The sequence below is a fragment of the Sphingobacterium athyrii genome (genome assembly GCF_003071065.1).
Classification (GTDB): Bacteria; Bacteroidota; Bacteroidia; order Sphingobacteriales; family Sphingobacteriaceae; genus Sphingobacterium; species Sphingobacterium athyrii.
In genome coordinates, this window is the sequence record NZ_QCXX01000003.1 from 788,058 (window position 1) to 845,728 (window position 57,671).

Here is a 57,671-nt window from a genome sequence, read left to right on the forward strand (position 1 = left end):
TGTCTGTAAAAGACCAGAAACAGCAAATTGAAGTGGAACTGAACCGGGAAAAAATGGCGGTCTTGGGCCTGGATGCCTCACTGGTCGGAAATGCGCTGCAGAATGCATTTAGTGGAAATTCAAATGCAAAATATAAAGAGAATGGAAATGAGTATGATATTCTGATCAATCTGGACCAATTTGACCGCTCGGATATAAGCAATGTTAGTGAACTCTCTTTCACCAGCAATAAAGGCCAAAATTTCACACTCTCCCAATTTGCCACAGTCTCGGTCGGAATGGGAGAAACCGTCAGACAGCGCATCAACAGGTTAAACTCCATTACCGTACAGTCCCAGGTTGTAGGAAGACCAGTGGGAACGGTCGCAGATGAAGTGAAGGAAAAGCTTTCAAAAACTAAAATTCCCACTGGAATTGCCATAGAGTACGAAGGGGATATTAAAAATCAGGGTGATGCCTTTGGTAGTCTCGGTATTGCGCTGTTAACTGCCATCATTCTGGTTTACCTGATCATGGTGGCTTTATATGAGAGCCTGGTATATCCATTTGTGGTTTTATTCTCCATACCTGTAGCATTGATCGGAGCGCTGCTAGCCCTTGCCCTGACCATGGAAACACTCAATGTATTTTCTATTATCGGAATGATCATGCTGATGGGGCTTGTGGCTAAGAACGGGATTCTGATCGTGGATTTTACCAATCAGCTAAAAGGTGAAGGTCTTTCTGTTGAAAAAGCCCTGAATGAAGCAGGAAAAGAACGTCTGCGTCCTATTCTAATGACAACACTGGCGATGATTTTAGGAATGTTACCCATAGCGATGGCGTCTGGACCGGGATCCGAGGTAAAGAACGGCATGGCCTGGGTAATTATCGGGGGATTGACAAGCTCCATGATCTTAACCCTTTTTGTTGTCCCTTCCATGTACCTGATCGTTGAAAAAATTAAAATGCGCTCTTCCAAAAGAAGAAGTTAACACTGGCACATTAAAAAATAAATAATCTAAAATAACTCATTGCAATGAAATCAAGAATAAGCTTTTTTTTATCGCCCATATGTCTTATCATTAGCATCAACAGTTATGCTCAGGTAAAACAGGCCAAGCTGGAAAAAGAGAAGGCCGATTCCGTAAAGCTTTTTTATATAACCGAGGCAGCCGTTAGAAATCCAATATTACGTCAGATCGTCGTATCTACAGAGGTTACAGGAAATAGTACGATTAAAAGTGATCTTTACGGCAACAGACTTTTTGAGGGCAAAGTGGCCCAATCCAGAACAAGCGCCCTCCTTACACTTCCCCTGGTTTCCTGGGGGAAAAACTCCATAACCGGTTCATTTCTATTTGAACATTCCGAATTCAGCTTGTCGGATATCAAAACCGCCAGTCCGGAATATCAGGGTATTTTTCAGGATCCTAAACTTAGCCGTAATACGGTCGGATTTAATGCCAGCTACCAGCGGATAGATTCGCTGTTCGGCCGCAATGTCGTATATGCCGCCAATATCAATGGCGTTACCGCGAAAACAGGTAGCATTCAGCGGGTAAATTTTCTGGGAACGGTGATTATAAACCTGAAACAAACAGCAACAACAAATTTTTCTGCTGGATTGGTTCTGAATATTGATAAGTCAATTAATTTTCCAATATTTCCGGTTGTCACCTACTGGCATAAATTCCCGAACGAGATGGAACTGAATGTCAACTTACCACAACAAGCTTATCTTAGAAAAAACTTTAACAGTAAATTGTCCGCTAGCGTCGGCACGACAATCAGTATTTCTAGCGCTTTCTTTGAATATCCCGATCAAGCTTTCATTCCACAAAACTTCAATTACACAGTAATGGGCCTACAAAATGGAGTAGGTATTGAATACCGACTTGCAAAAAAAATTATGATCAGCCTGAATGGAGGTATTCAGACTCCTTTATCAGCTCGTGCATTTAAAGTTGGAGAACGCTCTGCGGATTACTTCATTAACAACAAAATCTGCCCTAGCCCTTATGTAAAATTGTCGGTATCTTTATTGCCTCTATTTAAAACAATCTTTTAGCACGTCAGTGGATTCGGTCATCTCTAATTTTTATTTTTGCTTATATGAATAGTAAACCTAATACAAAAAAAATAGCGCTGCTAAACTGCTTGGTCGCTGTAGTAGCGGGAGTTGTAGTTTTGCTTTTTCAGGTATCGGGGGATTATAGCAACTTTCGCCTGTATCTACCACTGATGGGAGTTATTATTGTATTTGCAGTAAGTATGATGGATCTTCAGATTCTAAAGAAAATACGGAGTAATCCAAATAGAAGACATGGTTGGTATCTGCTATCGTACCTTTCTAGTGCTGCCACCTATCTGATATGTTGGCCGCCCTTTAGCATAATGCTGAAAATTAAATGGAAATATGATAACTTCAATTTACTATTTACTTTAGTTCTATCAAGTATTATTTTAAATACCGCTATACTATTAATCCAGCATTTTCTGCTTCTTCAACAGGAAAAAGCCAGAGCAGAAGTTGAGGTATCATTGCTCAAAGTTGCTAATGTAGAAGCATCAAATTTATTATTAAGACAGCAGATACAACCCCATTTTTTATTTAATTCTTTAAGTAATTTAAAAGCCCTGTACAAAGAGGATCCTCAGGCCGGCGAATCTTATATAGTCCATCTTGCTAATTTTCTGAGGATCTCCGTTTCCAATCAGAACAAGAAGATAGCAATGTTGACCGAAGAAATTGATTTTTTACATGATTATCTGGAAATGCAAAAAATAAGGTTTGGACGAGCCATACTGTTCGAAATTATTGTACCGCAAAGTAGTCTGTATCAATATTATCTCCCCACGTTTTCATTACAGTTGTTGGCCGAAAATGCCATTAAACATAATGAACTAACCAATGAAAGCCCCCTGAGGATCAGGATATGCAGCGAAGGAAACAGGATTACGGTCTTAAACAGCGTAAGAAAGAAACAGCACCCCGAGGTTTCTACAGGACTGGGACTGGCTAATTTGAGCGAGCGCCATCAATTACTTTCCGGTAATACCATTGAAATAAAACAAACTGAAGATGAATTTACTGTAACCCTTACACTACTGACCAATGAAAATATTAATAATTGAAGACGAAAAAGCTGTTTCAAACGACCTACTTTTCACAATTAAAAAGATCTGGGAGAGCAGGCCACAGCTGAACATCTTTCAGGTATACACCGTTAAAGAATCAATAAATTATCTGGAAACTGAGGAAATACCGGATCTTATTTTTAGTGATATCCAACTTGGGGATGGAACTTGTTTTGAGATATTCAGGCAAATAGAAATTAAATCACCTGTAATCTTTTGCACTGCATATGACGAATTTGCTATTCAAGCATTTAAGGCTAATGGAATTGACTATATCCTAAAGCCTTTTATGACCGAAACCATCAGAAAAGCTTTAGATAAATACGACAATCTAAGAAAACTGTTTAGTAATAACACTTCTGCACCTAACTACGAAGGTATTCTGAAATTATTAAGCGAACTACGTGAAGAAAACAGGGTGGCATCTATCCTTGTGTATATTAAAGACAGAATTCTTCCGATTAAACTGGAAGATATTGCTCTTTTTTTTCTGGAAGAAAACGATATCTATTTACTGACTTTAGATGGCAAGAAGTATTCTTCTAATAAAAGCCTGGATGAGCTGGAAAAAATTACTGGGAACTATTTCTTTAGGGCTAACCGACAGTTTTTAGTTTCTAGGAGGATAATTAGTTCAGCACATAATTTCTTTTCCCGTAAACTAGCCTTGAATCTAACCATACCATTTTCACCACAGATTATCATTAGTAAGGAAAAGAAAACAACATTTCTGGACTGGCTTTCTCAGGTAACAAAGTAATAAACTTTAAACTCCTATTGTTTTAGTGCTTTTTAATTGAACTATATGTATTGTATCGATGATAAAAATGAAAAAGCCCATAATTAATGTTTACATTTAAACAACTCAACATCTTTATTTCGTAAATTGCATGATTAATATATCATTCATTATGTTGCGATCAAACAGTACGAATATGAAGAAACTTACGACTTTCACCCGCTGTCCTAAGCTCTTTTCTTCTACGCTATTAATGATTTTATTGCTCTTAATTACGGGTGTTTGCAGCGCACAAACAACTGTGCAATACCAAGATAAATTTGATAAACCCTTAGATACGCTAAACTGGAAGGTCGAAATGCTCCCCGGGAATCAGGCAAAGGTGACAACAGAAGATCAAAAGCTTGTTATCAACGCTCCGTTTGGTGTTACTGTTTGGTTTAAGCATGAGCTTACAGGTCCTATTAGGATTGAGTATGATTGGAAGGTCGTCGTTGCGGATGGCATCAATGACCGACTCTCCGATCTTAACCAGTTTTGGATGGCAACCGATCCTAAAAATAAAGATCTTTTCACCCGAACAGGCAAATTTTCGGAATACGATTCATTAAGTCTATATTATGTCGGCATGGGTGGCAATAAAAATACGACCACACGATTCCGCAAATATCAAGGAAATGGTGAAAGAAAATTATTGCAGGAATATACAGATCAATCACATCTTCTCAAGCCTAACCATAATTACCACATCACCATAGAGGTTATGAATGGGGTGACTCGCTTTTCAGTTGACGGTGTCGTCTATTTCTCGTTAACTGATCCAGAACTCTTAACAAGAGGGTTTTTCGGATTCAGATCAACGCACGCCAGGCACGAAATCAGTAATTTTCGTGTCTTAAGGCCATGATCAAAAAAATGAACTTTCCTACAATACGCATTTCCATTAACACTTATACATCTTGAAATGATAAAAACATCCATAGTGACCCAAGCTTATTTGATCATCCTATTATGCTGCCTTTCTGTATTAGCAAATGCGCAGCAACTTGCCTTCCCCGGTGCCGAAGGATATGGCAGGTTTGCCAAAGGAGGAAGAGGTGGGGATGTTTATCATGTCATTAATCTGAATGATGAGGGCGCCGGCTCTCTTCGTTATGGTTTAGAGACGGCTAATGGTCCAAGAACCATTGTCTTTAGTATTTCAGGAAATATCATGTTATCGAAAAAACTGGTGGTCAGTACGTCCAATCTTACGATCGCTGGCCAAACAGCTCCAGGTGACGGAATCACCCTTGCAGGAAATTCTTTATACATACAGGCTAATGATATCATCATTCGATATATCCGCGTCCGCTTCGGAGATACAAGCGGTCAGCAAGCGGATGCCATCAGTATCACCAAAGGAAAAAATATCATCTTGGATCATGTTTCAGCCAGTTGGTCTGTGGATGAAGCCTTATCTAGCCAAAGTGCACATGTAGATTCTTTGACGGTACAGTGGTGCATGATCTCCGAAAGTCTTCAAAACTCACTCCATGAAAAAGGTGCACATGGTTATGGTGGAATCATCGGAGCAACCCGCCAATCGTTTCACCATAATTTATATGCCCATCACAGTTCCAGAAGTCCAAAAGTAACGGGACGTAGACATTGCGAGGTTGACTTTAGAAATAATGTCATTTATAACTGGGGATTTAATAACTGCTATGATGGAACAGCATCCTATATGAATTGGGTCAACAATTATTATAAGCCTGGACCTGCAACAGAACAGAAGGTGAAACACAGGATTTTCCAATTGAGTGATGCCGAAATAGCTGATGTCAAAAATAATTCACCCGAAGATTCCCAAAAATATGAGACCTCACTCTATGCTGAAGGAAATTTTGTTGAGGGCTCACCAGAAGTGACCAACAATAATTGGTCTGGTGGTATTGATTTTATAAATGGTGCTTCAGAAGCAAAGAACAGAGCGAAGGTTCCAGCGTTCCAAGCCCCAACTACAATGCAACAAACTGCCATAGACACATATCCATTAGTCGTTGCAGGTGCAGGTGCTTCTTTAGTCAGAGATTTAATCGATCAGAGAATCTCCAGGGAGGTGCTCAACGGAACATATACTTACGGTAAAAAGGGTTTGATTGATTCTCCAAAAGATGTAAAAGGTCTTCCTGAGTTAACAACACTTCCTCCACCGCCTGATACGGATAACGATGGTATGCCTGATTCATGGGAAAAGCACTATGGTCTTGATCCAACTAAGCCTGGTGACCGCAATACCTACTCAACAACAGGCTTTACCATGCTGGAAGTATACCTTAATGAGTTACTATTGAACAAGAAGTAAAAAAAATCTCTTCGTAATACCCATTCAATAGCTACTCCTTCAACCTCAAACTTATTCCTATCGAGGCATACGGTGACGATCCAATAGTAGCACCTTGAGAATCCATGACTTTAAAACTGTTGTCCATAAAATCATATTCCCTTAAAAACTGCATGCCTACTTTTGCCTTCACCCAGAACATCCCCGATATTTTAGCTGCTGCAGTTACTCCAACAGGAACACTGATTGTTCTGGTATATCTTGCACCGAAATCATTTTTTGTCCCCATATGATAAATTCCCGTTTCAAAATTGGCATCGATTCCATATTCCCAAAACTTGCTTGGCGTCATGACAAATTGCGCCTTAATGGGCAACAGCACATCGACACGATATTTCGAAGATGTATAATTAACTGCGAAAAGAGGAGTGATTGTATTTTTTGTAAAATCCCTACTGTAGGATGCGCCATACCCCCATTGCAGGCCTTCATGTTTTCTTGACTTATTCATCGCTACCACAGCCAAAGCTGGAAAAAAATCCCGGCTCCCAAAACTATTTTTAAAATTTGAACGGACGATAAGTTGAGGAACGACCATTAGATTCCATTGATCGTTCAGATATTGCCTGATCAATAAGGAATACTGGATATCATTAAGACTCCCTGGATAATTATCACCTTTTTCAGTCATAGCCTCGGGATTATAATTTAATAATCTATAAGCAAACATGTTATTGAGCTTGGTGTTCTTACCGATATTGATCGTGGGTGTTATCAAGTTGAGATCAATCACATCAACACCTAAATGATTGCCGTTCTCAAGTTTGGAATTTGCTACACGGGAATAAAATGCAGAGAAAAATTCGGATTCTTGAGCGCGGCAATAAAGCGGAATTAAGCTTGTCAAAAGCAGTATTTTACTCCACTGCAATCGAGGAGTGTATCTTATTTTCTCATTCATAGGTTTGACTATACTTAAATCGTTTATTTTTACGTTATGAATTGCCTCTTTAATACATTTCTTCGTGTTGAACTGGCAATAATAATTCAGCCCTGCAAATTTGATGAATTCAAACTTCACCAGACGTTGATCAGAATCAATAATTAAATAAACAAGTACTATGGAACTTTTTAATGTCCTAGAAGGCATTATCTCCTTGGATAACACACACAGAGACGAAATTTCTGAACTCGTTGAAATCAAAAACTATAAAAAAAATGAAAAATTCTTGCTGAAAGGAGATCCCTGCAGTACCATCGGTTTTGTAGTTAAAGGGAGTTTTAGATACAACATGGACTTTGATGATAATGACAGGACATTTGATTTTTCGGTAGAAAATGAGTTCATATCAGATTATTATGGTATTTTAAAATCAAAACCTGCTTCCTTTGAAATTATTGCCAATCAATCTTCAACTGTCCTGTGCCTTCCTACAGATAAAATATTGAAATTGTTTGATCAGGATATGGTGTATCAGAAAATCGGAAGAACAATAGCTGAAGCTGAATTTTGTAGGCACCACGAAAGGCTCATATCCCTCATGTATCATTCTCCCCAAAAACGTTACGAGGACCTCATGAACACAATGCCTGAGAGCGTTCTGAAGTTGCCGCAACATCTTCTAGCCAACTATTTAGGGATCACCAAAGAAACATTAAGTCGTATCAGATCAAGAAAAGCAAAGTAAATGACCATTGCTATAAGGGGATCTTCAAAAAGATGAGAAATGAACAAAGCCAAAATATGTTACCAAAAATATCGGAGTGATCATTTCAATTACAGCTTGTAAGTACATCTGCGGGTCAACAGTTTTCTTTAAACACAAATGAGCAAAAAAATACTGGCTATTGCGAATACAATAGCCAGTTTAGATTGTTGCTTTAACTTCTTTGAAAATAAAATCGAAATTATAGCGATAGGTCAAATCTTAAAAAAAACCTATTCTTTGATCAGATCTTCCATTTGCTTTATAAATTTATCAGAACTATAATCTGCAAAACCTTCGTGATGGAGTCTCATGTTACCGTTCTTATCAAGTACAGCTGTTGTAGGCAACGCTCCATTGTAAATGATAGTCGGAACATCACCTGCTGCTTTGAAAAACGGTATCGAAAAGTTTTCTTTTTGTAGATAGGCATTGGCCTCTGCAACATCATTGTCTTCATTAATGGTTAAAAAGAAAACCTTTGGATTGTCTTTAAATTTTGTATAAAGTTTCTGAATAGAAGGAAACTCAGCTCGACATGGTGGACACCATGAAGCCCAGAAATTAATAAATACCACTTTACCGCGAAGTGAAGAAGTATTGTAAACAAGCCCTCCTTGATCTTTAAACTCAAAGTCTGCAGTCGATTCTGCTACCGTAGCAGCTTTTTTCTCTTCCATACTGGCATTGAAAATCCCAGTCTTCATGAATTGTTGAAGCATCCACGATTTTGCATCGGGACTCACAAATAAGATGACGATGAAAATCCCCATCAAAATATTAAAACCGAAGTTTATTTGTATGAAGCTTTCCATTTCGAAGCTCTTTATTATCTGCCATATATATAATGTTTACAATAATGCATATTTCCTAGTTACTTTCAATCAATTCATCCAAAGCCTGGGTGATTTCTGGACTGCTATAATCCCTTCCTCCTTCTAGACGAGTGATCATATCACCATTTTTGTCCAATATGACCGTTGCAGGAATCGCTCTTCCCAAAAAGTTTGTGGGAATACTACTCTTAGGGATATATACCTGTAAATCGTAATTATTCTTTTTCATAAATGCTTTTGATTTCTCCATTTTTCCGTCCACATCCACCATCAAAAATATGATATTACTATTACCCTTATAACGTTCTTTCAGTTGAGAGATAGAAGGCATTTCATGGATACAAGGCGGACACCAGGTAGCCCAAAAATTAATAAAAACAACCTTTCCTTTTAAAGACTGTAATGACACTGCATCACCATTTTCATTTGTAAAAACGACATCCGATGTACTTGTTTCAGCATTTTCCGAAACCCTTTCTTCAGCTTCGCTGGTAGATCCCGATTGGTTTTCTTTTCCTTGTTGACTGCACGCCACAAAACTAAAACATACGACCATAACGAAGGTCGATACAATTCTTGCTCTTATATTTGTTTGTATTTTCATATCTATCAATTATTTAGTTAATTTTCCATCTTCAATTTCCTCAGATGGTTTCGTAATAATGTGATCATCTACGGAAAGGTTACCAAAAACTTCTACCAGACCGTCCAGCTGAATACCTTCTTTTATGCTGATTCTTTTGACGGCCTGATCGTTTAAGGTCATCACATAGGTACCGGACTGGGTATTTAAAATACTTGAAGCTGGTACCCAGTATGAAGGATTTTTTCGCTGTAGCTTGAGTTTTACCTGCGCATAATCACCACCCTGAAGCTCGCCTGAGGAATTATTGACATCAAACTCCAACTTTAACGAACGATCCTGCTGATCCAGCAATCCTGATGTGCGGGAAAGATGTGCCGTGAAAGTTTTCCCTGGTTGTGAACTAACCGTAAATGTCGCCTGTGCCTCCCTATTTACCGATGCCGCATGCTTTTCAGGTAAGGATAAGGACAAACGGAGCTTATTGCCCTGGGCCATCATAAATAAAGGTTTATCAGCCCCTGAGCCCACCAATGCACCGACAGAAATATTACGCGCTGTAATCACTCCGTCAAAAGGTGCTGTAATCCGCAGATATTGTTGCAATTGCGAAGACTGGGCTGTACCGGCCTTCGAAGCTTGATAAGCTGATTTTGCACTTTCCATCACGCTTTTTGCCCTGTCTATTTCGATTGCCGCCACGGCGCCAGTTGTTTTAGCGGCATCTGCCAAGCGGTCATAAGCCTGTTTTGCATACTGATAGTCACTAAAAATCTTTTGCTCCGTGGATTTGTCAGATAAATACTTTTGATTCATTTCTGGAGCTTCCAATACGGCTAATAGCTGGCCTTTACGTACATGATCGCCAAGGTCTACATATAACTGCTTAACAAAACCTTCAACCCGTGCATAAACAACAACCTGTTCATAGGGTTTTAGTTCAGCTGGTACGGATAGCTCATACTCGGGATTCATCATTTTGATAGCAACCGAGGGGTATGAAGTAGCTTTTGCTTCTTTATTCGTACTTTGTTTTTTTTGATTTCCTTTCTCTGAGCAGGAAACCAGCAGTAAGATCAGCAAGCACCCGATTAAGGTGGTCACTTGTGATTTTTTATTTCTTAAAATTCTATGATACATCTGATTCTATTTTTTATGTTTAAGATTGGGTCTGCTCTAAATAATACCTGCTTTCCTTGTCATCAGGATCTAGCGAAGGGCTAACAATAGCTGTTCTGGACATCAACGACGAAAAGAAATGTGGGAGCAGTAGTAAAATAGTTGCTGTAGAGGCGATAAGTCCGCCAATAACAGCTCTTCCCAATGGAGCAACTTGTTCTGCCCCATCACCTATACCGATTGCCATAGGCAACATACCGGCAAGCATGGCAACAGCGGTCATCAATACTGGTCGCAATCGAGACGAAGCCGCAAGCCGTGCTGCATTCGAAGGTTTTAGCCCCAGTTGTTTTCGGTAATATTCGGCTTGGTTCACCAGCAGGACTGCATTCGATACGGACACACCTATTGACATGATCATCCCCATATAAGACTGAAGATTTAAGGTACTTCCCGTCAGAAATAAAATAATCAGACTTCCGGCAATAACTGCGGGCAACACAGCAAGGATAATCAATGGTACCTTAAACGATTGATAGAATGCAGCAAGCATCAGGAAGATAGCGATAACAGCAACACCTAAACCGGCTAATAAACTTCCTAGCGTATCGTCTAACAGCTGCAACGTTCCTTCTGTCCAAACTGTAGTCCCACGTGGGGGTTCCCCGGCATCTTGAATGGCTTTTTTAACTGCAGCTGAGGCTGTACCCAAATCTTTACCATAAATATTAGCGACAACCGTAACATATCGATTGGGCCCCTTTCGGTTTACCTGTGCTGGTGATGTTACCCTACGGATGGTAGCAACATCTTCCAGTAATGGACGCATACTTCCTTTTTTCAGTGGCAATGATTTCAATTTTTCCTCCGAGGACATAATTCCTTCGGGAATCTGTACCTGAACCTGAAATACTAATCCTGACTTGGGATCAACCCAAAGGTTTTTATCCGTAAAACGTGTGGAAGAGGTCGCTGTAACCAAACTCCGCGTAATATCCTGCATGGTTAGACCAAACTGACCAGCAAGATCACGATTGACTTCAATCTCTAATGTTGGATAAAAAACGGGTTCAAGAATACGCACATCTCGCAAATAAGGTACTTTCTGCAGATTGCTTTCAATCTTCGAGGCATGGGCAAATGCGCCCTTTACCTGACCGGCACCTACTTTTATTTCGATCGGTGTCATCGCTCCCTGACCCATAATTTTTTCGGTCAGTTCTGTCGGCTCAAAATTAAATTTGGAATCAGGGTGTTTTTGGATAATTACTTTTCTAATTTTCTCCTTCAGTTCTTCCATCGATCCACTATAAATAGATTGATTGACCGATACTTGAAGTACGGCTTCATGCGAGGCATTTGTAAAAAGAAAAATGGGATTAATTGGAGAACCTGCAGGATGCATTCCGACAAAGGCGGATGTAATATTGATGCCATTTTCCGGAATTTGAGCTTTTATTTCGTCCGTAATATCGCGCACAAGACGTTCTGTCTTTTCCAATCGACTTCCCTGCGGAGCCTGTATTCGGAACTGAAAATCGCCACTGTTGGACACGGGCATCACATCAGTTCCGACAGTCGTTACTAGCACAGCTGAGATTCCACCTGCCACAACCACATAGCCGACAAATAACAGCAATGATCTGGTAGACCATTTACGCATCCGATACGAATAATTTACCCTAAATTTTTCAAAGAACGCACGTTTTCGCGGCGTGTTAGCCACTACATTATGCTTGTTCTTCATCATCCAATTGGCCAAGATAGGAACGAAAGTTTGCGAAGCTATAAAAGAAGCGATCATCGCAAAGGCAACAGCCATGGATAGTGGCATGAACATATCTTTTGGAATCCCTGTCATAATAAATGCTGGTGTCAGAACCGCAAGGATACAGAGCAAAATCAATAACTTGGGCGTAGAGATTTCCAACAGCGCATCAACGATAGCCCGCTGCTTGGTTTTTCGCATTTCCATATGCTGATGAATGTTCTCAATGGTCACGGTAGCTTCGTCAACAAGGATTCCAATGGACAGCGCTAAACCACTCAACGTCATAATGTTAATCGTTTGCCCCATCAGATAGAGCACCAAAACCGCCGAAAGAACGGCAATCGGGATCGTCATCACAACGATAAGTGCTCCCCGGGTATCACCCAGAAAAAGCAGGATAATAAGTCCTGTAAAAACGGCGCCCAAAATCCCTTCGTGGATCAAATTGGATAGTGATCGTTCAATGTAAGTGGATTGGTCAAACTCGTAACGGATATTTACATCCTCAGGCAATTGATTTTTCAACACCGGAAGCGAGTTTTTCAGATTCTGAACGGCATATAGCGTCGAAGCATCTGCTTTTTTGATAATGGGTAGATAAACGGAACGCTTCCCGTTGATCAGGGCATATCCAACGGTCTGATCCGCACCATCAGTGACATGGGCAACATCCCGTACATACACCGTTCGACCCTCATTTGTTTTCACCGGTGTATTCAGGAACTCCTCCGGATTCTTGGCGATCGAATTAATGGGAGCCATCAGGTTTTGTTCTCCAATACGGATATTTCCGGCTGCAGAGGGCAGACTGTTCTTGGTAATCGCCATGGTGATATCTTCTGCACTTAGACCATTGGACTGCATCGCCTCTGGGTCCACATTGACAACAATGGATCTGACATTTCCACCGAAAGGAGCTGGAGCAGTGATGCCCGCTATCTCGACAAACATAGGTCTGATTTTCGTCAGCACCAGCGTCTGTATTTCGTTGACCGATCTTTTGTCACTTTCAAATACCAGCTGTCCAACGGGTAACGAACTACCATCGAAACGAACAACTATGGGTGGAACTGCTCCTGGCGGTAAGAACCCCATAGCTCTTGAAACGGATGTGGAGACCTCTCCTGCTGCCTGCGACATATTCGTTCCCGGATAAAAGGTCAGCTTCATCAGCGTCAGTCCCTGAACACTTTTAAAATCAATATTTTTGACCCCACCGACAAAAAGTAGTACTTTTTGAAACTCATTGGCCATAAAACCATCCATATAGGAAGGAGAAAGCCCACCATAAGGCATGGCGATATACATTGCCGGTAATTCAACCTCCGGAAAGATATCGACATTTATTTTTTTTATTGCGCTATAAGAAAAGATCGTAATTGCTAAGACCATAACCATGATGGCTATCGGTTTCCTTAAAGCAAATCTAATTAAATTCATACGTAAGAATTAAAGGTTGTTAAAGAGAAATTCGAAATCAGCAGTTAACGCTGCTTCTGAAGCTAGAAGTAGCCAATAATCGCGTGAAGCCTGTACATGGATATTCTCGGACTGCTCTAATAAAGTCCTGACCTGCAGCAATTCGCTGAGTGTGATCAGACCGCTCTTGTATCTTGCCAGGTACATGCAATAGGCATCCTGCGACTGCCTTACGGCCAATTTCGTCTTTTGAAGCTGCTCAAACTGATGCAAAATTTCGGTCTGCGCTGCGGAAAGATTGGCCTGCATCGCCTTTTCATATTGCGAATGAAGCAGTTTGGCTCCTTCGGCTTCCTTAAAAAACTGTTCTCCTTTATAATGGTTGGTGCGGATACTGGTCAAATTCCAGGTTATACCAATGCCTACAAGGAAATTATTGGTGGTATTGCTAAATCCATCTTTCCAGTTCCCGGAAACTGTACCATTGGGCTGAATTCCTGTACCTCTGTAGGCATATCCTCCCAGAATGTTTAAAGAAGGTAGTGATGCTCTTTTTTGTGCTTCACCGCTAAGGGTATAATATTCCGATTCTCGATCTAAGGCTTCCAGTATGGGATGCGATGCTTGAATGATGCTACCATTATTTTGTTGATTTCCTAAGGGATCAATAAAACGAATGGCTGAAGCCGAAAAATCCACCGAATCAGCACCATACAATTCCAATAATTTGATAAAGGAAGCACTTTTAACACCGTTCCATTTATCATACTCTCCCATGGCTTGCACATAAGATGATGAGGCAAGGAGACTATCCGCAGCAGGCCGGAGGCCGGCAACAGAAAGACCAGTGGTGATCCCGCGGATGCTGTCGAGACGCTCTGTATTTCGTTGCGAGAGATTTAATTTAGCATCATTATAAAGCAAATTGATGTATCGTTCAGATAATATTTTTTTGAGTTGAAGCAGATAGGCCTCTTTTTCACTCAATGTTTTATGGGTTAAGCTTTTGGCCGCTTCATTATCTTTTTGTCGCTTTCCGAACGAAAAGATTTCCCACTCCATAGTGGTGGAAGCAAAACTATTGGCAGAAGTGCTACTTCCTGCTATGGGACTCCCCGAACCACTGACGTTAAAAAAGCCTGGTTGCGGAAAAAAGGCTCCAGAACTGCCTTCATAAGTGCCATAAGAATTTTGCATCTGCGCCTTCAATTGCGGAAGCATTTCGCTTTTAACAGCTCGCTCATGAAGTTTTGACGCGTCTACAGCAGATTGTTTAGCGCCGATACCAGGATAATACCCTGCTACCTTGGACCATAGAATACCTAAGGAATTTTCTTTTTGCTGCTGCCCGTATACGGGTAACACAGCAGCAATAGTAAAGCACATGCATGTGATTACTATACGATATTTTATCATACTATTTATAAGTTTACGATAAGTCGCCGAACGACCGATTACTATAAAAAAAACAATAGAAGTTTCCCCATTGAAACCAGTGGTTCAATAGGTATAAAAGAAAATAAGTAAGGTATTATAGGATAAGTTTACGGTATTGCAGAAAGATAGGTAGACTTCCTGAAATTTTTAAATTGCCGTAGCGGGGATGTGATTTTCCTCTGCCTAATAAATAAGCAAGAAGAAAAAGAAAAGTAACGGTAAATAAAATTACCGGCGATAAATGGTTAATATCTTGCGAGATATCGTTTGAGATTCGTATCTCTGCCGTTTCATTAGTAAGACATTTCTCAGAACTGTTTCCGGAATAACCAACAGTTCCTTTAGGTAAGCCTTGTTCCGTATTAACGGGCAGACCAACTAATGTTTTAATACTGCTTTTGACAGGACACGAAGTAAGCAGGACCAAGATGATCGCAGCAAATACAAGTAAGTACCGTTGATAATATTTTGGAATATGTGACAAAGTCCTTTTCATTGATCTGCTAATTTACTGCTATTTATTGAAGTAAACAAAAAAATTGTCTGATTTACTAGATTAAAAAGGCAGTTGTACATTCTTGTACAACCGCCTTTTATATGGTCCAGATGAAATGTTCTGAAATTTAGTTTTGTCCTGCTAGTAATCCACCGTCAACAGTCCAAGTTGCTCCTGTTACCCAACTTGTTTGGTCTGAAAGTAAAAAGTCAATTGTCTTAGCAACATCTTCCGGTTGACCAACACCTCCCAGTGGATGATATGCATCAAATGCAGCAAGATTCTCCGCAATTTTGTCTTCTGGCATAAAGGTCTTGAAGATCGGTGTAACCACAAATCCTGGATTGACAGAATTTACTCTGATGTTATATTCAGCTAATTCTATAGCCAGTTGTTTCGTAAGCGCTACCAATCCAGCTTTTCCAACCATATAGGCTGATGCCGGTCCCGCTTTAAGTGCATGATGCATCAATGCTGCTCCTATATTAACGATAGATCCGCCTTTATTTTCTTTCATAATTAAGGCTGCTGCCTGTGTAATAAAAAAGAAAGCTTTGGTATATGTTTGGTAACTGTCGTAATCTTTCTCATTATGATCTAAAAATGCAATTGGCGTAAAATGTCCTGCGCTATTGACTAAATATTTTAGATTAGGCAGTTCTTGTTTAAGGTTATTATTGAAATCAGCGACAGCCTTCATATCAGATAAATCTACGGAGTAAACCTTAATATGACCACCCTTTGCTTCCAGCTCTGCTTTAGCTTTATTTAAACTATCAACACTTCTTCCTACCAGTGCCACTTCAACACCTCTTCCAATTAGTAATTCTGCTGTTGCTTTACCTATTCCGGTTGAACCACCGACGATTAATGCTTGTTCCATTTTTATATTTTTTATTTATTTCCAGTATGGAAATAGTTTAAATTTATTTTGAGCGGTTTTACCTTCGGATTAAGCTCCGTAAGTAAATTCATAATTTTTTATAATTGCAGGATTTAGACTGTTCCCCACATGACATAAATTCTTTGCTGAATTTTCCATCCACTCCTTTTGTTCTGCTGTATAGTCGTCTTTATCAAAGAACAACTTAACATTGATCGTTCCTACTTGTCCTCCTTCTGCTGACATTTCATAAGATAACTCGCTTCTTGATCCATTGACCTCAAAATCTTTTTTTCTGGCATAAAAATCAACGGTGGCTAGCATACAGCTTGCATACGAACTCATGAGTAAGTCAACGGGACTAAATTTCATATTAGCTTTTACGGCTTCACTGTTTAATGGTGATTTTGTACTTGAATTATATCCACCTTCATAGGTAGTTTCTATTATTTTTGACATTTTTTGTATACTATTTATTTTGTTATTAATACTACTTTGATGTTGAAATTAGATGCTACATCCATCAATTCCGCACATATTATCCCCGGATTCCTTTGACAGATCGACAACGCTTTCCTGGTAGGTCTGAGCAAGGGCTTTTGCAAAAAGTTCAACAGGCTGCGCTCCCGAAACGGCGTATTTGCCATCAAGAACGTAATAGGGCACACCTGTGATTCCCATATTTTGTGCCTCCATGATGTCCTGTTTTACTTCATAATCATACGCATCATCAGCCAATACTTTTCTGGCCTCTGCCGGATCTAAGCCTAAACCTTCAGCAAGGGAAACCAAAAAATCTACGTCTGCAATGTTCTTTCCGTTCACAAAATGAGCTTCAAACAAGGCTTCTTCCATCGCATCTGCTTTACCATTTTCTTTTGCCAGATGCAATAACTTATGCGCAGGGAAAGTATCCGCAGCAATCACCTGATCGTAATTAAAAGTTACGCCGGCGTTTTTTCCCATTTCTTTTAATTGGCTCAGAAACTGATCAAGTTGCATTTTCGAAAAGCCTTTACGGTTCATCATATACTCGCTGATTTTCATATTACCAGAGTTTTCCTTTAATGAAGGATCCAGCTGGAAACTTTTCCATTCCACTTCCACTTGGTCTTTGAAGGAAGAATCTATTAACGCTTGCTCAAAATTTTTCTTAGCGATGTAGCAAAATGGACACATGATGTCCGACCATACCTGTATTTTCATTGTCTTGTTATTTTTAAAGTTATTTAGAGATTCTCATTGACGATTTCTGTAAGCTGCTGAGATGACAGTACACCGGAATGTCTCCATTTCAGTTGACCTTTTTTAAAGAGCATCGTTGTAGGTACACCTCTAATCTCGAATATTTCTGCTAAACCCGGGTTCTGATCGATATCGACCCGTTCGTAGTGAATCGCCTCGCCATAATTTGCAATGGTCTGATCCAGATGTGGTTTCATAGCGATACATGGACCACAGCAGGAGGCGTGGAAATTGATCATTGTCAGTTGATCAGATTCTATTTTGTTAGCTAAATTCATTTTTTGATAATTTAAAGTTGAGAACAACAGCAACATTCCCAGTAAAGAGTGTTGCTGTTGTTTTGCAGTAAATTAGATCACAGCATTTAAGCTCTTATTGATACTAATTTTTACGGGTTCTGCAATTGTTCTGTATCCCGGTGATACTTTACGTACATGTTCTGCAATCGCTGCATACTCTTCCTCAGTTCCGCTACCGGTAACTTCAAAATTGAACTGAAGCTCTTCAAAACCAACCGAAACATTCGGGTCAACTTCTAAAAATCCTCTTAGATCAAGATTTCCTACTATGGTAAGATTCACACTGTCAAGCTTGATTCCTTTACTGGTTGCCCCTACCACAAAACCGACCATCATACATCCGGCTAAACCGCCTAAAATGTAATCCTGAGGATTAGGATTTAGATTATCTCCCAACAATTCTGCGGGCTCTCCGATCTGATATTTGAATTGTTTTTCAACAAAAGCGCTTCCTATCTTTTTACTGTGGGTAGTAATTTCAGTATTCACACCACCTTTCCAGGTTGCTGTTATACCTAATGCTGCAATTGCTTCTGCAGGTTTGTTAGTAATTACCTCTACATAATTTCCTAATGCTTCTAAATTTACATTGTTTAACATAACCAATTGTTTTAAATTTTGTACTACAAAGTTACCCAGTAGAAAGCTTCAAGAAAATGGACAAAACTGAAAACAAATAGCACTATTTGATCCGATTTCAACCTTTTTTAGATAATTAAATTTCCTCGTCAAATTTCTTGGTGAAAGTTGAGTGCATATCGAATGAAACCAGTCGAATAAAAAATAAGTCATTGGTTGGCTATGACTTATAAAGAAAAGAAGTTTCCCAATTATGGAAAACTTCTCCCTCTTTCATGAGGTCTTTTGCTATTTTAAAATGACATGATTTTACTCCTGATGAGAACAGGATAAATACCGCACTTGACACCTTCGAAAAATCTTATGTAATAACTGAAATTCCTCGAAATAGCATAATACCCCCCGTAAATTATCTACTTTGCAAAAAAATCTTTTGCAATACGACTAGCCGATTCAAGCGCATTTGAAAACTCTTTTTCCGCCCCCGGATTCACTAGATTTCCTAAAAATTTAATCGAATGAATGTCAGTAATGCCAACAAGTCCAAGCCACCAATTGAAATAGGTGGACTGGAAATCAAGACCAAGTTCGATCGGTACTCCAGCACCATACACGCCAGAAGTATAAACAACGCAAGCCTTCTTATCTTTCAATAATGGAAAGTATCCTTCTGCTCCAAAGCCAAAGGTCAGGCCAGGTTGTGAAATGGTATCAATATAGTGTTTCAATACCCAAGGAATGCCACCATTCCACATCGGAACAGTGATCAGGTATTCATCTGCCGAGGAAAACCGCTCCGTGACCTCCACGACTTTATCCCATGAACTCTTTAATGTCTCATTTAAAGTTCCGTCTCCAAAAAATGTCATCTTAGCGGCAGCTTTGTCTCCATCAAATGTAGGTATATCAAGATCCCAAAGATTCAGTTCATCAATGATAGCATCCGGATTCAACAGTTTATACTGTTCCAAAAATTCATGCGCTATTGCTCCTGATTTTGATTTCTCCTTTCTAGGGGAGCTGATAATGTGCAGTAGTCTTTTCATCTCTGTTCTTTCTATTTAATATTAAAGATTCTCTTTTACTAACTTACCAAGTTCATGAGATGGTACGATACCCGAATGCCTCCATTTCATTTCTCCTTTTTTGAAAAGCATAGTCGTAGGTACGCTTCTGATCTCGAATAGTGTTGCCAAATCCGGATATTTATCAATATCCACACGTTCATAATGAATAACGTCATCAAATTCCGCAACTACTTCATCTAAGTTCGGCTTCATGGCCACACATGGAGGACACCAGGTCGCATGAAAATTAACCATTGTCAATTGCTCCGACTCTATTTTGTTTGCTAAATCCATATTTTATAATTTATAGTACAAAGATATTGCCTGAGGAGCTCCAAGAAAATGGACAAAACTGAAAACAAGTGGTACTTATTGTTATGCTGATGCCATTTCATTTATTTTGGATAGCATTAACACCTAACAAAAGAGTGATAAAGTATCAAAAGAATGAACTGATAATTCATTCAACGGGCTAAACTAATGAACATAATTAATAGTATCTTAATAGGATGCAATATCTCTACCAACACAAACTCAGGGCTTTCATATGGATCATTAAACGTGCTTTATTAGAAAAAAGAGTCATCGTATTTATCCTCTAAAAATTGCATTTTTGATAAGGAATATGGTACATTTTTGAACCAACACAAAACAATGCCGTTAGAAATTATTAACTTTATCAAAACGTTCCTTATTAGTATATAGAAAAAACAATAAAATGATGAGTTCGGGGGAACACAGATATTCGGAGCTTTCTGATACAGAACTAGTAAAATTGATTCGTTATGGAGATCATGGTGCCTTTACGCAGATCTTTGCTCGCTACTGGGCAGTATTGTTACAACATGCCGTCAACTTATTGAAGGACGAAGATGAGGCTGTCGATGTGGTTCAAGACATTTTTATTACGCTCTGGATCAAACATGACCAGTTGGAAATCAATGCTTCGATAAAATCTTATTTATACACAGCGGTACGTAACCGGATCATCAGCAGGATCAGACATACGAAAATTCATGAGAGTTACCTAGATTCGCTTGTAAATCTGGCTGAACATGGGGACTTTGTAACCGATAATCAGGTTAGATTCAATGAACTGAGCGCTCAGCTGGAAAAAGAAGTGTCGAAACTGCCACCGAGACAACGCGAGGTGTTTGAATTGAGCCGTAACCATGGCCTGTCACATAAACAGGTTGCCGAAGCTTTAAATATCTCTGAAGAAACAGTTAAAAAACAAATAAACAAAGTACTAAGGATGCTTAAAGTTAAGCTAAATGTTTTGCTGCTAACTTTATTTTAAAGGAATATTAAATCTCTGTAAATTTTTTTTTAAATCCGTATACCACCAAAGCCTTACCTATGCGTCATAGCTTTAAAGAGGGATTAAAAAGCTCCCTTCCCGCTATGAAAAATCAAATTGCAAAAGAAATACTGGACAGATATTTAAATGGTGAAACTACAGCCGAAGAACAGGCACTTGTGGAAACCTGGTATAATAGTCTATCAGAACAACAACAGACTGACATACCTATCGACTTTGACCGACGTTATAAGCAACTGCTTTTAACACTTCCATCACCTGAAGTGAAGAAGGCTGTCAGACTTTGGCCACGCGTGGCAATTGCTGCGGCAGTTACTGCCATCTTTTTGGGAACAGGTTTATTTTATGTGACCAATCAAATCAATACAAATGGAGCAGGGCGCGTAACGGCTGGTGACGTCGACCCCGGTGGCGAGGGCGCCACCTTGCAGCTGGCAAATGGACAGAAAATACGAATAAACAATGTCTCAGCTGGAAATCTAACTGAACAGTCTGGTGTTAAGATTTCAAAAACTGCAGATGGGGAAATCATCTATGAAATATCAGATAACCAAACAGGAAAATTAGAATATAATACCTTATCAACAACACGTGGAGAACATACGCGATTACGTTTGCCGGATGGTTCCCTCGTATTTTTAAATGCGGCATCCTCATTAACTTATCCAACCAGTTTCGCAAACTCGGAAAACAGGCGGGTCTCTTTGACCGGTGAGGGGTATTTTGAAATTTCCAAAGATAAAGCTCATCCATTCCTAGTGGAGAGCAAAGGACAGACCATCGAAGTTTTAGGAACCCATTTTAACGTCAATAGTTACCCCGAGGAGGCAGGTGTTGCGACAACTTTACTTGAGGGCTCTGTAAAAATAAATGCTAACGGACGTGAACAAATTATCAGGCCCAATGAACAGGCGCTTGCCTCAGCCAGCAAAATTTCTGTAAAAACAGTGGATGTGGAGGAAATTATTGACTGGAAGCAAGGTGACTTCTACCTTAATAATGTAAGCTTACAAAACGCAATGCGCAAGATAGCAAGATGGTATAATGTGGATGTCGTTTATGACTCTTCGGTTCCAATGAATCTGAAATCTACAGGCTACATCTCCAGAAAAAATAAGCTTTCGGCAGTTTTGAGACTGATTGAGAAATCAGGAGACGTCCATTTTAAAATTGAAGGAAAAACCGTGTATGTCAGCAAGTAAATGACCTACTACCTAACAATCAATGCAATTATCGCGACCACATAATAAATAGGCAATTCAAAACAAAAGCTGACTGATATAAATCAGTTCCCCTAACTAACATTAAATAACTAACCACTAAAGAAAAGAAAAATGAAAAGACATCTACGACAGGAGAGTTGATTTTATAATCAAACCAGAAGTGTTGAACACCTCTGGTTGAACTTCGGACCAATTAAAATTAACTGAAATCGCAGTAAGCCTATAGTTTTCGACGACCGGGGCAAACTGCTTACCGAATTAAACAAATGTACAAAAATTATACAAGGAAACTTGGTATGGCTAAAACGCTGTATCATAAAACATTTCTAATTATGCGATTAATTACCGTTATATTAATAGCATCCCTATTTCAGGTCAGTGCCGCGACTTTTGCCCAAAAAATTACGATTAATAAAAATAACGTTTCTCTTGAATCCGTTCTGAAAGAAATCCGAAAGCAAAGCGGTTATGATTATTATTATGGTACAAAAGTTATCACTATGGATCAAAAAATCCATATCAAAGTAACGAATGCTAACATCAAACAAGCTATTGAAGCTGCTCTAACCGGTTTACAACTGACTTACGAAATTGAGGGGAAAATGATTTCCATTAGAAAGAAAGAACCTAAAATTTTGGTAAGGGCTAAAGAGCAATCGCTCGAGATTGATGTTAGCGGAGTGGTCACTGATGATAAGGGGACGCCCTTAGCTGGTGCATCTATCAAAGTAAAAGGTTCTCATAAAGCCACGATCACTAATAGTAAAGGTGAGTTCTTACTTTCCGACATTGATGAAAACACGCTTTTGGAAATTAGTTTTATGGGGTTTAAGACTAAAGTGATTGAAGCTAAAAAAGAGATAAGGCAAATCAAACTTGAACCCTCCTCTGCTGATCTGCAGGAAGTAGTGGTAGTGAGTACCGGTTATCAAAACATTTCCAAAGAACGTGCTACTGGGGCGTTTAGTCAGGTTAATCGGGCAACGTTAGATAATCGTCCCGTTTCCAATTTATCTTCTGCACTACAGGGACTGGTAGCAGGAATGCAAGGCAAGGAGAATGAGGATGGGAGTGTAGATTTTCAGATCAGGGGCAGTACATCGTTATATGCAGATTCAAAACCCTTAATTGTGGTAGATGGATTCCCGATTTCAAGCAATAATTTTTCGGATATCAACCCGAACGACGTGGAATCAGTAACTGTACTGAAAGATGCTGCTGCTGCATCTATCTGGGGAGCCCGCTCTGCAAATGGGGTAATTGTAATTACGACTAAAAGGTTAAAAGCAAATTCCAACTTAAAAGTAGATGCAAGCGCATTTACAAGAATATCGAACAAGGTAGATCTCAACCAAGTCCTTACCCAGGCAAATTCAGCAGATCATGTTGCCTATGAGCGTAAAGCTTTTGACAATAACTGGACATTATACCCTTATACTGGATCATTTTATTATGATGTGGTAAATTCATTGACATTAGCTCAAGAACTGCTGTATGCAAATAAACTTGGCCAGATAGACGAGAAAATGATGAATGCGGGGTTAGACAGATTGAGTAAGGTAAATAATAGATCTCAAATTCAAGATCTGCTTATGCAAAGGGCAATTTTGAGCCAATATAATGTAAACATCCAAACCGGTACCGATCGCTCAAAAACTTATGCCTCTTTAATGTATGAAAGAGACAAGGCCGCCTTTAAAGGAAATGACTACAATAAGTTCAATATGAATTTCAACAATGATTTTAAATTAACCAACTTCCTCAGTTTTAATGTAGCGCTCAATCTTCAGTATAAAAAGCAACAAACAAGTGGAGCAACACTGCAGGAGATGCAAGGCTTGTCACCTTATGAAGTTTTATTAAACCCCGATGGCAGCTATGGTGTCAATTTAAACGACTATAATAGACAATTATTAGGTACCATTCCTGCTGGTATTTTCCCTTATTCTGATTGGTCTTATAATCTTCTGCAGGAAGTAAGAGGCAGAAACCTAAACAATGAAAATCTGGCGGCCAGGTTTCAGACCGGTTTTAATCTCAAAATCTCTAAAAACCTGACTTTTGATTCGAAATTCCAGTACGAAAGATCGAAAATTGATTATAAAGATTACTATGATGAGAGTACCTTTTACGTCAGAGACCTGGTCAATAAAATGACCGAATACGATAATGGGACCAAGCAAACTGGAATTTCCTATGTTCCCAAAGGTGGGATTTTAAAACCAAGGACTTTTACCATCGATGGCCGGCCCAGTGACGTTAGTAATTCGGATCTTGAAAGCTTCCTGATCAGGAACCAATTAAATTTTGACAAAAGTTTTGGGGAAAAGCACAGCATTTCATTGATTGCCGGTATGGAGTTATCTAAATATACGACAACTACCAGAGCGAATCCTCATGTATACGGTTATTTCCCTGATAAGCTTCAATCTACCGTGCCTCCGTATGGTTATGGTAGTTCGGCTAATCCGCTTTCAGATTTCCTTGGAGGCACCTTTTGGACTACTATCCCAGGTGGAAACACAACATTTGGATGGGGAAGTGACAAGTACGTTTCATTTTATGGAAATGCTTCTTATACCTATGATAACAAATACACTGTAAGCGGAAGTGTTAGAAGTGATGCATCAAATTTCATCACCGATGATCCTAAATTACGCTGGTCGCCGTTATGGTCTGTCGGCGCGAAATGGAATGTGAAAAAAGAGAAATTTCTGGAGAACGCCGATCCCATCGATCGCCTGGAGTTAAGATTAACTTACGGAAAAAATGGGAACGTAGAAAAATCGACCTCTACTAAAGCTCTATTGAATGTTGGTACAAGTCCCAATATAAACACAGGAACCATAACAGCAACCATTTCCAGCTATGGCAATCCTAATTTACGATGGGAAAAAACAGCTACTACAAACCTGGGCATTGATTTTAATTTGTTAAAAAATAAAATTTTTGGTTCGCTAGACCTATATAACAAGGTGGGTGAAGGCATTATTGGGGATGTTGCTCTACCATCCTACACCGGAACCACAGCCCAAAAATTTAATAATGCCGGAATTACCAACAGAGGTATTGAATTGACATTAGGGGCAAACTTTGTGATTCCACATACACCGGTTAGATATTCTACTTCACTGACCTATGCTTATAACCATAACAGGATTACCAGTTTATACAATCCTGGGCTTTACACTGTAGATTACCTGGATGGGATCTTTGTGGAAGGCAAACCGGTAAATTCAATTTATTCACTTACCTACAAGGGAATGGAGAATGGGATGCCACAGTTGGTTGGACCAAATGGAGATGCTTATTCCTTTAACGATCCGCAGCTGATATATTATACACTGGGCGCCTATCTTAATGAAAATAACTATGAGGGAACTGCTATACCGCCGCATACGTTAGGTTGGATGAATAATATTCAAGTAGGCGATTTTTCACTTGCAGTTATATTTAACGGGAAATTTGGAGGCGTTTACCGTAATCCTACTTTTGCTTATTCAAACGGATTAGTGGGTAATGGTAAAACTTCTGTAAACAGGTTTGTCAGTGATGTATTTGCAGGCAGTAGTATTATTCCTGGCTTTGCAAAGCCAAATGAAACCCGGCTATATTTTTGGGACCGTTATACCCCATTTTTAAGTGGGCTGGTAGAAAGCTCCTCTTATATTGAATGTAAGGAAATTACCTTGGGTTATACGTTGGCAAGGTTGGCCAAAGCAATACAGGTAAGTAATATTAAGGTTTTTGCACAGACCCGAAATCCTGGCTTAATCTGGAAAGCCAACAGTAAAGGATACAATCCGGAATGGCTCCCTGGCACTAACCGCCCACTACAAACTTATACGCTTGGTTTAAACCTTCAATTTTAATAGCTAACATTATGAAATTACTACAATACTCATTTTTAATTGTCGGGTTGATCGCAATGATAGGATGTAAAAAATACCTGTCTGAAGAACCTTCAAAACAAAGCAGTCTACAAACTGTAGATCAGATGGAGGCTTTAATCAATAATGCAGGAACATTTGCTGCTGAACCTAACTGTACAGCCGCATACTCTACTGATGATTGTGAAATTACCAAAGAACTATATTCAAAAAATCCCAGCGTATTTGGTGCCGATCAGCTTCAATACTATGTTTTTGGTATTGAAGGAGTCGCAAATCAGAACCCGGACCAGCTCTGGTCTGGAGAGTATGAAAAGATATTTACAGCAAACCTAATTTTGGAGAACATTGACAAGGTGAAGGGCGATGACGCCATACGCCGCCGGGTTAAGGCAGATGCCCATTTTATCAGGGCATATTCAAATTGGGTGCTTGTTAATTATTATTGCGCTCCTTATAGTCCGGAAAACCTAGGTAGTTTAGGGTTACCTTTAAAAAAGACTGTAGACTTCCTGGAGTCCGGAAAACGTGCTACATTAAAGGAAACTTATGATTTTATTTTATCGGATGTTGCTGAAGCGCAAAAGACAGCGCCAGACGATGTAGACCCTCTCCTACCTTGGCGTAGCAGTCAGAAAACCATTTCCGCCTTTTTGAGCCGTTTCTATCTGTTTACGGGTGACTATGATAAGAGCCTTGCTGAGGCCAACAAGGCATTGACTACATCAAGCCGTTCATTAGTGGATTACAATTCATTGGCGCAAGGTAACTCTGCCACTTATTCCGTTAATAATTCAACCATCACCTTAAATTACACAGTCCTTAACGATTGGAAATCTTATAATGGTTCAAAATACTTGTATTGGCAAGAATCGTATTACACCAGATATGTTACCAATCCATACCAATGGTTTATCCCCAGCGCAAAGCTGCTTGCACTATATGACACGCAAAATGATTTGCGGTATAAAAAATTCATGATTAAGAATGGTGGGTTAAGAATGTCTGTAAGTGATCCTGCTGCTTTTCGATATACTATGTTTTATGACGGGCAATACCTCCCTGAGGGGCTTACTGTTGCGGAGGTGTTATTGAACAAGGCAGAGGCATTGGCCCGCAAAGGAGACCTTACTGCGATGGATCCGTTAAATCAGTTGCGGAAGAAACGTATGACTACGGGGCATTATGTTCCGTTAACCGCTACCGCTAAAGAAGATGCCATAACAAAAGTACTGGAAGAAAGAAGAAGGGAGATGCCCTTTTCAATGCGATGGTATGATATACGCCGGTTCAGTGTTAATGATTATGCGCCGGATAACATTAATGTTACGCGTAATTTCTTCAAAGCAAGTCTAACTGGTGTCGATGTGAATTCGCCAAAAACCTATACGCTGGATGCCAAACGATACCTCGTACCGATTAACAATCTAGATATCAACACCAGCAAAGGGCAGCTTGAACAAAACGCCTATTAGATACAAATAAATTAAGTAAGATCTTCAAATAAACCCTTAATATCTGCACGATGAATTTGAAAAAAATAAACCTAACGGCCATACTAATGTTATTGGTACTGTTCTTCACCACCTTCAATAGTCAGGCACAGCGCAGAAGTGAACTGATTACCGATAAAAACCAGCTGGCCAAACTTAAAGCTGCTGTAGAAGCAAGGATCGACAGCCCAAAAGTACATGAGGCCTACATCAAGGCAATGGGGACAGAAAATCCGGAACTGGAAAAGCAATACGCCAACTGGATAAAGAAATATCCAAAATCCGTGGTGGTTCCTTATTCAATTGCGGAGGCTTATCTCAATGAAGAGAGCCCTAAGGCCAAACCTTACCTGTTGAAGGCGATAGCAATTGATCCTAAGTTTGCAGATGCCTGGAATGGCTTATCGGAGGACGCAGATCGCTCGGGTGAATTCACATTAGCTCAGGAATACCTGGCCAAAGCGACGGCTGCAGATCCTTCCGACCCGAAATATGCCTTTTATTACGCCAATACCTTTAAGGGTGTTGATGAAGAAAAATGGAAACAGTTGAGCCTGGATGTAGCTAAACGTTTTCCTGATCATGAGCGTGGCGCGCAAGCACTATTCTGGCTCGCCGAACGGTCCAAAAAGGTGGCTGACAAGCTGAAATATTTTGAACTCCTGCATGACAGCTATGCACCTGAAAAATTTAACTGGTCAGCTAGTGGGATGTCATCCTACTACGATATTCTACTTTCCAAGGATCCACAAAAAGCGGTGGAACTAGCACAGAAAATGGAAAAAAAGGAAAAACAGGAACGAAAGGAATGGTCCGGCCTGCTATTACAGGCACAAATAGTGGTTAAAGCAAAAACTCTGATGGATCAAAAAAAGGGTGCTGAAGCTTTGGCCCTTCTAAATCAGCTAAAATTATCAAAACACTCATCGTTCAAAACTGATTTCGTATTGCTAAAAGCGCAGGCAAATGACATAGCTGGCAACACCATTGCGGCATACGATAGTTTGATCGTGACTTTTACAAAAGCGCCGTCTGTTGCATTGAAAACCGCGATAGCTGGTTATGCCAGCAAACTTGGAAAAAATGACAGTCAGGTCGATGCCGAAATTTGGGCAAAACTGGATTCCAGAGCGCAAATAGCCACTCCATTTACTAATTTAAAACGCTACACGAGCCCAGGTACAGCTTCCCTGGCTGATTATAAGGGTAAGGTGGTATTGTTGACTTACTGGTTCCCGGGCTGCGGTCCTTGTCGTGGTGAGTTCCCGCATTTCGAAAGTGTGGTCAAAAGGTTTAAAGGCCAGGACCTGGAATACCTGGGAATCAATATTGTTTCCAGTCAGAATGAGTATGTCCTTCCGTTTTTAAAAGGCAGCGGATACAGTTTTACTCCCCTGGAAGACGTAGAAGGCAGGGTAAAAGGAAACCTGAATAACGGTGGTGCAGCCCCTGTGAATTTCCTTATTGATAAAGAAGGCCGATTGATTTTCTCCCACTTCAGAACAGACGGGAACAACGAGGATGACCTGGAATTAATGATCAGTTTATTGCTCAACCGTAAATAGGTATTGTTACACCTAAAATTTATCAGTAAATGACAAATAACATTTTTCTGTGCCTGCTGTTTGTTTTAACAGTAGGCCTCATAGCACCTTTAAAGGCACAACAGCCTGGTACTTTAAAAAATAACCTCCGCGTGTTGTATGTTGGTGGCTCTGCCAATTGGGAGAATGACACATTTAAAAATCCGGAAGATAAAGAAAAAGACATCCAAAGGCGTTCCGCTTCATTTGAAAGCATGTTGAAGCATTACTTTACAGATGTGAAGATAATTGACGCCAAAGAATATAATCAAGAGATGTCCAGCCAGTTCGATGTTACCGTTATTGACGGCACGCCGAAGGCAATTGCAGAAAAGCAACTCATTAAAGACACAAACGGCAAGATAACCAAATATGTCCCACCAGCCTATCTGACAGAAAACTTTAACAGACCGGTTGTGTTTATTGGTGAAACAGGGGAAAAACTTGGCCGTAGCATTGGTCTAAAACTGGACTGGTATTGCCTATGCCTGGATGCTTATGCACATAGCTTCCGCAAAGACCATGAAATATTCAAAGGGCCTTTCCCTGTTAAAATGACCATTGAGACAAAGCCAACTCCCGAAGATGCATTTCACTACGAATATTATTTAGGTAAAACTACACCCAAAACTTTGCCGATGTGGCGGGTACAAACAAAGGGCTATATTTCTGATAAAGGGTTTAGAATTGGGATGGTTTCAAGGCCCTGGGGTTTTGAAGATTCTCCCGATGCCGAAGCTATTTCCAGTGGGGTCTGTGCCAAAACATTAGATGCCGTGGCCCTAGGTCGGCATGGCAATTTTTTCCACTGGGGCTTTGCCGCTTCACCAGAATATATGACCCCTGAGGCTCAGAGCGTGCTCGCAAATGCAATTGTTTATATCTCAAAGTTTAAAGACAAAGGTGTAATTGCAAGAAAATACCTCGACAGACGTGCCACTAAGGAATATCTGAAAGAACTAAAATATCTCGCAACTAGGGAAGCCTATGAGAGTAACAAGGAAATGAACCTGAAGTTTGACCAGCAAATGCTTGATGATAAAAAGAAAGCAGAAGAAAAGAAAGCTAAAAATGAAAAGCTGACCACATGGGAAGAACAAACTCTTAGTTACCAACCACAACCTAAGCAGTCTTTTGAAGATTTTCTGAAAGAAAGCCAGAAAGACCTATTCAGTAAATTTGGCACCAATACAACGGCCTACCTGGAATATTACGACCAGAACAAGGACTACTTTTACGCAGAAGATGCTAGCTATGTGATTACTGTAGACCAGGATGCCAAAAGTCTGGGTATCCCAAATACGGATAAACGTTTATTAGAGAAATGCATTTCTTTGCTAGAAAAGGGAGAAGATGTTGATAAAGCAAAACGTATCCTTGATCGTTACACTTTATTGGACTTTAAAACAGTTCAAGAATGGAGAAGCTGGTTTGAAAAAAATAAAAGCAGGATCTTCTTTACGCAAAGCGGCGGCTTTTATTTTATGGTGAACACGTATGATGAAAGTGCTGAAGGCAACAATTATAAAAAAAAGCAACCTGATGTATCCTATAACAACATCAAAACAGCAGAAACGGATGACAATAACGCAGTAAGTGTAGCCGCCGGTATTGTGAATAGAGGGCAAAGCAAAGAGATTGCGGTTAAGGTGAAAATTCATCCTGGTTACCACATTTACGCGTTTGTAGCGGACGTTGATCCGTATATTAAAACAGAGCTAAAGATCAATCTTCCTGCTGGCTATACCAAGGTTGGTGACTTAAAAAAACCGTCTTTCAAATACTTCAGTGATAGTGGTACCACCATATATGACGGCGAGATCCTGTTTACTCAGGAAATCAGTGGTACGGGTAATGGCGAAGCGACCTGTGTAATCGGTTATCAGTGCTGTGATACACACATCTGCTTTCCGCCCGCGGAAAAAGAGATAAAGGTCGATTTATAAGCGAACTTTTGTCGACAACCAGCATTATTAACGGTCACAAACTGAATAAAATAACGCCATTTATAATGGCCTTAATTTCCCTATTTAATATTTGGGATATTAATACGGAAATTAAACACAAAACGCATTCATTAAATAATAGTAAAAAATAAACAACTAATCTTATTTAAATGAAAACATATCTTTTTCTACTGTTTGCATTTTTTTCTGGTGCTGTAAAAGCCCAAAAAAACTTTCCATATGAAATAAGCGGAACTATCGATGGCTTAAAAAATGACACATTATATGTCTTTATTCATTCGGATTCACCGGAAGTGGAGAACCCAAAGACAGACACAATCATCTTACCAGCAAAGAATGACAAAGTATTTACAAAAGGCAGCTATCCTAAGACCGCATTCGCATATGCACAAATAGGAAGCAAACAAAGTGGCCGTAATTTCTTTACTTTTATCATAGAAGAAGGGAAAATTCAACTTAGGGGAAATGTTTCCTCACCAGAGAATATTAGAGCGACCGGTGCGCCTCAGAACGATGCTTATACCGCAGCAATGAGCGCGGATAATGCATATTACCGACAAAGAGACGTATATTGGACAAAGTTACAAAGTGGCGATGAGTCGAAACCGGAATATAAAAAGGCTGAGGCTGCAGCAAAAAGTGTAGAACAGGCACAGCTAAAGTTCAGGCAACAGTACGTAAAAGAGCACCCAACATTACTGGCCAGCGGAATGTTCGTCTATTTGTTACCGGATCAACTTCCAGTGGCAGAGTTTGAAAAACTCTACTTGGCATTACATGATGATGTAAAGAGTCTAAGTATGCTAGCCAACCTACCCGAGAGAATCGCAGCGAAAAAAAATGTAGCTGTTGGTAAAACAGCCCCTTTGTTTACAATGAATGATACCGAAGGCAAACCCGTCTCTCTTTCTTCTTTTAAAGGTAAATATGTGCTCCTTGATTTTTGGGCAAGCTGGTGTGCCCCCTGCCGTGCTGAAAATCCTTACTTAGTTAAAGCATACCAGAAATATAAGGACAAAAATTTTACGATTGTGAGCATTTCATCTGATGATAAAGGTGACTGGTGGAGAAAGGCCATTGAAAAGGATGGACTGAACTGGGTACATCTGTCTGATTTATCAGGAGCAAAAAATCCGGTGGCCAAACTTTATGGCGTTCAGCCAATTCCAGACAATTTTTTGATTGACCCCGCAGGCACCATTATAGCGCGTGGATTGCATGGGGAGGAAGTTGAAAAAAAATTAAATGAGATTATAAAATAAACCCCTAATACCAGTTCTATGAATTCGAAAAAAATAAATGCAACAGCAACGCCAATGAGGTATGTATCGTTTTTCACCTCTTCCGATGAATCAGGCACATAGCGAAAGCGAAGTGATAAACGATAAAACTAAGTTAGCCCAACTAAAAACAGCTCTAGCCTAATTGATCAGAGCGACGTATTATTTTCTTCAGAATTTAGAACAGAAGTAGGTAAAGCAGAAAATACTGAACTAAAAGACTCAGAATTTATTGAATATAAAAAGATATAAATAATTATGAAATGTATAACCTTAGCCATTCTCGCAATATTTTGTTGCTTTAATGTGCATGCGCAGATTCTTAAACCAGTGAAATGGACCTATGCAGCTAAAAGAACTTCAAATTCCGAAGCGATTATTTACTTGAAAGCTACCATTGAGGATGGATGGCATATCTATTCACAATTTGTCGATAAAGGCGGGCCCACTAGAACAAGCTTTAATTTTGTACCTTCTAAAAACTACAAACTCATTGGAACTACACTAGAACCTAAACCCATCATTACATTTGAGCCCAATTTTAATATGAACGTAGGCTATTTTGAAAAATCGGTAATTTTTCAACAGAACATTAAATTAAAAACTAAAACTACACAGGTTAAAGGATCTGTAGAATTTATGGTTTGCGATGATGTTCAGTGTCTGGTTGCCGAAACTGTAAATTTTCTGATAAACGTCAAATAACCATACCACAAAAAAAGCAAATGAAGAATCTAAAAAAAATGATGCTGCTGAGCGCCTTATTCTTTGTGTTGCATTCAGCAATTGGACAAAACAGGAATTCGCTATCAATTGGCGATGACGCTCCGGAAATAAAATATTCCAAATGGATCAAGGGTATTCCTATTTCCACTTATGAAAAAGATAGGTTTTATGTAGTGGAATTCTGGGCAACATGGTGTGGCCCCTGCAAAGCAGCAATGCCACATCTTTCCACATTGGCCAAAAAGTATAAAGACAATGCTACTTTCATTGGCGTAAATATATGGGAAAAAACCGGCGATAAGCCCTACGAGTCTTCTCTACCGGCGGTGACTCAGTTTGTTAAAAGTATGGGAAGTGACATGGACTACAATGTTGTAGTTGACAATAATGATCATTTTATGGTCAATAATTGGATGGTACCCGCATCGCAAATGGGAATTCCATCGACCTTCTTAATAAAGGATAGAAAAATTATTTGGATAGGTCATCCAATGAAAGTTGATTCAATCATAATGGCAGAAATGAATGGGAAGTATGATATTCAGATAGCTATGCAACAATTTGAACTGGCAAAAGCAAAAAATGAAGCTCTAAAAGCTAAGTTTGCAATATTGACACCCATCGAAAAAGCTATCTCCAGTAAAGATTATCAAAAAGCAACAACATTACTAAGTTCTTTGGATCAATACGATCCAGATATAAAATTACAGAAGAACTATTTCACCCTCATAATTCTATTGGCTCAGAAAAAGGAAGATGAGGCTATTGCTTTCGGTAATGAATGGTTAAAGGACAACTCGACTTATGGGTCAATCGTTGCCACTGAGCTATTAAAAACTGATGGACTTTCTAAAAAAGCATATCTATATTCTGCTGAATTAAATAAAAAGAGATTAAATCTTTCAGGAACAATTACTCCATTAGTATATAGCGAAATAGCTGCAGCATACCAAAAAGCTGGCGAAAATCAAATTGCCATTGATATGCAAGAATTAGCAGTTAAGGAGGCTGAAAATGCTTTCAAAGCTAAAAAGTACATTGGCAGCATTACCAATGAAACAATACTAAATTTTAAGGATACTTTATTAAGATATAACGGTAAACTTCAGTAAAACGATCTGAATTAAACCGACAAGCATATAAACGAAGCTGAATTCTATGCTAGAACCGATTTCGTTTATATGCTTAATTTTATATTTTTCTATAGAAAAAATAGTTAGCGCGGAGGGTATACTTATTGAAAAGATTTTCGGAAGGATGTAGGCGACTGACTGGTGTACTTTTTAAAATATCTTATGAAGTAAGATGAGTCTTCAAAACCCAGTTTATCCGCTATCTGATTCACATTTAGTTCAGAATGGAGCAATAACCTTTTTGCTTCCAATACAATCCGCTCATGGATCATCTCTGATGGTTTCTTATTGAGCAGTTGCAAAGTAAGATTAGACAAAGTTCTTAAGGAAACAAAAAGCATTTCCGCATATTTTGATGCAGGAAGTCCCTTCGTATAATTCTCTTCGATCAGATTGACAAAGTGGATTAACTGGGTCCGTTTCTCATCAACAATAAAAGGAGCAAGTCCCTTATTAAGTTCTTCAAGTTCATATTTACGGCGCTGAACCTGAATTAAAAACGCTTTAAGATAAAGTCTGAGTAATTCTTCCTGTCCATATTTATCATGTTCGTTCAGTTCGGTCTGCATCTGGACAATATATTCATCCAGTTTATATTCATTCCCAGTACCTACACAACACGAGGGAATCTGATAGGGATTATTGAACATACTGCACTTGAGAAAAAAATCAACATCATTTTCCTTTTGAACTAAAAAATCTTCCGAAAAATGAATAGCAAATCCTTCATAGTCTCTATTACTATCAAAGGCATGAACTTGGTTTTTAGCAATAAAGAAGATCGTATTTTCTGAAACGTCGTATTCATTGAAATCAACAAAATGTTTCCCATTCCCTTTCTTGAACCATATAATCTGATAAAAACTATGGATATGCGGTTTAGCAATATCATCCTGATGATCCTGGATCAGATCTTGTAAAGGCTGAACCTCAAACTGCATTTTACCTGGAAAATCTGCATGTAAATGATATTCGTAGATAGCCTCCTGTTCTTGCTTTTTCATATATTAACGTCAGTTTATTCTTGATGTAATAATTTTACAAATATAGGAGTATTTCCAGTTTCACTAATTGTAGTTATATTCAAAAAGTACTTTGGAAACGAAATGACAATCTTGAAATTACAAATAGCAGTACTGATTTACCGGCTTAAATGCGATAATCTTGACAAGCCTGCTGAAATCGCCGCTCCCTGCAGTTTTAATTTTAAATGTTCGGGTGCAAATTTTCAGGCAATAAAGATTGGATTGAGAAACGAATGTACTGCACATCGCTCGTGACCAGAGGTGTTTGGTCAATTTCGATTATTAATTTGGTTCCATTTCTTAGGTCTAATGCCCAAAGATTTTTCAAATAATCAACCTAAAAACTTAAATTACTAAAATATGACTTTATGAATTCGCTATGGCTTAATCTTTTAAAATCAACTATGTTTGAAAAATATTATATTTACAAGCTGATAAAACCCATCTTTTCAGTACCCTTTGTTGGGCTTGTCCGCACGATTACTTTACACTGAAATCTTACGTAATATTCTAATTTCAGATCAGATAATTAAAAGAAATTTAAAGTGATAAGAAGGAATGATGTTTGTAAAATTGGTAAAGACAAAATTTTAATAAGATAGGGATACACTTAACTGTTAAACCGTTCACGAAGTAAAATAATGAAGACAACCCTTAGAGAGCACATAGCAGAAATCGTAAGCTTTTCAGATGAAGAATTTGTATACATCAGCTCGCATTTTCATTATAAAAAAATGAAGAAAAATCAGTTTATTATACAAGCTGGTCAACAGAAAGTCAATAAATACTTTGTCATCAAAGGCATTCTGAAATCATATTACATCGATAAAGATGACAGAGAACACATTATACAGTTTGCGCAGCCCGACTGGTGGATCACAGACTATAATGCGTTCTTTAATAATAAAGTTGCGACTATAAATGTACAATGTATTACTGATTGTGAACTGTTGTACATCAGTCATGACGACCTGGAGAAGCTCAGTGGTGAATTTCACAAAATGGAACATTTTTTCCGGGTCAAATCAAACGCAGGCTATGTGGCATCCCAGGAAAGAATATTAACCATGCTGAACCTAACTGCTATTGAAAGATTTAATAATTTTATCAGTTTATATCCAAATCTTATTCAATCTATTCCTAAATATTTAATCGCATCATATATCGGTGTGTCAAGAGAAATGCTAAGCCGCCTGAGTAAAAATGTGACAAATCACACAAAATAAAAGTGTGAAAGTTCATTTTTTATCCGTTTAAATTCCGCCAATTTTGTACTGTAATAAAACATTATTAGTTATGAAATACGGACAAATTTTCACGTACACACTCGAATTGGATTCTAAAGAAGAATATATCAAACAATTCGTAGACCCATTTGCAGAAACTATTTCTAAAGCCAAAGGGTTAATCTCAAAAGTATGGATGGCAGATTTTGACACGCAATTTTCTAGTTTCTATTTATGGGAAACGAAAGAAGACATGGATGCATTTATGGCTACACCGGAAATCGAGGTGGTCGCTAATTTACCATTTTTAAAAAACCTAAAAATAGTTGGCATTCCCGTTGTAGAGGAAGCATCCAAAATTACCCGTGGGATTTAAACATCGATTGTAAATTGAAAAACCATTTCAGGAAATTTTTCTGAAATGGTTTTTAGTGTAAAGGGCATATCTCAAATATATCCTACAATAGGCTTTAAAATGTGATTCACTCTTTTTCCTAAATTCCTTTTCAAAATACTCCTTGAAAACTTCTAAATAACTACTTCAAAGTTGATCATAACTAAATACGGCCAAAAGCAATAAGTACCATTTTTTTTCAGTTTTGTCCATGTTTTTGAAGTTAGCCGCGGCTTAACTTTGGAATATTTAATTTAAGCTAATAATAATTAATGTCAGAATTATCCTATATATCTTTAAGGGGCAATCGTGCTTACAATACTGTTGTTAGACCCGATTTTGAACTTTACTTTGAAGCATCAAAAAACATTTACAGCGCTGAAGAAAATCCACACGGTACTTTTCCTTTAAATGTAGCGGACAACAATCTCAATTGGCCCATTTTAAGGGAGCGAATGCAATATATTGCTGCTACACTGGAAATTCCAGACTGGGTTTCAGGCTATACTTCGGGACTGGGTCACGAAACGTTCCGGGTAGCATTAGCAGACTTCTTGGGGAATTTTTTAGCAGATCGCCCCATAGCTCCCGAAAACATTGGAGTTGCAGCCGGCGCTACTGCCGTTATCGAACTTTCGGCTATTATTCTTGCGGATAAAGGTGATGTTGCCGTATTTCCAGCTCCTGCATACCCGGTGTACAGCCGCGACATCATGAACAAGGCTGGCGTACAACGATATGATTTAATTACACATCACGATAGTGATGCTATCCATCATGGACCTATTCTGTCGATTGAACATCTGGAAAAAGCCAAACAAGATATCGAACGCCAAGGTTCAAATTTCAGACTGCTGGTAGTTACTAATCCTGATAATCCTACCGGAGGATTATATACCGCATTGCAGCTGGAATCTATTGCCGAATGGTGTATGGAAAGAAAAATTCATTTTATAGTCAACGAGATCTATGGCTTTGTAACAGTGAATACAAAAGATCCCGCTATAGCTGATGATTACTCCGACCATCGAACGTTTACTTCATTCCTCTCAATCATTCATAAGAAAAACAGTCCATATTTACATCAGTGGTACGCACTTTCTAAAGACCTTGGTATTTCAGGAATGAGAGTCGGTATGGTGTACTCCCTTAATCAAGCCTTCTTAACGGCTTTTAATAATTTAAATCTCCCCCACATGGTATCAAATCATACACAATGGTTATTACAAAATATTCTGGGAGATCATGAGTTTATACAGGATTTTTTGAATGCTCAACGACACGCCTTAACCAAGGGGTACATTGTAGTGGTAGATATGTTAAAAAAATTAAATATCCCTTTTGTTCCTTCCTACGGAAGCTTATTTGTATGGGCAGATTTTTCTCGATTTTTAGAAACTGAAACATTGGCAGCAGAGATGGCTTTCTGGCAGGAACTATATAAAAATACGGGGGTCTTATTAACTCCAGGAATCGGTTTCGGTCACACAAAAAAAGGCATGTTTAGAATAGTATACACTTGTTTTGATGATGAAGAACTACAGGTAGCAATGAAAAGAATCCAGTACTACTTAACAGGCTTACCGAAACACAAAAAAATAGCAACACAATAGTTTTGCCAGATTACAAGTTTCGGCAATAATATCATTTTAAATACGGATCATGATGACCAAAAATCTGTTATCAGCGATCCAATAAAAGACGAAATTATGATAGATTATTTTAGAAATTTCCCCATTAATGGACTAATAAAATTAGCGTTCGGTCTGCTTTTCATTGTAATTGGTAGTATGGACAGAGAAATTTATATTTCAGTTCTTGGGGCGATCTTAATACTGGTAACAGTCGCCATTAAAGGAGTATGCCCTGGAAACAGCTGTTCACCAAATCTCTACAAACGAGAAAAAGAATTATAATACAATGATTTTAATTGAGAGTGTTTATGTAGTGGCAAATTAAGTGTTTAGAACCAATTCAATGAGGCCGTACCAGTCTCCATTTCTAACACTTCAATTTACAAAAAGAGATTAAATATATTATATTTGTAAATCAGTTTAATAAATATGAATAGAAAGAGTTCCCTTCCTCCCCCTAGTACTTAATATTCCTTTCGAGTTTCAAAGAAGTGTAGCCATCTGTGTATTACGTCGGATGTTTATGTTATGCTTCGTAACTTCCATTAATTATTTTATTACAAGAATCTAACTCTTTATGAAAAAATCATATTTGTTATTACATTTTGCCATCATTCTGGCAGGCTTTACGGGTATTTTTGGAAAACTTATATCTCTTAGCGAGGTTTTACTTACATGGTACCGTATATTCTTTTCTGCAATTATCCTGTCGCTTATTTTACGTATACTTCGAATAAGTACTAAAATTAGTACTAATGAAAAAATCAATATCGGTAAGATCGGAGTACTTATTACAATACATTGGGTGTTCTTCTACGCAAGTATCAAATATGCAAATATCTCTATTGGTGTAGTTTGCTATTGTCTAACCAGTTTCTTCACGGCGATATTCAAACCTTTGATTGATAAAACCAGATTCAACTATTCTGAATTGCTATTAAGCGCATTAACCTTAGTGGGTATTAGTTGTATTTTTCATTTTGACAATTCATATCAATTAGGGATCATATTAGGTGTAATATCATCTTCTTTTGCCGCGCTATACACAATTTATAATGAGAAATTAGTTAAAGTTTATGATAGTAAACTCCTTAATTATTATCAAATGATTGGTGGAACTGTCGGTTTGGGGTTGCTGCTGCCTGTGTATTTGTATTTTTTTCCAACTGTAAATCTCCTACCTAGTTACAAAGACACTGTTTATCTATTTCTCCTGTCACTTTTTTGTACTGTAGGGTTATATGTTTTGTTTGCTGAAGTATTAAAAAAGATATCCGCATTTACAGTAAATTTGAGTTTCAACCTTGAACCCGTATATGCTATTGCAATAGCATTTCTATTCTTTAACGAGGGCAAGGAACTGAATTTTTCTTTTTATCTGGGGTTGCTTTTTGTAATTCTTTCCGTTGTATTACAGACTGCTATTTCAGTTAAAAAACAGCAAAACAAAGGATTTTAGTTTTCACTACTAAAATATTTGATATCCCGCCGGAAAGTGGCGGGATACTTTATACGTAATCATCACTAAAGGTATCAGACGTAACATTCAACGAATAATTCGTTCCAGCATTAGTCAAAAATGGAAGGCAGTTCTTTACTATTTAATTCCCTCATGACAGTATTAAAATCTAATTCCGAAGGAATAGCGTATTTTTTACGAATTCGATGTTTCCGTAAGTGGACAGCAGATAGGGAAACAAAGGAATATTGAGCAATTTCTTTCGAAGAAAAATTCATAAACGCAAGTGCACAGAAATAAATTTCTGAATTTTTAATTTTAGGATTTACTATTTTTAAGTTCTTGATAAAGTCTGGATACAATTCTTCAAAGAGAATCAAAAATTCAGGATTGTTATTTTTAGCCAGTAAAATCAATTCAGCTAACTGCTTTTCTTCTGCCTTTTTTCTAAGTCTTGATTTTTCTGCTTCCAAATCTTCTTTTTCTATAAGTAAAGAACTATTCTGATGTAGGATCTGCAACTTCTTTTTCTTTAACCGGATAGATCGTACAGAAAAATAAGTAATAATGATAAGCGTAATAATCGCAGAGAAGATGATTATCCTCCGCTTTTCAGTTCGGCTTTCTGTTTCTTTATCATTTAGGATTAAATTAACTGTTTCCGTAAGCCCTTTATTATTATTTTCATTGTATAATTTATAATTTCGCTCATATTCTTGCGCATATTTTTGAGCATTTTGTTGATCTCCTAAGCGTTCATAAATTTCTTTTATACTTTTTGTGATGGACATTTCAGATTCATAATCAACAATATTAAATATATGCATGTCCTCCAATGCAGCTATATAGCTCTCTAATGCTTTTCTATCATTCTTCAATAGGATATAATAATCCCCAAAGGACCACCATGTATTGTATTTAGTTAATTTTTTAATCTTATTTTCATTCAATGCTTTTTCTAAATATATAAATGCAGAATCCATTTGCTGTAAATTCATCAATATATCGGCCTTCTGTACATAGGTGTCAATCGTCTTAGGATTGATAATTATTTTGTTGAGCGCAATAGTTTTATCAATAAGCACATTAGCTTCCTCATAATTTTCTTTATAAAGATAATAATCACTTAAATATGCAAAGGTTCTAGCTTTTATTTCCTTTGATTCATTAGAATTTTCGGTCTTAAGAATAGCCAATAGATCATTTTCAGTTTGGAGTTCCAGTTTATCCATCTTTATCGCAGCAAAGTTCTTAATCTTAATTTCATACATATTAGCCTGTTGAATATTGGTTTTCGAAGGCAAAATTTTGTCTGCTCGCAAAATATACTGCAAGCTTTTATCATAAAGATTTAAATTATACAGACAAGAAGCAATCTGCAGATTGGTTTTAAACGTAAAATTACGATCACTTACCTGCCCTGCAATCACTGATGCTTGTTTTGCATATGAAAGTGATTTTATTGTATTTGACATAAGATAGTGCTTAGATAGTTCAAGTAAAGAATCTACTTTCTTTTCTTCTCGTCTCTGAGAATAGCTCATCAGTGATACGAGAGTAAAAATAATAATCAGCTGTTTCATAAACTGGAAAATCAATTGGTTCTAAGCTCAAATTAGTATATCAAAGATAATTTTTTTTTAATTAACATAATGTAATACCCCGTATTACATAAATGATTTAATTTATTGGAAATTAATGTAATAAAAAAAGTAATAGTAATGTAATACCTATATTTTATCGACTTAACGAGCTTAAAATAGAAATTTGCCTAAAGGTTCTAAAAACCAAAACAGATGAAAAGTAAAGACATACAGACCGGGAATTTTATTCCTAGTTCGAATAGTAAGAAATTACCATTCGGACTTTTGTGTCTTTTCCTTTACCTCTGTACATCCACCCAAATCTTTATCGAAAAGAACATACAATTTTATTTATTGGCTAATGCTAGACTCATAAAAACAAAATATTTTAGGGTTTATAAAACTGACCGTAAAAATAAAACAGTACTGATCGCATCCCGAAACTCCGCTCTTGCTATGGTTATCATATCTCCCGAGTGGAATAACATAGTGGAATTTGAACGACTTTATGTGACATCTGAAAAAGAATGTACCTGCGGAGATAATCGCAACAGCATGCATCATGAGTCACTAGTTCTTTTTAATACGTATTCGTTAATTATTACAATTCGCCCGCCCCCGTATCATCAATACAGCATCATGCTCACAAAACACATATAGAACTTACAATAAAAAAATGATGAAAATATATTATACAACACTCACTTTAACTTTTGGTTCCCTTGCTTTTGGGCAAGTAGGCATAAATACACCGAACCCACAAGCAACTCTTCATATCGATGGTAAAAAAGACAATTCTGTTACAGGCACTCCAAATACGATGCAACAAAGCAATGATTTTGTTGTAACCGAAGATGGAAAGGTTGGAACTGGTACAGCATTTCCTGACACCAGGCTTGACATCAACAATGGAACCATTGCAGGAGCTATAAAAATCGTCGATGGTACCCAAGGAGCAAATAAGGTCCTGATGAGTGATGCCAATGGCATTGGCACATGGCAATCACCTGCTTCAATTAGACCTACGGTAGTAGGAAGCATAAATACAGCAACTAAAAACGTTGCATCAGAAACATCAATAGGTTCTTCAATTACACTACCAAAAGGAAAGTGGTTAGTAAACATCGGACAATTAATAACATCAATGAATCCTACAACAGCTTCCAATAATCTCTGGATGAGAATAGAACTGAGCAGCAGTAATGTTTCTCGAACTACAACAGGTTTTACATTTGTATCTTCCAGTAGAAGAGCCTCTGCATGGCTCTCCCCAGCAAGGGAAAATACATACCAATATGGTTATTCTTTTTTAAGCGGTGTAATCCCGATTGAAGTTACCGCAGATAATGTAACGATCTATACCTGGTTTGCAGAATGTAATCCTACTGCTGGTTATGATGCGGCAATTTTATCGCCAAAAATAGGGGATCATGGAGAAAACTATTTGTTTGCTATACCCATAAATTAAAGCGCTAATCCGCAATCCTATAAAACGCTAACATATAACCTTAAAAATTTACACAAAATGGCACAAAAATACTTGACATTAATTACGTTCACTTTTGCTTCTCTTGTCTTTGGACAAGTAGGTATAAATACAGCTACACCAAATTCCACCTTATCCATTGAGGGCTCTCTGGAGGCTGGGTATAAAGAAGTGAGCGCCTCCTACAGCTTGGTCGCAACTGACCACTATGTGTCTTACGTCGGAGGTTCGACGGCAACCATTACACTTCCTCCTGTTAGTAGCGGAACAACAGCATTTACAGGCAGAATGTATAAAATTAAAAATATTTCCGCATTTGATCTCACATTAAAACCAACTGGATCAGACAAGATTAGAAATGACAATACTGTCGGTATCCCTACATTCACTCTTCCTTCCGGTTATTATGCGGAACTCGTAAACAACACCAATACTGTAGGTACGGGTACCTGGGATTTATCCTATGTTGGATATCCTAAAGTAGCATCTATCAATTATATGATGGATAATATTTATGATTATACCGCTACTGCACCCCAAGACGTTACAGTCAACGGAACAGATTTAACCGGGTTTACAAAAACCATTAATATTCCAGCGAATACAGCTGCAAAAATTGTGCTTTCATATAGTATACCAGTTGGAACATATCAAACTCCGAGCGGCTATTTCGGGGTAACACTAATGAAAAACAGTGTTGAACTTCCTTCGGGATCTAGAAAAGTTACAGTTCAACCATTTGCAACTGCTGCTGCGGCAGTAGTTACTTCAATTAATGCCTTGATTGCTGATGATATAGTGGCCAGTCCTTCCGCGCAGAATATTACATATTCGCTTAAAGCCTATCTAGAAGGTACGAATACACCTGTCAGGTATGGTATGGAAAATAGTACACCAGCTAATTTTAATTGGGGAAGAGGATATTGGTCAATGACAGTGTATTATAAATAACGGTTACCAAGACTTTCGAATCTATTCAAAACACAATTTAAAATTACAACTAAAAAGCAAAAGATGATAAAAAAGCTTATGCGCCTATGCTATCTTACTGATGTTAGCAGAAACTTTTTCTCAAGTGGGTATAAAATATTGATTTGCCTAAAAAAGATGGATGCGATGGGCTCAGCTTCTGACCGATCAAAAACGGATGGTTTGCCAGTACTACGTTTAACTGGTGATAAAGATAACCTGTAGTTGAGGCTCCGAAAGGAACAATAGTTTATGCAACCTCAGCAGCTAGTCCCAAAACAGCATTAATGAAAATCGATAAGATTTTTTAAAATAGAAACAAGGTTATCTGAAACAAAATTACAGCATATTATGCCTGCTTTTAAAAATATTCATATTGGCAATTTAATTAATAAAGCAGTTATAGAAAGGGGGATATCATCATCCCGCATTTGTAACTTTTTGAAATGTTCTGAAGAAGAATTCCAAAAAATGCTTCAGTGCAAAAGTCTCGATAGTGAAACTCTTCTTCGATGGAGCAAGCTCCTAGAATATGATTTTTTTCGTATTTATTCCCAACACCTTATTTTATATGCTCCACCGGCAGCAAATAAGGACCAAAAAATAAATAAGGATAACTATTCACTCCCTTCATTCCGTAAAAACATATATACTAAAGAAGTGATCAATTTTATTCTTGAACTCATTCAGTCTGATGAAAAAACAAAACTGGAGGTTATGGATGAATACAAAATTCCAAAAACAACGTTGTACAAGTGGTTAAGCAAACACACTGACGCTAATTCTATCTAAAACTCCAATTATTTAAAGATCATACAATTTCTATTCGTGGCTTAAAAATGTTGAACGATAAAAAAAAGTCTGTTATGTCAAATACATCAAATAATAAATCTAGAGAAAATCACAATCCAGTCAATTATAAAAAAATCTATCATGATATTATTGTAAGAAAATATCCGGAACATCTAGCGAAATTCCAAAATATACTCAGCAAAGAAGTTTTATCAGAACTTGATGTATTAATGCTTAATAGAAAAATCTTTGGGGCAAGTGACGGCAGTACAGAACAGTTTAACCAAATGCGACGGTCGTACAGCGAAATTGCTATTGTGAAAATCCTTAATTACCAAAAGAAAAACAATTTAAACAATAGTCAACTGGCAATACATTTCCAACTAAGCAGAAACACTGTAGCAAAGTGGAAGAAAATATTTTCAAGTTAGTCCAGAATGAACATGGCTATCACTTTAAAATCAAAATTCATTTGTAGTAGCCGCTACTTCCTCTGACAGTTGGGTATTTTTAAAAATTGTCAGATCAAGTAGCGGCTATTACATATTAACGCTTTCTATTAAAGTTCTTTATAATAAGATTTATGATTTTTCAATTTATAAAACCTCTTTTGCTCCAGCTTCGGCCATGTGAGAGATACTTTGACGACCACAATGCTTGACGTACCAGTTTAATCCTCTGGAAGCCGCACTTTCGGAGAAGGCTTCAATGATCAGTTTGTTAGTGAACATACTTAAACAGAAAACATCTTTTCAATTTTCCGGCTAAATTTCCTTCAGTTGAAGATGATCGGCTAACCATGGAACCGTCCTTTAGCAACAGCCTTTGTACCGTCATACACCTGCGCGAAGGACCATGTAGAGATCAGTAGCACCACCATCAACATACAATAATTCAATTTATTCATACGTACATTCACTTTTAAAGATTCCTTAATAATTTATTGTAAATATTTAAATAACAGTCATTTATCAATCGCTTAAGAGATTCTAGTTCTGGTTTATTAGCGTTAATGGCAAACCAATCGTATTTTGGAAGATAATTGTGACGACATATTTGATCTTGTAAACCTGCTAGGTTAAAATCGGGTTCACGACCAAAAAAACAGATTTTCCTTTGGGAGTAGTCCAACATAATAAATGGTATATTTTTAAAATAGTATATTTTAGTATTTAAATCTTCAATATAATTTACCTTTATAAACTGCCTATCCAATACATAGCGATTCAACGCATTCAGAGTTTCCATATCTATATAAAATGCCGAAATTTTACCATAGCTCCGTTAATACAAATTCAGTTCGGCCAAGGTGGCAAAAGTTTTACCTTCATGATCATTCAAAGAAATCAGCTTCACATATTGAAACGTCTGTGGCGTGTCAAATGTAAAATACTGTATTCCATTCAGGGCCATTTTCCCATGATACACTTCTGTCCATGTGCTTCCATTAGAACTGACCTCAACTTTGAAATCTTTTATTTTACCAGCACTACCTGAGTTGTCATGACGTGTGGCAATGGAAAGTCCTGAAGCTGTAACGCTATTTGCACCTGTCTTTACCGTAATAAAGTGAGGATGTGGCAATGGATTTGACCACGAGGTATGCCAATACGTATTGTAATTATTATCCAATACATGTACAGCTGGATATCCACCTTGTTCCGATGAAACTCCTGCAACAGCCCAATCTGCTCTAATTAAAAAGTTACGGTCACTAAAGTCTACAGCTGGTTGCCCATTGACAAATTGATACGCATAATTAACAGTTGTACTAGTTCCATTTTGGTGATGAAAGAAAAGCTGCAGTGTATAAGCCATATTAGCTTTCACGTTGAAATCAGAAATGGGCATGCGAACATTAAAACTATTATTCGGGCCAGTTACAGTCGTAAAAGTGATAGATTGGTATCCATCAGGATCTGATTCTAGAATATTCCTAAATGTAATATGATCCGCCGCAACTGTAGAGGCATATGTGCCCGATACCACAATTTCGCCATTTTCGACTTTTGCCTGAATCGTTTTAATGGTATTCGTCACTGGACCATAAAAACTTTTTACAGCTGTACTAAACACCTGACAGTTATTCAGTGTCGCGGCATCATAAAAACTTAAAAAAGTCGGTGACTTACCATATGTATAATTCCCACTTCCCATTAAGGTCATACCAAATTGTGGGTTGTTGATCTGTGAGGCAGAAGGACCATTGTGAGGTAAGTTAATCCCGTGTCCCAGCTCGTGATAAAGTCCACCGATATAGATGGTAGCCTTGTCTCCCACAGGACCGGGCGTTCCTAAATTTTCATATTTTAAACCAGGATAATCTACCGCGTAGCACCAGCGCCCTATACCATAATATGGAATCGGATGATCCTCTTTTTCTCCCTGATCATACTTTTTATTCGAAGCGGTAATAACCAGATAATGATCACTGGTTTTCTCTTGCGGATTCTGCTGAAAATAGGCATCTACCAATGTTTTAATAGGACCATCAGTCGAATAGGCTGATGAATTCTCTGGGCCATGGATGGTATGTATTTTAACCCGAGTATTTCCACTGTTTTTAAATAATCCGAATGTTTTATTACCAAATCCCCAAAAGTTCATCCATTGCTTATAAAAATTTTGACCCTCAATCATAATTTTACTTAACCGCTGTTCATAATCGGCGTTTGGAGTGATGTTGGCTGGAACAAAATAAATTATATTCAAATTATATGGTTGACTCGAAGAAAAGGTTGTGCTAACAGCGCTTGAATCAACGCCTGGTAGTGGTGTGGTTATAACGACAGATTTCTTACAAGAACATAAAAATAGGACAAGGCAAAGCCAGGACATCTTAAGAATGTCAAAAAATACACTTTTCATAATAAGTAGTTTGATGTTCAATGCGGATAGCTTTGATAGCTATCCGCATCTTAAAATTGAATGATTACCATCCTGGATTCTGAACCAGATTAGGGTTGATTTTGATAAAGTTTACGTTAATAGGAACAAGATATTGCTTTGCTTCAAAAATTAAAGGTCTCCCGCTAAGAGTGATCGGTTTATAAAAATCTGCTGCAGTCTTGCCAACCGAAGTTAATCCCTTCATACCTTGACGATCAGCAGCATAATCTTCAACAGCTGTTTTCCAACGCTTTCTATCATAAAGGGAATGTCCTTCAAACATAAATTCGATCAGCCTTTCTCTGTGAATGGCGTCGATAAGATTCTTTCCAGAAGGAAGGCCGCCATATGATATTTCCAAAGCAGGGATACCTGCCCTGGATCTGATTTTATTTAAATAGCCCAATGCAGTTGCATCCAAAGTTCCATAGTAATTCGCATAAGCTTCAGCAAAGTTCAAATACAACTCACCCAGACGAGAAATCGGAAATGGGTATGCCGTAACCGAAAATGCATTTGTAGCGACATTGGTGCTCGGGTTAATACCCTTTTTAATGGCATATCCCGTATACAAATGATCGATATTTAAATTTGGTACGCCATTGGTTAAAGTCGTACCATTTAATTCTCCTGCTCTCAATTTAAGAATCCGGGTCTGATCATTGATTTCATATTCTCCACGATCAAAGCCAATGTAAGCATAGAATCTGGGTTCCCGATTACGGTGAAATTTTATAGTCGAATCTCCTGGTGCGATTGCAAAACGATTGCTATAATCATAAGTCGCATCCTGATCAGTAGGAAGACCATTTTTAGAGTAGAACAATTCAACGGCATCTAAAGTAGCACCTACCCCACCGACTGGGTTACCCGAACGCCAGCCTCTAGGAACGGCTAAAGCCTGGAAAGAAAATTGAGCATTATTATCTTCCCTGTATCCTGCATATCCCCAAATCAATTCAGAATTCCAAGGGTCAACCATCTGCCAACGCGTATTGAGAATGGCTTTTTTAAACGGATCGGTAACCGTTGATTTGGTATACTCATACAGTCTATAGCCTGCAGCTTCTGCTTGATCGATTGCTTTCTTACTTTCATCCAATGCTCTTTTCCATTTTTCTTTATCATAAGCCTGAGCGATGAGCGGAGTGCCATCAACATTTTTAAAGTTAGCATAATCTGCATTTCCGTTAAACAGTGGACTCGCAGCATATAAAAACATTCTTGACTTTAACGATAGAGCGGCAATTTTCGTAACCCTGCCCAAATCACCATTATTAACGATCGTATTCGGGAGGTCGATCGAAGCTTCATCAAATTTTTGAGCAATAAAGGTCACACATTCATCGTAAGGTCTTCTTGATTTGAAAAAGTCTTCTCCTGTTCCATCTGTTGGTATCAGTTTATCGACCACAACAACAGGTCCATAATTCTGGAGCAGAACATAATGATAATAGGCAATTAAAAATTTGGCCTCAGCTCGCCATATTTTCTTTTTTGCTTCCAATTCCTCTGTCGAAATCGTAACTGCTTTTGTTTTATCCACATTTTCCAAAAAAAGATAGCATTGTCTAATCCCACTGTAACAGTTCTGCCAAATATCCAGCACTGGGTTATCAGCATTGTACTGTGATTGTTGTATCTGCAAAAATGTAAAATATTGTGATCCCCAGTGATATGAAGCCGCAGTCTCATTGGACATAATCCATGAAAAATTGCTCCGGGCATCATTGTATCTGGGGATATAGGAATAACAAGTGTATAAAAACCCTTCTGCTGTCGATTCATTTTTAAATGCATCCCTCATGCTTGGTGTATCATCTGGAACAATATCCATATACTTACAACCTGTTAATGACAACGACAGTACTGCTATGTATATTAAAAATTTCTTTTTCATAAATCCTTTAAAAATTAAATTGACCTCCTACTGAAACAATACGATTATTGGGATATTTCAATCCATTCCCACCTCCTAATTCAACATCCCAATACTTAAATTTAGAAAATGTGACCAAATTCTGTCCCGCAACAAATACACGAGCAAACTTATGCGTAAAGCCTACCTCTGCATTCTTTAACCGGATAAAACTGGCATCACGCATCCAATGGGTTGAGGTCTCAAAATTACTGTGATAAGCAAGATTCGAAATCGTGCGCGGATACATCGCATCCGTATTGTTCTCGGTCCAATAATCATCTGCTATATATTGTAATAATGCCGAACTTTCGGGATTAAAAGGATGGATACCAGACATAAAGAGGCTTACTTTGGCTGTCCCTTGGAAAAAGACGGAAAAATCGACTTTTTTATACCGTGCCGAACCACCTATTCCATAAACTATTTGCGGTACCGTGGGATTACCGATATAGGATTTATCGAAAGCGTCAATTTTTCCATCAGCATTGAGATCTTTATACTTGATATCTCCAGGTTTGAGATCTTTGCTTAAGGTATTTACTGGACTAGTTGCGATATCAGTAGCATCCTGGTAATAACCCTCTGCAGTATAACCATAACCTACATTTAATGGTCTTCCTATAGCCGACTGATAAGCAAATAATTGTGTGGGTTCATCTCGATCCAATAAGGTGTTCTTCGAATAAGTAAATGTTCCTCTTACATTCAGATATAGATCAGGTGTTAGCTGTTGCTGATAGCTCAAGTTACCGTCCACGCCACTGCTACTTACCTGACCAATATTCGCATAAGGAGTCAATCCAACAACCCCAACCTCTGCCGGTACAACTTGCCTTTGCATAAAAATATCGCTCCGTGTTTCGGTAAACCAATCCGCTGTTAAGGTGAATTTATCTTTAAACATGCCTAGATCCATACCAACATTAATCTTCTTACCGCGCTCCCAAGTTGCTCCAGGATATCCTAATTTGGATATAGCAGCACCTGTTTGTGTGGTCTGCCAGTTATTGCCAAAAGTATACCCTCTTCCATTGAGATTCACCTCTTCTAAATATGGAAAACGCACCACACTCCCAGCGCTACTATACACATTGGCATTTCCTACAATACCCCATGATCCCCGAAATTTCAAACTGCTAATGACCGGTTTTAGGGGTTGCCAAAAACTTTCGTTTGAAATCATATATCCGGCTGCCAGGGAAGGGAAAAAACCAAATCGTTTTCCTTTAGCAAAAGCTTCTGAACCATTATAGCCAAAATTCCCTTCAAAGAAATATGTGTCGTTATAGCCATATGTTAAACGTCCGGCAATACCTTGGTTACGCGTTGGCAATGAAGCCACAAAACTACTCGGATTATTAGGATTATAGTCACGACTGAGATAAGCCAACATTCCACCTACCTTATGGGATTTAATCTGTTTAGTGTAATCCACCACAAAATTAACATTCATCAACCTGCTCCCCTCAGAAGTCAGGTTTGAGCTTAAGGCCGTAGTTCCTCGGGTTACATTTCTGTAGGTATAATCATATTTGCCATCAACTTCTTTAAAATCGCTGACTTCATAATAAAATGGTGAACTCGATCGCACATTACTAGAGGTTGATACATTTGTAAAGGATAATAATCCTTTAACATGTAATCCATCAAGTAAGAATTTCAGATCCTGATTTACTTCAATGGCTCCCATATTAGTTGCCGTAAAAGAAGACCGATATCCACTGACCATATTGGCATAGGGATTATAGTAAATATTATTACCCGTGCCCGAAGGAATTGGCCCGCCATTTAAATTTCCAAACATAATGTGATCCGTATTTTCGGCATTTGCGGGTAGCACAGCTGGAAATAATGCGGGCGGAGCTAAAAATAATCTGCCATAAAGTTCCGAGGAAGTAACTCCGGAACCATTATAATCGTCCAGTCTTGAATTGACACGGATAATAGCCTTGGTCGTATTGGACAAACTAACGCCCACATTTGCCAACACATTGTATTTCCGAATTTTGATGTTATTATCAAATTTATTGAATGGATCTTTTCTCAAAAAACCATTATCATTGTTAAAATTTGCACTGACAAAATAATCTGCACGGTTGCCACCCCCAGCAACATTAAAATTAGCATATTGATTCAAAGACATATCCTTGAATAAGGTTTTGTACCAATCTACATCTGGATACGCTACCGGATCAAGATGATTTTGAGTATTGGTTATTTTCTCATCTGAAAAACGAGGTGCTAATCCTCTATTGGTCAGAGCATAGTTAAAGGTCTCCATGTAATCGACGGCATTGGAGAACTTAACCGGTTTTGTGGGAGCAGCAAAGGTATTTTCTATTCTAAAATTAATTCTCGCCTTCTCAAAATTTCCACCACGTTTTGTTGTAATCATCAAAACACCATTGGCACCACGTGCACCATATAAAGCAGTGGCAGAAGCATCTTTCAATAAGGAGAAATTATCAATTACCTCTGGAGGTAGATTGTTCATGTCGGTAATTGAAGATTCAATACCATCGATAAAGATCAAGGGATTACTTGGACCTGCAAACGTGGAAATTCCCCGTACCCAAAAGTTTGACCCATCAGCCCCGGGTTCTCCACCACGTTGGACCGCAATAATACCAGCCACACGTCCTGCAAAAGCGTTACTGAGCGTAGAAGTGGGAACTTTAAGATCTTTTGAAGAAACTGAAGAAATGGCACCAACCACAGATTCTTTCTTTTGTTTTCCAAATCCAACCACAACAACTTCATCCATCTGGTTGGAACTAGAAACCATTTTCACCGAGACAACAGCGTTGGAATAAGTAATGGTTTGGGGATCAAAACCCACAATGTTTAGTCTTATTTTAGCAGAGGTATGGGAAACTTTTAAAGTAAAATTACCATTAACATCTGTTTGTACGCTAGTAGAAGTTCCTACTTCAGTCACCGTCACATTGGCTAATGGTAGAGAATTTTCATCAATCACTCTCCCTTTCATAATTAAATCTTGCGTAGCTTCTTTAAGGCTAGCCTCAGTTTTACTTTTTATAACTACCGTATTCCCATGTAGTCTATAAGAATAATTACTTTTCGAAAATATTATATTTAACGAAGCATTTAGAGTAACGTTTTTAAGGTCTAAACTTGTTTTTCGGTCTTTTAAAAGCCCTTCTTCGTAAATAAATCGCACCCCGGTTTGTTTGGAAATGTTCTTTAAAACATTTTCAATCTTCCCATTACGTACATTTACAGTTACCTGGGCTGAGGTAGAAGCATAGACTCCTATCGATGAAGCGGCAAGCACAAATCCAATTAATTTCATCTTAATAAGATTGCTCAAAAACCTTTTCTTATTTTTTTTACATAAGAAGGCTTTAGAATAAAAAATTTTATTCATAAATTGGTAAAGAATTGAGTTTACAATAATTTTTAATTCACTAATCATGTAAGGGTATTGGTAGTACCCTTACATTTCTCTTGTCGTTATTTTGTAGACCTACCTCATAAAAAACCTCCTATATGTTATAAAAATTTTACAACGATTTTATTTTTTATCAATGATTAACTTATCTTGCTCAATTTTGTAGCTATAATCCGTCAAATCATACAATACACTGCAGACTTGCGCTAGAGTAGCATTTTTATCAATACTACCTAAATATCTTTTCTTTTTTAATTCACATCGATAAATTGCTTCAATGCCATACCATCGGCTGAGTTCTTCTATAATCTCTACAATCTCCTTATTATTAAAATAGAAAAATCCATCTTTCCAAGAGGTAGCTTCTTCATTATTTGCCAAGCTTGCTGTTTGAAGGCTAAGATCACCAAGCAATACTTGATTGCCGGCATTAATTTCTACTTGCTGGCCCTTACCTCGCACTTTGATCTTCCCTTCAGTGAGTTGAACAACTGGTTTATTATGATACGATTTAACATTAAATTCTGTCCCTACAGCCTGAATTGCCATTCCACCTGTTTCTACGATAAAGGGTCTTGAAGCATCTTTTGCAACATTAAAATAAGCCTCACCGTGAAGTTTCACCCTTCTTTCATTTTTCGAAAAATATTCCAAATATTCTAATTTAGAATCTGGATTTACCCACACTTTAGTTCCGTCACTTAACACAACCTGGTAGGTAGATCTTTTTGGAACTGCCAATAAATGCTTTCTATTAGCTGATCTATCCGTTTTGGCTTTATAGATTAATAAATCATGCAGCACTGCAAATCCACTTTCTTTTTCTGTGTTTTCATAGGAGGCATTTAGTTGAATTGTATTTTGGTTGTCAATAGACAATTCTGCATATTGTATTCCAGGAAGAACATCATTCTTTTGTCCGTAAACAGCATCCTCGATAATATAATCGGGCTTATTGTTAGCTTGATACCAAATCCATATAAAACTAAGTAATAAAAATGCTGCAATAGTAGCTGCGATTGATCGCCATGTTGACACCCTTTTGACTTCGGATGCTTTAACCTTATAATTTCCAATATTTGTCTTAAAAACTTCCAGTTCTTCATCGATCGAGATAGTTCTAATATCAAATGGCGTGACCACTTCCCTTTCGTCAAAAAGGGTCCTAATGATCGTCTTTGATTCGGGATATTGCTGCAACAGACGCTCCCAGTCTTGCTCTTGCGAATAAGTTAGGGATGTGCCTTTTGCTTTTAATGCCACTAATTCGGCCAATAATATTTGATCGCTTTCTACCATAATTTAGAAGTAAGTAACTTGAAACAGGAAAATGGGTGGTTGAGAAATTGTTTTTTTTAAAAAAAAATCATAAAAGCTTAATATACAATAGAATACTAATTAAAATAAAAATAGAGCTAAATTTCTCACGAAGTAAGCGGATAGCTAACGATCTTTGTGATTTGACAGTATTAACGGAAATTTTCAGCTCCGAAGCGACTTCTTCATATTTTTTGCCTTCCATGTAAATCAAACGACACACATGCCGACATCCCGTTGGCAATGCATTTAATTCTTTATGTAACGCACTAATAACTTCTGCTCGAATCAAATTATCCATTAAATCAGTATCATCAATTGGTTCGATATTTAGGGAGCTTGAGTACTTACTACTCAAACGCACCTTTCTTTGATAATTCATGGCCAAATTTTTTACTGTACTATATAAAAAACTTTTTTGAATCAATGATTCTTTCTCCAATAATTCGGGATTGTTTATCAGAACTAAATAGGCATCATGAACAATATCCTTCGCAATATCTTGCGATCTAACAAACGGATAGGCAAATGTGCAGAGCTGGACAAAATAGGTTTTAAAGGTATGATCAAATCTAGTCATTCAAGTTAGAGATATAATAACAGTACACTAAATGTAAAAAAGAATTCAGTATGAAAAGAATTATCATAAAAAAAAATAGTACAAATATTTCACAAGCTTAAACATATTCATAAGATTTCGGCTGTTTAAACGCTATAAAGTATACCACAAAATACTACAAGCCATTCGATTGATAGCTGAATGATAAAAATAATGATATATTTCAAGTAAAATCACATAATTATGATAAAGTTCCAAAATTTAACAGTTAATCCATAATTGTATTGTAGAAAAACAATGAATAATATCTTAAAAACACCAATGAAGATGCCCATTTGGAGCAAAAACGGTCCAAATAACCTTTTTTTCCTCCAATTGGCATCCAGATTATATTTATAAGTGCCTCAGGGTGTTTTTCCCTTAGTATTTTTCAGGATAATAAATGGGTTCATCACTAAGGTCAAAACTTCCATAATGCATAGGCATCCAATACTTCGCTTTTAAGTCTTTGAATCCTTTAAATCTTATGGACCTGCCTGTGCGGAACGCATAAACCATTGAGGCTCATAAGCTCCAAATCCTATCAATGCCAAGTCTATATGGTAGTCATTCCCAATATCTTTGAAATGATCACCATAGCCGCTGTCACCTGCAAAATAGATATTCTTTTGGGCTACCTTATCCTCTATCAATGAACCTCACAGGTTTAGGTTTGTGTCGGTAATCCATCGTCTTGACCAATGCTGGCTTGGTAAGTAGTCTATAGCTGGAATCATAGCAATTTTGTGCTATTCTTATTTGCTATACTACAAAATAATTTATAATACTTTATGGAATTATTCAATGGCAAATTTATTTTGAAATAATCGTTTTTTGTTTACATAAAAATATTATAGTATTTTTTTATCCATTACAGCATTTTTACTGGATAACCACTAACAATTGAAAAACAAACGCATAGTAGTTAGTACAATGTCTTTCTGACTGTTATAAAAGAGATAATTTAAGTCTCACAATCTATTGTCCGGTTTTATATTCACCTTTTACATAGTTACCGTTAAGATAACGGATAGTGTTTGTATGCCATGCGTAAACTCCAGTTACCATAACTCCGAGATCCTGAATGTATTCAAGTACCAAATCTTGCCATTTGTCGAATTGAGGGAGATGATCCTGCAATATGAAAAATTCTTTCAAATAATTATCATGAATCTCAAGAGCTTTCATATAAGCTTCCTGGATGGGTAGCTTATATTCCTGCTGTAACACTTTTATAAGATTTACAGTGTCTCCTTCCCTATGAATTTCTTTGGGTAAAGAAATAATATCATTGTGGATGCTGATCATTAAGCAGCAAATGGTCTGAAGACGTTTAATATGAGGATCATCAAAAATTTCGTCTGGAATCTGACGGTATTCCTTTTGCATGGCAACATCATCACAGTACAGAGGTACACCACTGCTATTTTCCCTAATAAGCAGATAAACAGACTATGGAGGAATTGTATTAGTTCTATAATATACTTTCTCTTTTGCATAAGCTCTAAATACCTTGTTGATTGATTTTACAAATCTTTTATACATTAAAGCACAAAATTAGATAGTTCTTACGAATGCTACCCATAAACTAGTTTAATAAGTTTTGTGCAATATTCGTATAATTACAGGAGCAACAAGCGTAAATAATTGCTCCTGTAATTATCACTTTTTTCTCATTCTTCCCAAGAGCCGGCTGGTCACATAACTCACAAAGGTCCCAACAACAGCCATGAGAGCTGTTTGCATAACGTCACCAAGAGAAAAGCTTACCCATATCGAACAAAGTGTACCACCTAAAGTACCTATGCGGATATCATTGAGTTTCATCCCGTACCTACTTTTCTTTATTTGTTAGCATCTGATCTGGCGGTGACTCCTCCACTCCTTTTTTATCTTTATCCTCCAGCACAGTTTCCACCACGCTAAGATCCAAAGCAATGTATTTTTTAATATTTAATGCTAAATTGCATCCTAAGTATCAATAAACACTATAGAAATGAGAACAATATTATATTTAACAGATCTTTATTACGAAGCGAAAGGTAGAAAATACTATGAAGAAGACCTTTACATCACTTCAAAACTAAAATCTCATTTTAATTTACTCATTGGACATCCGCACCAAGCAATTTCAAATCTTGATAAAGCTGACCTCATTGTGTTTAGAAATACAGGTTCAGTACTTGGTTATCAAAAATATTTTCAAAATTTTGTAAGAGAAATTGGATTAAAAAACATTTTAACGTTCAATTCTTTTGATGGTAAAGCCGATATCTTAGGAAAACAGTATTTAATTGATCTAACAAATCAAGGTTATCCTGTTATACCAACTGTCGCAAATCTCAATGAGATTGCACTTTTTGGCGACAAGTATAATCATTATATCGTCAAGTTGAAAAATGGTGCAGATTCTATTGGAATGGAAGTTTTAACCCATCAAGAATTGATTGTCTCAAACCCACAAGGTAAACTCATACAACCGCTCATCGACTTCGAGTATGAAGTTTCATTTTATTATTTAAATAGAGAATTCCAGTATGCGCTGTATGCTCCAGATAAGAGTAAACGATGGGAATTGGTGGAATACACGCCAACTACAAATGATTTAATCTTTGCAAAAAAATTTGTAGAATGGAATAATATCAAACATGGAATTACAAGAGTTGATGCCTGTCGTCTAGCTGATCATTCACTTCTATTAGTCGAACTAGAAGATTTAAACCCT

49 protein-coding genes (2 of these 49 cut by a window edge) are annotated in these 57,671 nt (G+C 37.8%); 25 read left to right on the plus strand and 24 right to left on the minus strand.

The features are described 5' to 3' along the window. The 6 genes from DCO56_RS14155 to DCO56_RS14180 form a co-directional block, all read left to right on the plus strand. Positions 1-974 carry the end of an efflux RND transporter permease subunit gene (locus DCO56_RS14155; RefSeq protein ID WP_108634408.1) on the plus strand. The gene continues 2,122 nt to the left of window position 1, outside the view, so the window shows 974 of its 3,096 coding nt (coding positions 2,123-3,096); the start codon falls outside the window, past its left edge; it ends in the stop codon at positions 972-974. Between the two features lie 44 nt (positions 975-1,018). Next, positions 1,019-2,050 (plus strand): hypothetical protein, encoded by a 1,032-nt coding sequence (locus DCO56_RS14160; RefSeq protein ID WP_108634409.1) that lies wholly within the window; start codon positions 1,019-1,021, stop codon positions 2,048-2,050. A 44-nt stretch (positions 2,051-2,094) separates the two neighbouring features. After that, positions 2,095-3,117, plus strand: a complete 1,023-nt coding sequence (locus tag DCO56_RS14165) for a sensor histidine kinase (protein WP_108634410.1) — start codon at positions 2,095-2,097, stop codon at positions 3,115-3,117. Then, positions 3,098-3,880 (plus strand): LytR/AlgR family response regulator transcription factor, encoded by a 783-nt coding sequence (locus DCO56_RS14170; RefSeq protein WP_108634411.1) that lies wholly within the window; start codon positions 3,098-3,100, stop codon positions 3,878-3,880. The genes DCO56_RS14165 and DCO56_RS14170 overlap by 20 nt, the downstream gene beginning before the upstream one ends. 175 nt (positions 3,881-4,055) lie before the next feature. Continuing rightward, entirely contained in the window at positions 4,056-4,766 is a 711-nt protein-coding gene (locus DCO56_RS14175) for a DUF6250 domain-containing protein (RefSeq protein ID WP_146191065.1), read from the plus strand. A 57-nt stretch (positions 4,767-4,823) separates the two neighbouring features. After that, the gene (locus DCO56_RS14180; RefSeq protein WP_219929393.1) at positions 4,824-6,206 is read left to right on the plus strand and encodes a pectate lyase; all 1,383 of its coding nucleotides are present in this window, start codon (positions 4,824-4,826) and stop codon (positions 6,204-6,206) included. Positions 6,207-6,237: 31 nt separating this feature from the next. On the opposite strand, the gene DCO56_RS14185 is transcribed toward DCO56_RS14180, so the two are convergent. Next, entirely contained in the window at positions 6,238-7,146 is a 909-nt protein-coding gene (locus DCO56_RS14185) for a DUF6268 family outer membrane beta-barrel protein (protein WP_146191066.1), read from the minus strand. Positions 7,147-7,306: 160 nt separating this feature from the next. Here DCO56_RS14185 and DCO56_RS14190 point away from each other — a divergent pair, with 160 nt between their 5' ends. Further along, positions 7,307-7,873 (plus strand): Crp/Fnr family transcriptional regulator, encoded by a 567-nt coding sequence (locus DCO56_RS14190; RefSeq protein ID WP_108634414.1) that lies wholly within the window; start codon positions 7,307-7,309, stop codon positions 7,871-7,873. Positions 7,874-8,124: 251 nt separating this feature from the next. On the opposite strand, the gene DCO56_RS14195 is transcribed toward DCO56_RS14190, so the two are convergent. From DCO56_RS14195 to DCO56_RS14255, 13 genes are all read right to left on the minus strand, one after another. Then, positions 8,125-8,706: a TlpA family protein disulfide reductase gene (locus tag DCO56_RS14195; RefSeq protein WP_108634415.1), complete on the minus strand. Its 582-nt coding sequence runs from the start codon at positions 8,704-8,706 to the stop codon at positions 8,125-8,127. Between the two features lie 55 nt (positions 8,707-8,761). Next, positions 8,762-9,331, minus strand: coding sequence for a TlpA family protein disulfide reductase (locus DCO56_RS14200; protein WP_108634416.1), 570 nt, complete (start codon positions 9,329-9,331; stop codon positions 8,762-8,764). A 9-nt stretch (positions 9,332-9,340) separates the two neighbouring features. After that, complete coding sequence (locus DCO56_RS14205; RefSeq protein ID WP_108634417.1) at positions 9,341-10,450, minus strand: efflux RND transporter periplasmic adaptor subunit; 1,110 nt, start codon at positions 10,448-10,450, stop codon at positions 9,341-9,343. A 19-nt stretch (positions 10,451-10,469) separates the two neighbouring features. Then, positions 10,470-13,640: an efflux RND transporter permease subunit gene (locus DCO56_RS14210; RefSeq protein WP_108634418.1), complete on the minus strand. Its 3,171-nt coding sequence runs from the start codon at positions 13,638-13,640 to the stop codon at positions 10,470-10,472. Positions 13,641-13,649: 9 nt separating this feature from the next. Continuing rightward, positions 13,650-15,035 carry a TolC family protein gene (locus DCO56_RS14215; RefSeq protein ID WP_108634419.1) on the minus strand — a complete coding sequence of 462 codons (1,386 nt, stop codon included), beginning with the start codon at positions 15,033-15,035 and terminating at the stop codon, positions 13,650-13,652. Positions 15,036-15,150: 115 nt separating this feature from the next. Further along, positions 15,151-15,552 carry a hypothetical protein gene (locus DCO56_RS14220; protein WP_108634420.1) on the minus strand — a complete coding sequence of 134 codons (402 nt, stop codon included), beginning with the start codon at positions 15,550-15,552 and terminating at the stop codon, positions 15,151-15,153. A gap of 127 nt (positions 15,553-15,679) precedes the next feature. Beyond that, entirely contained in the window at positions 15,680-16,435 is a 756-nt protein-coding gene (locus tag DCO56_RS14225; protein ID WP_108634421.1) for an SDR family NAD(P)-dependent oxidoreductase, read from the minus strand. 69 nt (positions 16,436-16,504) lie between these two features. Then, positions 16,505-16,894, minus strand: a complete 390-nt coding sequence (locus DCO56_RS14230) for an OsmC family protein (RefSeq protein WP_108634422.1) — start codon at positions 16,892-16,894, stop codon at positions 16,505-16,507. A 48-nt stretch (positions 16,895-16,942) separates the two neighbouring features. Next, positions 16,943-17,641 (minus strand): DsbA family oxidoreductase, encoded by a 699-nt coding sequence (locus DCO56_RS14235; protein WP_108634423.1) that lies wholly within the window; start codon positions 17,639-17,641, stop codon positions 16,943-16,945. A 23-nt stretch (positions 17,642-17,664) separates the two neighbouring features. After that, positions 17,665-17,958: a thioredoxin family protein gene (locus tag DCO56_RS14240; RefSeq protein WP_181390551.1), complete on the minus strand. Its 294-nt coding sequence runs from the start codon at positions 17,956-17,958 to the stop codon at positions 17,665-17,667. A gap of 72 nt (positions 17,959-18,030) precedes the next feature. Next, on the minus strand, positions 18,031-18,579 hold the full coding sequence (locus tag DCO56_RS14245; protein WP_108634425.1) for an OsmC family protein: 549 nt from the start codon (positions 18,577-18,579) through the stop codon (positions 18,031-18,033). Positions 18,580-18,971: 392 nt separating this feature from the next. After that, positions 18,972-19,604 (minus strand): FMN-dependent NADH-azoreductase, encoded by a 633-nt coding sequence (locus DCO56_RS14250; RefSeq protein ID WP_108634426.1) that lies wholly within the window; start codon positions 19,602-19,604, stop codon positions 18,972-18,974. A gap of 21 nt (positions 19,605-19,625) precedes the next feature. Beyond that, positions 19,626-19,919: a thioredoxin family protein gene (locus DCO56_RS14255; RefSeq protein WP_108634427.1), complete on the minus strand. Its 294-nt coding sequence runs from the start codon at positions 19,917-19,919 to the stop codon at positions 19,626-19,628. A 424-nt stretch (positions 19,920-20,343) separates the two neighbouring features. Between DCO56_RS14255 and DCO56_RS14260 the strand changes: the two genes are divergently transcribed. From DCO56_RS14260 to DCO56_RS14300, 9 genes are all read left to right on the plus strand, one after another. After that, positions 20,344-20,925, plus strand: a complete 582-nt coding sequence (locus tag DCO56_RS14260; RefSeq protein WP_108634428.1) for an RNA polymerase sigma-70 factor — start codon at positions 20,344-20,346, stop codon at positions 20,923-20,925. Positions 20,926-21,029: 104 nt separating this feature from the next. Further along, positions 21,030-22,148: a FecR family protein gene (locus DCO56_RS14265; RefSeq protein ID WP_181390552.1), complete on the plus strand. Its 1,119-nt coding sequence runs from the start codon at positions 21,030-21,032 to the stop codon at positions 22,146-22,148. 353 nt (positions 22,149-22,501) lie between these two features. Next, on the plus strand, positions 22,502-26,041 hold the full coding sequence (locus DCO56_RS14270; RefSeq protein WP_181390553.1) for a SusC/RagA family TonB-linked outer membrane protein: 3,540 nt from the start codon (positions 22,502-22,504) through the stop codon (positions 26,039-26,041). Positions 26,042-26,052: 11 nt separating this feature from the next. Next, on the plus strand, positions 26,053-27,534 hold the full coding sequence (locus DCO56_RS14275) for a RagB/SusD family nutrient uptake outer membrane protein (RefSeq protein WP_108634431.1): 1,482 nt from the start codon (positions 26,053-26,055) through the stop codon (positions 27,532-27,534). Positions 27,535-27,584: 50 nt separating this feature from the next. Beyond that, positions 27,585-29,117: a TlpA disulfide reductase family protein gene (locus tag DCO56_RS14280; RefSeq protein ID WP_108634432.1), complete on the plus strand. Its 1,533-nt coding sequence runs from the start codon at positions 27,585-27,587 to the stop codon at positions 29,115-29,117. A 29-nt stretch (positions 29,118-29,146) separates the two neighbouring features. Continuing rightward, positions 29,147-31,081: a protein-disulfide reductase DsbD domain-containing protein gene (locus DCO56_RS14285; RefSeq protein ID WP_219929394.1), complete on the plus strand. Its 1,935-nt coding sequence runs from the start codon at positions 29,147-29,149 to the stop codon at positions 31,079-31,081. A 170-nt stretch (positions 31,082-31,251) separates the two neighbouring features. Continuing rightward, complete coding sequence (locus DCO56_RS14290; protein ID WP_108634433.1) at positions 31,252-32,364, plus strand: TlpA disulfide reductase family protein; 1,113 nt, start codon at positions 31,252-31,254, stop codon at positions 32,362-32,364. Between the two features lie 276 nt (positions 32,365-32,640). Then, positions 32,641-33,087 (plus strand): protein-disulfide reductase DsbD domain-containing protein, encoded by a 447-nt coding sequence (locus DCO56_RS14295; protein ID WP_108634434.1) that lies wholly within the window; start codon positions 32,641-32,643, stop codon positions 33,085-33,087. Between the two features lie 20 nt (positions 33,088-33,107). Then, positions 33,108-34,220: a TlpA family protein disulfide reductase gene (locus DCO56_RS14300; RefSeq protein ID WP_108634435.1), complete on the plus strand. Its 1,113-nt coding sequence runs from the start codon at positions 33,108-33,110 to the stop codon at positions 34,218-34,220. Positions 34,221-34,342: 122 nt separating this feature from the next. Here the strand turns inward: DCO56_RS14300 and DCO56_RS14305 are convergent, their stop codons facing one another. Next, positions 34,343-35,245, minus strand: a complete 903-nt coding sequence (locus DCO56_RS14305) for a helix-turn-helix domain-containing protein (RefSeq protein WP_108634436.1) — start codon at positions 35,243-35,245, stop codon at positions 34,343-34,345. Between the two features lie 662 nt (positions 35,246-35,907). Between DCO56_RS14305 and DCO56_RS14310 the strand changes: the two genes are divergently transcribed. From DCO56_RS14310 to DCO56_RS14325, 4 genes are all read left to right on the plus strand, one after another. Continuing rightward, complete coding sequence (locus DCO56_RS14310) at positions 35,908-36,492, plus strand: Crp/Fnr family transcriptional regulator (protein WP_108634437.1); 585 nt, start codon at positions 35,908-35,910, stop codon at positions 36,490-36,492. A 70-nt stretch (positions 36,493-36,562) separates the two neighbouring features. Beyond that, the gene (locus DCO56_RS14315) at positions 36,563-36,868 is read left to right on the plus strand and encodes a YdhR family protein (RefSeq protein ID WP_108634438.1); all 306 of its coding nucleotides are present in this window, start codon (positions 36,563-36,565) and stop codon (positions 36,866-36,868) included. A 290-nt stretch (positions 36,869-37,158) separates the two neighbouring features. Then, positions 37,159-38,499 carry an aminotransferase class I/II-fold pyridoxal phosphate-dependent enzyme gene (locus DCO56_RS14320; protein WP_108634439.1) on the plus strand — a complete coding sequence of 447 codons (1,341 nt, stop codon included), beginning with the start codon at positions 37,159-37,161 and terminating at the stop codon, positions 38,497-38,499. A gap of 598 nt (positions 38,500-39,097) precedes the next feature. Further along, positions 39,098-39,979, plus strand: coding sequence for a DMT family transporter (locus tag DCO56_RS14325; RefSeq protein ID WP_108634440.1), 882 nt, complete (start codon positions 39,098-39,100; stop codon positions 39,977-39,979). A 110-nt stretch (positions 39,980-40,089) separates the two neighbouring features. Here DCO56_RS14325 and DCO56_RS14330 read toward each other — a convergent pair whose 3' ends face one another. Then, positions 40,090-41,562 (minus strand): hypothetical protein, encoded by a 1,473-nt coding sequence (locus tag DCO56_RS14330; protein ID WP_108634441.1) that lies wholly within the window; start codon positions 41,560-41,562, stop codon positions 40,090-40,092. A gap of 676 nt (positions 41,563-42,238) precedes the next feature. Here DCO56_RS14330 and DCO56_RS14340 point away from each other — a divergent pair. From DCO56_RS14340 to DCO56_RS14360, 4 genes are all read left to right on the plus strand, one after another. Continuing rightward, on the plus strand, positions 42,239-43,030 hold the full coding sequence (locus tag DCO56_RS14340) for a hypothetical protein (RefSeq protein ID WP_219929395.1): 792 nt from the start codon (positions 42,239-42,241) through the stop codon (positions 43,028-43,030). A gap of 57 nt (positions 43,031-43,087) precedes the next feature. Further along, positions 43,088-43,999, plus strand: coding sequence for a hypothetical protein (locus DCO56_RS14345; RefSeq protein ID WP_108634444.1), 912 nt, complete (start codon positions 43,088-43,090; stop codon positions 43,997-43,999). 369 nt (positions 44,000-44,368) lie between these two features. Beyond that, entirely contained in the window at positions 44,369-44,809 is a 441-nt protein-coding gene (locus DCO56_RS14355) for a transposase (protein WP_108634446.1), read from the plus strand. A 74-nt stretch (positions 44,810-44,883) separates the two neighbouring features. Then, positions 44,884-45,240: a transposase gene (locus DCO56_RS14360; protein WP_108634556.1), complete on the plus strand. Its 357-nt coding sequence runs from the start codon at positions 44,884-44,886 to the stop codon at positions 45,238-45,240. A 165-nt stretch (positions 45,241-45,405) separates the two neighbouring features. On the opposite strand, the gene DCO56_RS29875 is transcribed toward DCO56_RS14360, so the two are convergent. The 8 genes from DCO56_RS29875 to DCO56_RS14395 form a co-directional block, all read right to left on the minus strand. Then, positions 45,406-45,540 carry a hypothetical protein gene (locus tag DCO56_RS29875; protein WP_281259381.1) on the minus strand — a complete coding sequence of 45 codons (135 nt, stop codon included), beginning with the start codon at positions 45,538-45,540 and terminating at the stop codon, positions 45,406-45,408. Positions 45,541-46,093: 553 nt separating this feature from the next. After that, positions 46,094-47,449 (minus strand): discoidin domain-containing protein, encoded by a 1,356-nt coding sequence (locus tag DCO56_RS14370; protein WP_181390554.1) that lies wholly within the window; start codon positions 47,447-47,449, stop codon positions 46,094-46,096. Between the two features lie 292 nt (positions 47,450-47,741). Then, complete coding sequence (locus tag DCO56_RS14375; protein ID WP_108634449.1) at positions 47,742-49,598, minus strand: RagB/SusD family nutrient uptake outer membrane protein; 1,857 nt, start codon at positions 49,596-49,598, stop codon at positions 47,742-47,744. A 7-nt stretch (positions 49,599-49,605) separates the two neighbouring features. Next, positions 49,606-52,932 (minus strand): SusC/RagA family TonB-linked outer membrane protein, encoded by a 3,327-nt coding sequence (locus DCO56_RS14380; protein WP_181390555.1) that lies wholly within the window; start codon positions 52,930-52,932, stop codon positions 49,606-49,608. 222 nt (positions 52,933-53,154) lie between these two features. After that, positions 53,155-54,330 carry a FecR family protein gene (locus DCO56_RS14385; protein WP_108634451.1) on the minus strand — a complete coding sequence of 392 codons (1,176 nt, stop codon included), beginning with the start codon at positions 54,328-54,330 and terminating at the stop codon, positions 53,155-53,157. Between the two features lie 67 nt (positions 54,331-54,397). Continuing rightward, the gene (locus DCO56_RS14390; RefSeq protein ID WP_108634452.1) at positions 54,398-54,928 is read right to left on the minus strand and encodes a sigma-70 family RNA polymerase sigma factor; all 531 of its coding nucleotides are present in this window, start codon (positions 54,926-54,928) and stop codon (positions 54,398-54,400) included. 503 nt (positions 54,929-55,431) lie between these two features. Then, complete coding sequence (locus DCO56_RS29315; protein ID WP_181390556.1) at positions 55,432-55,599, minus strand: MBL fold metallo-hydrolase; 168 nt, start codon at positions 55,597-55,599, stop codon at positions 55,432-55,434. Between the two features lie 325 nt (positions 55,600-55,924). Then, positions 55,925-56,389, minus strand: coding sequence for a terpene synthase family protein (locus DCO56_RS14395; RefSeq protein WP_219929404.1), 465 nt, complete (start codon positions 56,387-56,389; stop codon positions 55,925-55,927). Positions 56,390-56,942: 553 nt separating this feature from the next. On the opposite strand from DCO56_RS14395, the gene DCO56_RS14405 reads away from it, so the two are divergent. Further along, positions 56,943-57,671, plus strand: partial view of a hypothetical protein gene (locus DCO56_RS14405; RefSeq protein ID WP_108634455.1) — the 5' portion only. Its footprint extends 84 nt past the window's final position; the window shows 729 of its 813 coding nt (coding positions 1-729); the start codon lies at positions 56,943-56,945; the stop codon falls past the right edge of the window.

Coding starts and splice junctions, on each gene's coding strand:
- DCO56_RS14355 (WP_108634446.1), top strand. CDS start 44,369: ATGCCTGCTTTTAAAAATATTCATATTGGCAATTTAATTAATAAAGCA.
- DCO56_RS14225 (WP_108634421.1), bottom strand. CDS start 16,435: ATGGAACAAGCATTAATCGTCGGTGGTTCAACCGGAATAGGTAAAGCA.
- DCO56_RS14205 (WP_108634417.1), bottom strand. CDS start 10,450: ATGTATCATAGAATTTTAAGAAATAAAAAATCACAAGTGACCACCTTA.
- DCO56_RS14340 (WP_219929395.1), top strand. CDS start 42,239: ATGATGAAAATATATTATACAACACTCACTTTAACTTTTGGTTCCCTT.
- DCO56_RS14295 (WP_108634434.1), top strand. CDS start 32,641: ATGAAATGTATAACCTTAGCCATTCTCGCAATATTTTGTTGCTTTAAT.
- DCO56_RS14245 (WP_108634425.1), bottom strand. CDS start 18,579: ATGTTAAACAATGTAAATTTAGAAGCATTAGGAAATTATGTAGAGGTA.
- DCO56_RS14330 (WP_108634441.1), bottom strand. CDS start 41,562: ATGAAACAGCTGATTATTATTTTTACTCTCGTATCACTGATGAGCTAT.
- DCO56_RS14370 (WP_181390554.1), bottom strand. CDS start 47,449: ATGATTGAGGGTCAAAATTTTTATAAGCAATGGATGAACTTTTGGGGA.
- DCO56_RS14390 (WP_108634452.1), bottom strand. CDS start 54,928: ATGACTAGATTTGATCATACCTTTAAAACCTATTTTGTCCAGCTCTGC.
- DCO56_RS14305 (WP_108634436.1), bottom strand. CDS start 35,245: ATGAAAAAGCAAGAACAGGAGGCTATCTACGAATATCATTTACATGCA.
- DCO56_RS29875 (WP_281259381.1), bottom strand. CDS start 45,540: ATGTTCACTAACAAACTGATCATTGAAGCCTTCTCCGAAAGTGCGGCT.
- DCO56_RS14315 (WP_108634438.1), top strand. CDS start 36,563: ATGAAATACGGACAAATTTTCACGTACACACTCGAATTGGATTCTAAA.
- DCO56_RS14270 (WP_181390553.1), top strand. CDS start 22,502: ATGCGATTAATTACCGTTATATTAATAGCATCCCTATTTCAGGTCAGT.
- DCO56_RS14345 (WP_108634444.1), top strand. CDS start 43,088: ATGGCACAAAAATACTTGACATTAATTACGTTCACTTTTGCTTCTCTT.
- DCO56_RS14240 (WP_181390551.1), bottom strand. CDS start 17,958: ATGAATTTAGCTAACAAAATAGAATCTGATCAACTGACAATGATCAAT.
- DCO56_RS14170 (WP_108634411.1), top strand. CDS start 3,098: ATGAAAATATTAATAATTGAAGACGAAAAAGCTGTTTCAAACGACCTA.
- DCO56_RS14255 (WP_108634427.1), bottom strand. CDS start 19,919: ATGGATTTAGCAAACAAAATAGAGTCGGAGCAATTGACAATGGTTAAT.
- DCO56_RS14200 (WP_108634416.1), bottom strand. CDS start 9,331: ATGAAAATACAAACAAATATAAGAGCAAGAATTGTATCGACCTTCGTT.
- DCO56_RS14195 (WP_108634415.1), bottom strand. CDS start 8,706: ATGGAAAGCTTCATACAAATAAACTTCGGTTTTAATATTTTGATGGGG.
- DCO56_RS14260 (WP_108634428.1), top strand. CDS start 20,344: ATGATGAGTTCGGGGGAACACAGATATTCGGAGCTTTCTGATACAGAA.
- DCO56_RS14210 (WP_108634418.1), bottom strand. CDS start 13,640: ATGAATTTAATTAGATTTGCTTTAAGGAAACCGATAGCCATCATGGTT.
- DCO56_RS14185 (WP_146191066.1), bottom strand. CDS start 7,146: ATGAATGAGAAAATAAGATACACTCCTCGATTGCAGTGGAGTAAAATA.
- DCO56_RS14300 (WP_108634435.1), top strand. CDS start 33,108: ATGAAGAATCTAAAAAAAATGATGCTGCTGAGCGCCTTATTCTTTGTG.
- DCO56_RS14160 (WP_108634409.1), top strand. CDS start 1,019: ATGAAATCAAGAATAAGCTTTTTTTTATCGCCCATATGTCTTATCATT.
- DCO56_RS14380 (WP_181390555.1), bottom strand. CDS start 52,932: ATGAAATTAATTGGATTTGTGCTTGCCGCTTCATCGATAGGAGTCTAT.
- DCO56_RS14235 (WP_108634423.1), bottom strand. CDS start 17,641: ATGAAAATACAGGTATGGTCGGACATCATGTGTCCATTTTGCTACATC.
- DCO56_RS14175 (WP_146191065.1), top strand. CDS start 4,056: ATGAAGAAACTTACGACTTTCACCCGCTGTCCTAAGCTCTTTTCTTCT.
- DCO56_RS14220 (WP_108634420.1), bottom strand. CDS start 15,552: ATGAAAAGGACTTTGTCACATATTCCAAAATATTATCAACGGTACTTA.
- DCO56_RS14285 (WP_219929394.1), top strand. CDS start 29,147: ATGACAAATAACATTTTTCTGTGCCTGCTGTTTGTTTTAACAGTAGGC.
- DCO56_RS14325 (WP_108634440.1), top strand. CDS start 39,098: ATGAAAAAATCATATTTGTTATTACATTTTGCCATCATTCTGGCAGGC.
- DCO56_RS14385 (WP_108634451.1), bottom strand. CDS start 54,330: ATGGTAGAAAGCGATCAAATATTATTGGCCGAATTAGTGGCATTAAAA.
- DCO56_RS14265 (WP_181390552.1), top strand. CDS start 21,030: ATGAAAAATCAAATTGCAAAAGAAATACTGGACAGATATTTAAATGGT.
- DCO56_RS14280 (WP_108634432.1), top strand. CDS start 27,585: ATGAATTTGAAAAAAATAAACCTAACGGCCATACTAATGTTATTGGTA.
- DCO56_RS14360 (WP_108634556.1), top strand. CDS start 44,884: ATGTCAAATACATCAAATAATAAATCTAGAGAAAATCACAATCCAGTC.
- DCO56_RS14290 (WP_108634433.1), top strand. CDS start 31,252: ATGAAAACATATCTTTTTCTACTGTTTGCATTTTTTTCTGGTGCTGTA.
- DCO56_RS14250 (WP_108634426.1), bottom strand. CDS start 19,604: ATGAAAAGACTACTGCACATTATCAGCTCCCCTAGAAAGGAGAAATCA.
- DCO56_RS14320 (WP_108634439.1), top strand. CDS start 37,159: ATGTCAGAATTATCCTATATATCTTTAAGGGGCAATCGTGCTTACAAT.
- DCO56_RS14230 (WP_108634422.1), bottom strand. CDS start 16,894: ATGTCAAAAATAATAGAAACTACCTATGAAGGTGGATATAATTCAAGT.
- DCO56_RS14310 (WP_108634437.1), top strand. CDS start 35,908: ATGAAGACAACCCTTAGAGAGCACATAGCAGAAATCGTAAGCTTTTCA.
- DCO56_RS14215 (WP_108634419.1), bottom strand. CDS start 15,035: ATGATAAAATATCGTATAGTAATCACATGCATGTGCTTTACTATTGCT.
- DCO56_RS14165 (WP_108634410.1), top strand. CDS start 2,095: ATGAATAGTAAACCTAATACAAAAAAAATAGCGCTGCTAAACTGCTTG.
- DCO56_RS14375 (WP_108634449.1), bottom strand. CDS start 49,598: ATGAAAAAGAAATTTTTAATATACATAGCAGTACTGTCGTTGTCATTA.
- DCO56_RS14275 (WP_108634431.1), top strand. CDS start 26,053: ATGAAATTACTACAATACTCATTTTTAATTGTCGGGTTGATCGCAATG.
- DCO56_RS14190 (WP_108634414.1), top strand. CDS start 7,307: ATGGAACTTTTTAATGTCCTAGAAGGCATTATCTCCTTGGATAACACA.
- DCO56_RS14180 (WP_219929393.1), top strand. CDS start 4,824: ATGATAAAAACATCCATAGTGACCCAAGCTTATTTGATCATCCTATTA.